This is a genomic window from Bradyrhizobium sp. 1 (assembly GCF_023073315.1).
Lineage (GTDB): Bacteria > Pseudomonadota > Alphaproteobacteria > Rhizobiales > Xanthobacteraceae > Bradyrhizobium.
In genome coordinates this window covers 167,537-224,422 of the sequence record NZ_JADPJH010000034.1, presented here as the reverse complement: position 1 = coordinate 224,422, position 56,886 = coordinate 167,537, and the positions used below count along the sequence as shown (strand labels likewise).

Sequence of the window (56,886 nt, the reverse complement as noted above, 5' to 3'; positions counted from 1 at the left end):
TTCGTCGGCGGCTCCTCCGGGGTCCTGTTCTGGCACGACGCGGCCACCGCGCAAACCGCGGTGCTGCACCTCTTCAATGAAGAGCCGGACTATACCAAGCTCTATCTCGAAAAATATCTCGCCTTGAATCCGTGCTTTCCAGCGGCGACTTTCTGCGAGGTCGGTCTCGTCTATGCATCCACCGACTTCGTCCCCTTCGAAGAGATGGCGGAGACGCGCTTCTATGAAGAGTGGATGAAGCCGCAGGGCATGGTCGATGCGCTCGGGTCGAATCTGGAGAAGGGGGCCACCAATTCATCGAGCGTCAGCGTCCGGATGCACGAGAAGGACGGCCTCGTCGACGCCGATGCCCGCCGCAGGTTTGCGCTGATCGTTCCGCATTTCCAGCGCGCCGTCTCGATCGGACGGCTGTTCGATCAGAGCAAGACGGCGCAGGCGGTGCTGACCCAGGCGCTCGACAACGTCACGGCCGCCGTCTTCCTGGTCGGGCCGGGCGGGCGCCTGGTCTTCACCAATGCGCCCGGACGCGCCATGCTGGACGCGGCCTCGCTGCTGACCGAACGAAACGGCGCGTTGGCCGCGGCCTCGCCCGAAGCGCAGCGGGCCCTGCGCGACGCGCTCGCGGCGGCCGAGAACGGCAACGCCACGAGTAACGGTGGCGGCCCGATTCCGCTCTCGGCAGCACAGCCCGGCCGCTGGTTTGCCAATGTGCTGCCGCTGACCTCCGGCGACCGGCAGCGCACTGGCACGCTGCATTCCGCGATGGCCGCGGTTTTCGTCGGCAAGATCTCGCCGGCGAGCCCGCCGCCGCTGGAGGCTCTCGCAAAGCTCTACAAGCTCACGGCGAGCGAAATCCGCGTGATCGATGCCGTCATGAAGGTGAGCGGCGTGAAGGCCCTGGCCGACCTGCTCGGGCTGACGCAGGCCACCGTCAAGACCCACCTCCACAACGTTTTCCGCAAGACCGGCACCGCGCGCCAGAGCGAACTGGTGAAGCTGATCGCCGGCTTCGAGCTGCCGCCGCGGGAGTGATCTGGCAAAACCGGCCGGCGCGACCTACATCTGCGCCATGACAAATACTCCGTTGGCAAATCGATCGCTTGAGGATTTCGTCGGCCGGCATGAGCGTCTGTTCGTGCTGACCGGTGCCGGTTGCAGCACCAATTCGGGCATTCCCGATTACCGCGACAGCCACGGCAATTGGAAGCGGACCCAGCCGGTCAATTTCCAGGCCTTCATGTCGGAGGAGCACACGCGCCAGCGCTATTGGGCGCGCAGCCTGATCGGCTGGCGGCGGTTCGGCCAGGCGCGGCCGAACGATGCGCATCATGCGCTCGCCAGGCTCGAGGCGGGCGGGCGCTGCGAGATGCTGCTGACCCAGAATGTCGACCGGCTGCATCAATCCGCCGGCCACCGGCAGGTGATCGACTTGCATGGCCGGCTCGACCTCGTCCGCTGCATGGGCTGCGGGGCGAAGACGCCGCGGAGCGAATTCCAGGATCGTCTCGGCCGCGCCAATGCGGAATGGCTGACGCTCGATGCCGCCGATGCGCCTGATGGCGACGCCGATATCGAGCACGCGGATTTTTCGTCGTTCAAGGTGCCTCCTTGCGAAGCCTGCGGCGGCATCCTCAAGCCCGACGTGGTGTTCTTCGGCGAGAACGTGCCGCGTGACATCGTCGCCACCGCGCAGGATCATCTCGCGCAGGCCGATGCGATGCTGATCGTCGGCTCGTCGCTGATGGTCTATTCCGGATTCCGCTTCGTCCAGGCCGCCGCGAACCGGCAGATCCCGATCGCCGCGGTCAATCTCGGACGGACCCGTGCCGACGATCTCCTGACGCTCAAGGTCGAGGAGCGCTGCGAAGCGGCGCTGGCATTCCTGCTCTGATCGGCGGGCTTGTCGAGCACTCTCCTATCGCATAGGTGCCACGCAAAGCGGGCGGACGGCTTCACCATTTGTGCCGTCGCTGGTATGAAAATTGCTGCGGCTTCGACCCCAGTTTGACGATCAGCACGGAGAGTTTTGGAATGCTTGAGGGAGCCGAAGTGCGGCTTGCCGTTGATATCGGCGGCACGTTCACCGACATCGTGCTGGACGTGGGCGAGGTGCGCAAGACGCGCAAGGTGCTGACGACGCCGCAGCGGCCGGAGCAGGCGGTGCTGGACGGGATGCGTCTCATTCTCACGGACGCGCAGGCGCATATCAGCGACATCGACGTCTTCATTCACGGCACGACGCTCGCGACCAACGCCATCATCGAGCGGCGCGGCGCCAAGACGGCGCTGATTGCGACCGAGGGCTTTCGCGACGTGCTCGATATCGGCACCGAGAGCCGTTATGACCAGTACGATCTCACCATCGACAAGCCGAAGCCGCTGGCGCCGCGCAATCTCCGCTTCACCGTGCCCGAGCGCATCGACGCCCATGGCGCCGTCCGCCTCCCGCTGGACGAAGCGTCAGTGCGCGCACTCGCGCCGAAATTGCGTGAACTGGGTGTCGAGAGCGTCGCGATCGCCTTCCTGCATTCCTACGCCAATCCCGACCACGAGCGCCGCGCGGCTGCGATCCTCGCCGAAGAGATGCCGGGCATTTCGCTGACGGTGTCATCGGCCGTGTGTCCTGAGATCCGCGAATACGAGCGTACTTCCACCGCGGTTGCGAACGCTTATGTGCAACCCCTGATCGACGGCTATCTCGCCCGCATGTCTGATGCCTTGCAGGTCGAGCAGTACCGCGGCGCCATTTATCTCGTGACCTCCGGCGGCGGCGTCACCTCGATCGAGACGGCGCGGCGGTTTCCGGTTCGGCTCGTCGAGTCCGGCCCTGCCGGCGGCGCGATCTTTTCGGCTCAGATCGCAGCGAGGCTCGGTGAGAGCAAGGTGCTGTCCTTCGACATGGGTGGCACCACTGCAAAAATCTGCCTGATCGAAAACTATCAGCCCGAGACTTCGCGGGTGTTCGAGGTCGATCGCGCCGCGCGCTTCCTGAAAGGCTCCGGCCTGCCGGTGCGGATCCCCGTGATCGAGATGGTCGAGATCGGCGCCGGTGGCGGCTCGATCGCGCATGTCGACGCGATGAAGCGCGTCACCGTCGGTCCCGAGAGCGCGTCCTCCGAGCCCGGGCCCGCCTGCTACGGCCGCGGCGGCCAGCGTCCGGCGGTGACGGATGCGGACGTCGCGCTCGGCATGATTGATCCCGACGCCTTTGCGGGCGGTACGATCAAGCTCGACGCGGAGCTGTCGAAACAGGCGCTGCTGCGCGCCGTCGGCGAACCGCTGGGTCTGTCGGCGGAAACCGCGGCCTATGCCGTGCACGAAGTCGTCTGCGAGAACATGGCGAGCGCGGCACGCGTGCATGCGGTCGAGCGCGGCGAGATCGTCGGCCAGCACACGCTGATTGCCTTCGGCGGCGCCGCGCCGCTGCATGCGGCACGCGTTGCCGAGAAGATCGGCGTCTCCCGGGTGATCGTGCCCTCGAATGCCGGCGTCGGCTCGGCGGTCGGATTCCTTGCCGCGCCCATCGCCTATGAGCTGGTGCGCAGCCGTCACGTTCGGCTCGACGATTTCGACACCGAAGCGGTCTCCGGCCTCTTGCAGGAGATGGCGACCGAAGCGCGCGCGCTGGTCGAGCCTGGCGCCGCCGGTGCGCCGGTGCGCGAACGCCGCGCGGCCTTCATGCGCTATGTCGGCCAGGGTCACGAGATCACGGTCGAGTTGCCGAACCGGCCGCTGACATCGGCCGATCTCGCCGGCCTGCGCCAAAAATTCGAGGCGGACTATTCCGCCCTGTTCGAGCGCGCGATCCCGGGCGCGGCGATCGAGGTGTTGAGCTGGTCGGTGCTCGCTACGACGGAGGCGCGTAATCCATCTGTTGTTGCCGCGGTGACGCGCAAACCCGCGGCCAAGGCCTCCGGCAGCCGCAAATTCTTCGACGGCCGGGCGGGCGAGGTGATCGAGATCCCGCTCTATCGCCGCGAGCACATGGCGCCGGGCGCGACTATCGCGGGCCCGGCGGTGATCGCCGAGGACGAGACCTCGACCTTCGTCTCCAACAGTTTTGATGCGCATATCGACGGTGCGGGCAGCATCGTCATGGAACGGAAGGCAGCCTGATCATGAGCAAGCCAAATGGCGCGAGCCTGATCGACCTTCAGATCATGTGGCACCGGCTGATCGCCGTGGTCGAGGAACAGGCGCAGGTGCTGCTCCGCACCGCCTTCAGCCCGATCGTGCGCGAATGCGGCGACCTCTCGGCCGGCGTGTTCGACCTCCGGGGACGGATGCTGGCGCAGGCGGTGACCGGCACGCCCGGTCACGTCAACTCGATGGCGGAATCGGTCAAGCACTTCATCAATCGCTTCCCGCTGGAGACGATGAAGGAGGGCGACGCCTATATCACCAACGATCCCTGGATGGGCACCGGCCATCTCAACGATTTCGTCGTCACCACGCCCTGTTTCAAGGACGGCAAGGTCGTCGCGCTGTTCTCCTGCACCAGCCATCTCATGGATATCGGCGGCATCGGCTTCGGCCCTGATGCCACCGACGTGTTCATGGAGGGGCTCTACATCCCCATGCTGAAGCTGATCGACCAGGGCGTCGTCAACGAGACGCTGATGGCGATGATCCGCACCAACACCCGGCTGCCGATCGACACCGAAGGCGACACCTATTCGCTGGCCGGCTGCAACGACGTCGGCTGCGAGCGCCTGGTCGAGATGATGACCGAGTTCGGCATCGACACGCTCGACGGGCTCGGCGACTACATCTGCGACCGCTCGCGCGAGGCGGTGCTCGCCGAGATCGCAAAACTGCCGAAGGGAACATGGCGCAACAGCATGGTGGTCGACGGCTACGATGCGCCGGTGACGCTGGCGGCGACGCTGACGATCTCGGATGCCGGTATCCACGTCGATTTCGACGGCACCTCGGCCGCATCGAAATTCGGCATCAACGTGCCGCTGTCTTACACGACGGCCTATACCGTGTTCGGCCTCGGCTGTGTGGTCGCCTCGCAGATCCCGAACAACGCCGGCTCGCTCTCGCCGCTGACGGTCTCGGCGCCGGCGGGGGCTATCCTCAACGCACCGAAACCGGCGCCGGTCGCGTCGCGCCACATCGTCGGCCAGATGCTGCCCGACGTCGTGTTCGGCTGTTTGCGCCAGATCATTCCGGAGCGCGTGCCCGCGGAGGGCACCTCGTGCCTGTGGAATCTCAACGTGCGCGGACAGACGCGCAGCGGCGTCGGCGGCAATTACGGGTTCTCGATGACAGTCACCAGCAATGGCGGCACCGGCGCGCGGTTCGGCAAGGACGGCTTGTCCGCGACGGCCTATCCGAGCGGCGTGCGTGGCACGCCGGTCGAGATCGCGGAGACGCAAACGCCGCTGATCTTCTGGCGCAAGGAGCTGCGTCCGGATTCCGGCGGGGCAGGGCGCACCCGCGGCGGCCTTGGCCAGATCATCGAGGTCGGCACGGGCATCGATGCGCCGTTCGACATTTTGGCAGCGTTCGATCGCATCGATCATCCGCCGCGCGGGCGCGATGGCGGCAAGAACGGCGAGGCCGGCTATGTCGGCTTGAAGTCCGGCCAGAAGATGCGCGGCAAGGGTTTTCAGACCATTCCGCCCGATGACCGGCTGGTGGTGATGACACCGGGCGGCGCCGGCATCGGTGCGCCGGGCGAGCGTGATCGCGCCGCGGTCAAGGATGATGTCGAGAGTGGACTTGTCTCGTCGGACAACGCGACCGCCGTTTACGGCCGGGCGCGGTGACGAAAAAAATCGTCCCGGCCTTGTCGGCCGGGACGATACCTTGATTGATCGTTCACGCCGCCGCCTTCTTCCGCGCCTGTTCGGCCTTGTACAGCTCGAACTCCTCGGCGATCGCTCTTGCGACCGACGGCCGCTGACGCAAGCGCTCGTAATAGGCCTTCAGGTTCGGCCATTTCGCGAGCTCGATCGGCGGCGTCGCCATGGTCCAGTTGATGACCGTGACCAGATAGGCATCGGCGACAGTGAAGTGGTCGAGCAGGAAGTCGCGGCCCTTCAGGTGGTTTTCGACGTAGTCGAGCCGCGACAGGTTCTTCTCCAGTGCATAGGCCTTGGTTTCCTGCGGCGCCTTGCGATCCAGCACGGGGATGAACAGGCCCTTGTGCAGCTCCGTGCCGATGAAGCAGAGCCATTGATGCAGCCGCGTGCGGTCGATGCCGGGTCCGGTGCCGAGGCCGGATTGCGGAAACCGATCGGCGACATATTGCAGGATCGCGGCATTCTCCGTCAGCACCACACCTTCATCGGTGCGCAGCGCCGGCACCAGGCCGATCGGATTGATGGCGCGGAAGTCGGAGCCGTCCTTCAACACGGTCTTGGTTGGAGAATCGACTTCGAAGAAGTTCGCATCTGCGCCAGCCTCGTACAACGCGACGCGGGTCGCCATCGAACAGGCGAGCGGCTGAAAATAAAGATCCATCTGGTGCCTCCTTGGCGAATTCCTGGGTGTCTTTTTGAGTCTCGCTCAACCTGGCCAGATTGATTTCTGTACTATCTTGCATAATATAGCGCGGGTCAAGGATTGTTTGCGAAATGGTACAAAAATCGAAGCCGGCGGCTGCTGCCAACGAACCCAAGCGCCGCGGCCGTCCGCGCGCCTACGAGCCCGAGGTCGCGCTCGGCAAGGCGCTCGATCTGTTCCGCCGGCAGGGCTTTGCCGCGACCTCGCTCGACGATCTCAGCCAAGCCACCGGCATGAACCGTCCAAGCCTTTACGGTGCGTTCGGCGACAAGCGCGAGCTCTACATCAAGAGCTATCAGCGCTACCGCGAGGAAGCCCGTGCGTCGATGGTCGAGATCTTTCGCGAGGAGATGCCGGTGCGCCAGCGGCTGGAGCGCATCTTTGCCTGCGCCCTGAACATCTATCTCTCCGGCGAAACCGGCCCGCGCGGCTGCTTCACGGTGGTCACGGCGGCGTCCGAAGCGGTGAGCGATCCGGATATTCGCGCCATGGTGCTCGACGGTTTGTCGGAACTCGACAAGGCTTTTGCAAATTGCTTCCGCCGCGCGAAGGAGAAAGGCGAGTTGCCGGAGAGCGCCGATCCCGCCGTGCTGGCGCAGGTCGCGTCAGCAACGGTGCACTCAGTCGCCATCCGCTCGCGCGCCCGCGTGTCGCGCAAAGATCTGGAGGCGATCGTGAAAGGTGCGATCGATGTGATGGTGGGCGCCGGGCCGAAAGCCTGAAACTACGCCGCGCGAATCTGCGCCAGGAAACGATCCACCTCGTCGCGCAGCCGCTGCGACTGTTTTGACAGCTCGATCGCCGAGCCCAGCACTTCTTCTGCCGCCGTTCCCGTCGCGGCGATGCCGGCGGTGACGCCGGAGATGTTGTGCGAGACCTCGCCGGTCCGGGCTGCCGCCTGCTGGACGTTCTGCGCGATCTCCTGCGTCGCGGTGCCCTGCTGGCCCACAGCCGCGGCGATCGCCGCGGAGATCTCGTCGACCTGCTGGATCGTCGCGCAGATCGACTGGATGCCTTCGATGGCGCCGGTGGTCTCGCCCTGCACGGCAGTGACCTGTGCGCCGATTTCTTCCGTCGCTTTCGCGGTCTGGGTCGCTAGTGCCTTCACTTCCGAGGCGACCACGGCAAAGCCGCGGCCGGCTTCGCCCGCGCGCGCAGCCTCGATGGTCGCATTCAGCGCGAGCAGGTTGGTTTGCCCCGCAATGCCGCTGATGAAGGAAACGACGTCGCCGATCTTTTGCGCTGCATCCGCAAGGCTCTGCACGCGCGCATTCGACTGCCGGCCGTCGCTTGCGGCCTTGCCGACCACTTCGGTCGCATGCGCGAGGCGGCGGCTGATCTCGGTCATCGACGAGGACAATTCTTCGGCGGCGGCGGCGACCGTCTGCACGTTCTCCGAGGCCAGCGCCGAGGCCGACGACACCGTGCGGGTCTGCTGGCGCGACTGCTCGACGATGGCCGACATCGATCGCGCGGTGTGCTCCATCTCGACGGCGGCGGCGGACACCGTGGTAACGACGTCGCGGATGCTGGCCTCGAAATTGTCGGCAAGGGCTGCGAAGGCGCGCCGCTTCTCCGCTTCGGACTGCGCCTTGGCCTCGTGCTGATCGGCCTGGAGCTTGCCAAAGTTGACGGCATTGTCGCGGAACACCGCAACCGCCTTCACCATGGCGCCGACCTCGTCATTCGCCTTGCTGACGGGAACGGCGACGTCGAGACGCCCGTCCGCGAGTTCGCGCATGACGTTCGTGATCGACAGGATTGGCCGCGAGATGCTGCGGGCGATGAGATAGCCGACGATCCCCGCCAGCACGAGTCCGAGCGCGGCAATGCCGATCGCCAGCATCCAGGCGCGGTCGGCGGACGCCTCGTAATCGGCATTGTCCATCACCAGCTCGACCGCGCCGAGCGGCTTGCCGGAAAAATCCTTGATCGGCCCGAGCAGCGCCGCGACGGGCGTGGTGTCGAGCTTGGCCTGCCGCACCGTGAAGTCGCCGCCGGTGGCGCGGCCGTAATCGGCCGCATCGAAGAAGCTCTTGCCCTTCAGCGTGCCGCCGAACAGCTTGAAGCCCGAGCCGTCGGCGAGATGGAAGGCGACGTCGACATGGCGATTGGTCTTGAAGTCGTCGAGGAAGGACTGGCCGAAAGTCAGGCCGAATTCCACCGTGCCGAGATGCTTGCCCCCTTGCGCGATCGGCACCACACCGCGGATGCCGAGCCCGGCGATGCCGCCTTCGAGGCCGACCACGACCTTGCGCTCCTGGTTGGCGTCGATGACGGTCTTGCGGAAGCCCGAGAGGTCGTCGCCGAATTTTGCCGCCTGGTGTACGCGCAGGAACGACGTTGCCGGCGGCACGTGGAACTGGAACTGCTCGACCCCGTACTCTGACTTGGTCGCAGCAAAAACCGGCCCGAACAGGCGCATCAGCGTCTCGCGGTCCTGCTTGGCCATCGCCTCCTGCGTTGCCGGAATCGCGGCCACGACGGCGCTCATTGCAGCGGCACGGCGGGACTCTTCCGCGATCCGCGACAACAACGCGTCATAATGGCTGCGCAGCTCGCGCTGGTCGGCGCGGTCGATGATCCCCGCAATGATCCACATCGCCCCGACGACGGCGAACAGCGCGGTCGCCGCCGCCGTCACCGCCAGCGCGACCGTGATCCGCATCCTGAGGCCGAGGCTCGAGCGCATGTCCGACTCGTTGTTTGAGCGTTGGTTAACAACGCCTATCAACTTCTCGCTAAGAGAGGGTGAACGAGGCGGGTGCGTCCCTCCTTCGGCCGGGCGGAGCGCCTCAATACCCCCGCCCGCGGTCCACCACATTCTCCAGCGCGCCGCCGGCCTCGAACTTCGCGATCTGCTCGGCAACGTAAGCCGAGATCTCGTCCGCGTCGGTGTCGGCGGCGTTGTGCGGCGTCAGCAGCACCTTGGGATGGGTCCAGAAGCGGCTGTCTTTCGGCTGCGGCTCCTGCACGAAGACGTCGAGCGAGACGGCGCCCAGCGTGCCGTCGTCGAGGCAGGCGAGAATATCGGCTTCATTCTGCAAGCCGCCCCGGCCGGCATTGATCATGACCGGCGCACCGAGCGGGCTCTTGCGGTTGAGCTTGGTGAAGACGTCGCGATTGAGGATGCCATGTGTGTCGGGCGTCAGCGGCAACAGGCTGACGAGGATGTCGGTCGTGCGCAGGAAGGCGTCCATCCCGGCGGCGCCGTGGAAACATTCGACGCCCTCGATGGTGCGCGGGCTGCGGCTCCAGCCGGTGACGCGGAAGCCGAGCCGCCTCAGCACATCGGCCGCGTCCGCGCCGAGCGTGCCGAGCCCCATGACGCCGACCGTGACCGCGCTTGCCGGCCACTGATATGTCGGCTCCCAGCGCTTGGTGCGCTGCGAGTCCCGCAAGTACAGCTCCTGGCGGTGGTGCATCAGCACATGCAGCACGACATATTCGGTCATGCGGTTGGTCAGGTCAGGCACGGCGACGCGGACCAGCGGCACATCGGGCAGGCTGTTGTCCGCCATCAGCGCGTCGACGCCGGCGCCCAGGTTGAAGATGGCGCGCAGGTTCGGAAACGCCTTGAGATCGCCCGGCACCGGCTTCCACACGGCCGCATAGTGCACCTCGGTCGGATCGAGCGCGGAATTGGGCAGCAGCACCACGCGACGGCCGCCGCAGACCGCCTCGAATCGGGCCTTCCAGCGCTCCGGTAGCCAGTTCTGCTGCGTGCTGTTGATCAGGACGGCCAGTATGCCCACGGTCATTCGAAGTGCCTCATAAGGTTCCGCTTTTGGTGGCCCTCCTTGGCACGATCCGCTGGATTTTTCTTGCAATTTTTTTCCGCAGCCCTGTCGGGGCCGGGCATAGTGGATCGTCTTTAAAACAAGCGTTCAGGGAAGGTGCTGCCCATGCTTTATGCGATCCTCTGCTATCACGACGAGGACTTCGTCGGCTCCTGGAGCAAGGACCAGGACGAAGCCGTGATGAAGAAGCTCGCATTGGTGCAGGAGAAGCTCACGAGCCAGGGCCGGCTCGGCCCGGTGGCGCGGCTGCTGCCGACCACGGCGGCCGCGACCCTGCGGAAGGAAGACCCGCCGCTGGTGCTCGACGGCCCCTATGCCGAGACCAAGGAGCAGCTGCTCGGCTTCTACATCGTCGACTGCAAGAACCTCGACGAGGCGCTCGACGTCGCGCGTGACCTCGGCGCTGCCAATCCCGGTGGGGCCTACGAAGTGCGGCCCGTCGGCGTGTTCCGGCCCGGAGGAATTTCGGCGTGAGCGACACCGACACCTCCTGGATTGAGACCGCGCTGACCTCGGCGCGACCCCAGGCGGTGGGCGCGCTGCTGCGCTATTTCCGCGATCTCGATACCGCCGAGGAGGCTTTTCAGAACGCCTGCCTGCGCGCGTTGAAAACCTGGCCGCAGAACGGACCGCCGCGCGATCCCGCGGCCTGGCTGATCATGGTGGGCCGCAACGTCGCCATCGACGAGGTGCGCCGCACCCGCAAGCAGCAGCCGCTGCCTGAGGACGATCAGGCGATCTCCGATCTCGACGACGCCGAAAGCAAGCTCGCCGAGCGGCTGGACGGCTCGCATTATCGCGACGATATTTTGCGGCTGATGTTCATCTGCTGCCATCCGCAACTGCCGGCGACGCAACAGATTGCACTCGCGCTGCGCATCGTCTCGGGCCTGACGGTGAAGCAGATCGCGCGCGCCTTCCTGGTCTCGGATGCCGCGATGGAGCAGCGCATCACCCGCGCCAAGGCCAAGGTCGCCGAAGCCGGGACGCCGTTCGAGACGCCCGGCGCGATCGAGCGCTCCGACCGGCTCGCGGGTGTCGCGGCGATGATCTATCTGATCTTCAACGAGGGCTATTCGGCCAGCGGCGACACTGCCGAGATCAGGAAGCCGCTGTGCGAAGAGGCGATCCGGCTGGCGCGGCTGTTGCTGCGCCTGTTCCAGAGCGAGCCGGAGATCATGGGGCTCGCCGCGCTGCTGCTGTTGCAGCATGCGCGCAGCGCCGCGCGCTTTGCCGCGGATGGCTCCCTCATTCTGCTGGACGACCAGGATCGCTCGCTGTGGAACAGCACCATGATCGCGGAAGGCCTGGCGCTGATCGACAAGGCGATGCGCCACCGCAGCAGCGGACCCTATCAGATCCAGGCCGCGATCGCGGCGCTGCATGCACGCGCCGCGACGCCGGAGGAGACCGACTGGGCCCAGATCGACCTGCTCTACGGCGCGCTGGAGCTAGTACAGCCCTCGCCCGTGGTGACGCTCAACCGCTCGGTCGCGGTGTCCAAGGTGCGCGGGCCGCAGGCCGCGCTCGATTTGATCGAGCCGCTGGCGCCAAAACTCGCCAACTACTTCCATTTCTATGGCGTGCGCGGCGCCTTCCTGATGCAGCTCGGCCGCAATGACGAAGCCCGCATCGCCTTCGACCGCGCCATCGCCCTCGCCAACACCTCGGCCGAAGCCGCCCACATCCGCATGCACATCGATCGCCTGATCCGCGACAGCCAGCCGAAGGGCGGCGGCGCTCGGCAGGGCGCGAAGGCGAAGTGACGCAAAATAATTGCGTTTGCGATTGTCGGCCCCAGCCCGACCGCTTCGTCTTAACTCCGTATCCAAGGAGTTCCTTATGCTGAAAGCCATTGCCATCATCGCCATCGTGCTCGCGGTCGGAATCGCGGGCATCCTCGTCTTTGCATTGACAAAACCCGACACGTTCCGCGTCGAGCGCTCCCTGGCGCTGAAGGCGCCCGCCAATGCGATCTATCCGCTCGTTTCCGATTTCCACTTCTGGACCAACTGGTCGCCCTATGAGAACCGCGATCCCGCCATGAAGCGGACCTTTGGCGGAACCGCAGCAGGGAAGGGCGCGACCTATGCCTGGGACGGGAATAACAATGTCGGCGCCGGCCACATGGAGATCCTCGAGGCGAATGCGTCGTCAAAACTGCGCATCAAGCTCGATTTCGAGCGACCGTTCGAGGGTCACAACACCGCCGAGTTCACCTTTGTGCCGCAAGGCGATGCCACATTGGTCACGTGGGCGATGTACGGTCCGGCCCCATTCATGTCCAAGGTGATGCAGGTCTTCATCAACATGGACAACATGATCGGCAAGGACTTTGAGGCCGGCCTCGTCAGCCTGAAGAAGCTCACCGAGAAGTAAGGCCCAGGCGAACAAAAGGAGAGAAACGATGCTCAATCCCTATCTGTTCTATCAGGACACCTGCGAGGCGGCGTTCAACCATTACGCCAAGACTCTCGGCGGCAAGATCGACGCCATGATGCGGTCATCGGACGCGCCGCCGGACATGCCGGCTGCGCCCGGCCGCGAGAAGACGATCATGCACGCACGAATGTCGCTACCTGGCGGCACCGTGCTGATGGCCTCGGACGTACCGGCCGAGCATTTTCACAAGCCTCAGGGCTTTGCGGTCTCGTTCACGGTCGCGGACCCCGCGGACGGTGAGCGCAAGTTCAACGCGCTTGCCGACGGCGGCAGCGTCACCATGCCCTTCAGCAAGACCTTCTGGGCCAAGGGCTTTGGCATGTGCGTCGACAAGTTCGGCATTCCCTGGATGGTGAACTGCCCCGCGGAAGGAATGTGACAGGCGAGGTCGCCTGATGCGCCGTGTTCCGCTTTCCGTTGCTACGGGAAGCGGGACAGGCAGCGGATCGTCACATCACGGCCGGATCGGCCGGTCGTTCTCGTCGGATCGCATCGCACAACAACTGGCGCAATATTAGGCTGTGAACCGCGGGTCAAAATCGCTAATCATTCATTCACAAATTCTACACATCGGGATGGACGTAACTTGGAAGGGGAGCGGCCGATGGCGACGGCGCTACAGATCAATTTTGCTCTTTGGGGGATGCTCATCTGCGCAAGCGCGAAGCTGGCGCCGATGATTCAATATCTGTTTTAGAAGACTGACCCGTCTGGCGGTCGCCCCCTCAACGACAGCGCGGATAGATCGCGGCGAGGTCGCGCCCCTTCAACACCAGCAGGCGCGAGGTGAGACCGCCACGGCGGCTGATCCAGTCGCGCACCGGACCGGGATAGGCCTCGAGCACCGCTTCGGAGGCTTCCGGCTCGGCTGAAAAGCGCCCGCGCCAGTCAACCGATCGCGCAGCATGGAAGCCGAGCACGGCGCGCTTCGTGACACAGATGCGCTCGCCCGGCACGATGCTCAGCACCAGCGTGCAGGCCGACAGGCAGGGACCGTCGATCACCACGCGCTCGCCGCTCTCGCGCACCTTCTCGAACAGGTCGAGGAACGGCCCGACCTGTCCGCCCGGCGACTGGATGATGCGGATCTCGGCCGCGGCGGGCGCGGAGGCGAGCAGGGGCGCGACGAGCAACAGGGCTTTGAGGACGGTGACGCGTCGCATGATGCACTCCACGAATGCGGTGCCGTAGGGTGGGCAAAGCGTAGCGTGCCCACCATCTCTCCGCGTTTGAGGCAAGTTGGTGGGCACGCTGCGCTTTGCCCACCCTACAATTCCCGTGCCTAGCCGTTCCGCCTATGCCCGCGCAGCGTCGGCAGGCCGATGCCGGCCGCATCGAAGCCGCCATCGACGGCTAAAATTTGGCCGGTGATGTAGCTCGATCGTTCCGAGCACAGGAAGTAGATCGCTTCGGCGAGTTCCTCCTCCAAACCGTAGCGGTTGAGCGGAATGGCGTCGTGATAGTCGGCGCGGATCTCTTTGGTGTGGACCTGCTTCGCCATCGCGGTGTCGACCGGCCCCGGCGCGACCGCGTTGACGCGGATGTTGAGTGAGGCAAGCTCGACCGCCAGCTGCTTGGTGAGATGGGCAAGGCCCGCCTTGCTGGTTCCGTAGGCCGAGCGCAGCGTCGAGGCGCGCACGGCCGAGATCGAGGTGATGTTGACGATGGCGCCGCCATCGGCCTCGCGCATCAAGGGCACCGCGGCCTTGGTGCAGAGGAACGGGCCGGTGAGGTTGACCTCGAGCACGCGGCGCCAGTCGGTCTCCGACGTGTCCATCAGCGGCGCGAACACGGCGATGCCGGCATTGTTGACCAGCGCATCGAGCCGGCCGAACCGCTGCTCGACCGTTTTCATCGCGGCAGCAACCGCATCCGTGTCCGAGACGTCGCAAGTCAGCGCCAGCGTCGCCTCGCTCTCGCCGATCCCGGCGACCGCGCGGTCGAGCAACTCGCCTTGGATGTCGAGCAGCGCCACGCGCCAGCCCTCGCCAAGGAACTTCTTCGCGGTCGCAAGCCCGATGCCGCGCGCGGCTCCGGTGACGAGGGCGACTTTCTGCGGGGAGGCGGGCATGGGCGATTTATCCTGTGTTCGAGAAGGCTGGTTGCGTTCCTTTTACTGCGCTTTGGTCTCGGCGAGAAAGGCCTCGGCGGGCTTCGCGGTGTGCGGATGTCGGCGCGGTCGTGCGTGAATCGTCTTCGAGAAGACGTCCTTCAGGGAGGCCACCAATGACCGAGAACCGCGAACACCTGATTCGAAGCCTCTTCGCCGCCTATCTTGCCAACGACCGGCAGCAGGTCAGTGCCGCGCTGGCCGACGACTTCCGTTTCACCAGCCCGTTCGACGATGACCTCGACAAGGCGACCTATTTCGAGCGCTGCTGGAAAGACACCGGTTGGATCGTGCGCCACGACATCGAGCGCATCTTCGTCGCCGGCAACGAAGCCTTCGTCACCTATCACTGCCTGGCGACAGATGGCAGGAGCTTTCGCAACACCGAGTTCTTCACCTTCGCCGCTGACAAGATCCGCCGCATCGAGGTGTATTTCGGCGCCGCCTTCCAGCACGGCCGGTTCCTGCCGCAACCCCGTTAGCGCGGCGCAACAACCTTCGAAATAATTTTCACAGCCATGTCGGTCTTGTAGAAGGCCGTTCGTCTTGAATTGGGAGTATGGGCCGGACAGATCCTCCAGCGCCCACGCAGCGAAGAAACAGGACCTCACCATGCGATTCATGATGCTCATGATCCCGCTCGGCTACGAGAGCGCGCCGGCGGACGTCCAACTCGATCCCGAACGCGTCGCCGCGATGATGCGCTACAACGAAGCGCTGAAGGATGCCGGCATCCTGATCACGCTCGACGGCCTGCACCCGCCATCGACGGGCGCGCGCGTCTCGTTTGCGTCCGGCGCACCCGTCGTCACCGACGGCCCCTTCGCTGAATCCAAGGAAGTTCTGGGCGGCTACTGGATGATCGAGGTGGATTCGCGCGCGGAAGCGATCGCCTGGGCCAAGAAGTGCCCGGCCTCCGCCAACGAGATCATCGAGATCCGGCAGGTGCAGGAAATGTCCGACTTTCCGCCTGACGTGCAAGCGGCCGCCGCCGGTTTCGACGGCCTGAAGAGATAGCTGCCGCGATCACGTCGCGGCCGTAGTCGATCCATCAACAAGGAGAGAGCCGATGAGCACCGAACACAAATTCCTCGCCGTTTATCTCGGCAGCATGAGCGGACCGAAAATGGCCGCTTGGAATGCGCTTCCCGAGGCCGAGCGCAAGGCGAAAGAGCGTGAGGGCATGGCCGGCTGGCACGGCTGGGTCGAGAAGCACAAGGATGTTATCGTCGAGCTGGGCGGTCCGCTCGGCAAGACCCGCCGGATCGACGGAAACGGCGTCACCGAGATGAGCAACGCGCTGACCGGTTTCACGGTGGTGCGGGCCGCCTCACAGGAGGAGGCCGCAAAACTGTTCGAGAACCATCCGCATTTTGCGATCTTCCCGGGTGAGGCCGTTGAGGTCATGCCCGTGATGCCGATTCCGCAGATGTAGCTTCTGGCGAGGCCGATTCCGGGCGCGATGCTGGCTCATCGGCCCGGTGGCCCGTGGAAGTACGGAGTTAATCACTTCCCGCTCGCCGCTAGTGACCTTCACGCCCGGCTCATGTAAAGCTCGTTCACATGAGCTGGCGCAAGGAAGAGCGCCGCGCGGAGCGCGGCTATCACCACGGCAATCTGAAGGAAGCGCTGTTGCAAGCCGCCCTCGGGTTGATCGCCGAGAAGGGCGCGGCCGGCTTCACCTTCGCCGATGCCGCGCGCATGGCCGGCGTCAGCGCTGCGGCGCCGTATCGCCATTTCCGCGATCGCGACGAACTGCTGTCCTCGATCGCCCAGCGTGGCTTCGAGCAGTTCGAGTCGCGCCTGACCGGGGCCTGGGATGACGGGCGCCCCGACACCGTCACCGCGTTCGAGCGTGTCGGAAGGGCCTATCTCGCCTTCGCCCGCGAGGAGCCGGCCTTCTACAATGCGATGTTCGAATCCGGCCTGCCGGTCGACGCCAATCCGGCGCTGCAGGCCGCCAGCGAGCGCGCTTTTAATGTCATTCGCGCCGCCGCCGAGCGCCTTGCGGCGCTCGCGCCTCGGGGCGCGCCTCGGCCACCCGCCATGATGATGGCCCTGCACATCTGGTCGATGGCGCATGGCGTCGCCTCGCTGTTCTCCCGCGGCGATGCCGCGCGGCGAAAACTGCCGATGTCACCGGACGAGCTGCTCGAGGCCGAGGTGCTGATCTATCTGCGCGGCCTCGGCTTCCCGACCGACCGCCGTGCTCCGGCGAAAGGCGCTGAGCCGCCACCGGTGCCACCGGAGGCGGCCTCCGGTTCTGGCGTGCCGCCCGGCGGTACTCCGGGTGGTCCTTGGGGCAAGCCGAAATAAAGTTGCGCAAATAATCCCGCGCCCCTGTCGGGTGGTCGGCTTGACAAAATCGCGGGATGATTTAGCTATGTAAATGTTATTTACATTCACAACGGCTCAGACGCCGTCATGGAGATCGGAAATGGCCTACACCGCTGATGTCAATCGCTGGCGCGGCCCTTCGGACCAAGACCAACAATACGAGCGTCCCCGCATGCTCAACACGCCATGGCATCCCGGCTGGATTGCCGTGACCATCCTCGGCTTCATCATCTGGTGGCCGATCGGACTTGCCCTTCTCTTTTTCACACTCGGGAGCAGAAGAATGTCGTGCTGGAGCAATCAGGACCGCTGGCAGAACAAGATGGAGCGGATGCAGTACAAGATGGACCGCATGCGCGGCCGCATGGAGCGCCATGGCTTCGGCTTTGGCTTCGGCCCGCCGTCCTCCGGCAACCGTGCCTTCGATGAATACCGCACCGAGACGCTGCAGCGGCTCGAGGAAGAGCAGGTCGAGTTCAAGAACTTCCTCGACCGTCTGCGTCACGCCAAGGACAAGGCAGAGTTCGACCAGTTCATGGCGCAGCACAAGACGCGCCCGACCCCGCCGCCGACCGACCAGCCGCAAGGCTGAACTTCAAGGCTGAACTTCAAGGTTGAACTTGAAGGGCTGACACCTCTCAAAGCCTTCAGGCGCATGCCCCAAAGTCCTGATGGCCCCGAGCCGCCCGCTTGCGCACCCCGCAGGCGGGCGGTTTGGTTTTTGGGAGATTGCCGGCCAAAGGTTCGTGATGCTCCGGTCGCTTTGCGAGCAGTTGCCTCCCGCCGGCATCACTGGCGCCTTGATCCGGACCGCCTATATTCGCCGTTACGGGGTGCGACGGACCGGAGGCGGTGATGGCCGAAGCTGCGACCAAGGCGAGCGACAGCTTCTGGCAGGCGATCCGCGGCGAAGCGGAGCGTGCGGCGGCTGCCGATCCCGTCTTCGGCCAGGCCGTTGCGAGCGCCGTTCTCGCGCATGATGATTTTGCCGGCGCCCTGGCCGATCTGATCGGGCAGCGGCTTGGCAGCGGCGCCACCGAGCGCGCGCGCTTCACGTCCTTTTCCCGCGACGCCTTTCATGACGCGCCGGACCTGGTCGAATTGGCCAGCCAGGACTTGCAGGCGATCGCACGCCGCGATCCCGCCATCGCTGACCTGCTGCCGCCGCTGCTGCATTACAAGGGCTATGTCGCGCTGCAGGCCTGGCGCGTCTCGAACTGGCTCTGGCGCCGCGACCATCGCGATGCCGCGCTGCTGTTCCAGAACGAGGCGTCGAACGTCTTGCAAGTCAGCATTCATCCCGCCGCACATATCGGTTCGTCCGTCTATCTCGACCACGCCACCGGCATCGTGATCGGCGCCAATGTGGTGATCGGCGACGACGTCACTATCCTCCAGAACGTTAGCATCGGCCGTCGTGGCGAGCTGCCGGCGCGCTCGCCGCGCATCGGCCGCGGCGTTTTCATCGGCGGCGGTGCAACCATCCTCGGCGACATCGGCATCGGCGAATTTGCGAAGATCGGCGCCGATACGGTCGTGACGTCGGACATTCCCGCAGGCTGCACCGCGGTCGGCAATCCCGCGCGGCTGACCAACTGCCCCGAACCGGCTTCCGCGGCCTGACCCTTCAATCTTCGGAGACGTGCAATGAAGACGGCAATCGTGATCGGCGTCGGCCCGGACCGCGGGCTCGGGGCAAGGCTCTGCAAGCGCTTTGCGGTCGACGGACTCAAGGTGATCGTCGCGGGCCGGACGTTGTCCGCGTTGCAGGCCGTTGCGGATGATATCACGAAGGCGGGGGGCAATGCCGTTCCCGTCGTCGCGGACGCGACGAGCGAGCGCGACATCGCTGCACTGTTCGATGCCGCCGGTGAAAATCTCGACCTCGCCATCTACAACGCCGGCAACAACACGCCCGGCAAGATCATCGAGATGGAGGCCGAGTATTTCGAGCAGGCCTGGCGCGTGGTCTGCTTCGGTGGCTTCCTGTTTGGCCGCGAGGCAGTGCGCCGCATGGTGCCGAAGAAGACGGGAACGCTGCTCTTCACCGGCGCCAGCGCCTCGCTGCGCGGACGCTCCGGCTATGGTGCCTTCAACTCGTCAAAGGCCGGCCTGCGCACCCTGGCGCAAGCCATGGCCAAGGAATATGCGAGCGACGGCATCCATGTCGGCCATGTCGTGGTCGACGGCGCGATCGCCGGCGACAAGATCTTCTCGCGCTTTCCGGACGCTGCGGGGCGCGAGGACAGCCTGATCGACATCGAGGGCATCGTCGATGCCTTCGCCTTCCTCTACCGCCAGCCCGAACGCGCCTGGTCGTTCGAGCTCGACGTGCGGACGTCGAAGGAGAAGTGGTGAGGGGCCCGAAGGGGGATACGTGGAGGCCGCGGCGTACTGGATGCCTAGGTCAAGAGCCGGGGCATGACTGCGATGGGGCGGCGCCGCCCCCATCCCCCTGTGCTGCCTACCTTTCCCGCAGCCAAATGCGCCCCTGGTAACCCCGCATTAACCATCGGCGGGCTCTGGTAATTATGGACAATCGCGCCCGGAGCTGTCGTCGAGGCCCATAGTTTTGACATCTTGGCAGGGAATGCAGACGGCCGGCTTTGGACGAGGCCCTGCACCCCAGAAAGACAAGGCTTTGAGCGGGCTTGCCGGCCGCGCTGGTTTGCGCGGCTGTTGGGGAACCGGCAGCCATTTGCTGCCGCGGAACATCGGATAACGATCGCCTTGAGAGGATACTGCTTATGAATCCGGCCGACGTGGCTCAGTCAGCCCTCCCGGTTGCCGCTTCCGCGGACGTGTCGCTGATCGCGCTGTTCTGGCAGGCTCACTGGATCGTGAAAGCGGTGATGCTAGGGCTTCTCGCCTGCTCGGTCTGGGTCTGGGCGATCGCCATCGACAAGATCTTCCTGTTTGCCCGCACCCGCCGCTCGATGGACCGTTTCGAGCAGGCGTTCTGGTCCGGCGAGTCGATCGAGGAACTCTATCGCACGCTCTCGGCCAAGCCGACGCACTCGATGGCGGCGTGTTTCGTGGCCGCGATGCGCGAGTGGAAGCGCTCGTTCGAGAACCAGGCCCGCTCGGTCGCGGGTCTTCAGATGCGCATCGACAAGGTGATGAACGTCTCGATTTCGCGCGAGATCGAGCGGCTGGAACGCCGGCTGCTGGTGCTCGCCACCGTCGGCTCCGCCGGCCCCTTCGTCGGCCTGTTCGGCACGGTCTGGGGCATCATGTCGAGCTTTCAGTCGATCGCGGCGTCGAAAAATACCTCCCTGGCCGTGGTCGCCCCGGGTATCGCGGAGGCGCTGTTTGCCACCGCCGTCGGCCTTATCGCCGCCATTCCTGCCACTATTTTCTACAATAAGTTCACCTCCGAGGTGAACCGGCAGGCCCAGCGGCTCGAAGGCTTCGCCGATGAATTTTCAGCCATTCTGTCCCGCCAGATCGACGAGCGGGGCTGACGGACGGCATGTATAGTGTGAAGGGCAATTTGGGCACCAGACCATGGGCATGAACGCAGCCAGTTCGTCCGGAGGCGGCGGGCGCCGCAGCCGGCGCAAGCCGGTCATGGCCGAGATCAACGTCACGCCGATGGTCGACGTGATGCTGGTGCTGCTCATCATCTTCATGGTGTCGGCGCCGCTGCTCACGGTCGGCGTGCCGCTCGACCTGCCGCAGACCCAGGCCAAGAGCCTCGAGCAGAACGACCAGAAGCCGATCCAGATGTCGGTCGACATCAAGGGCAAGGTGTTCATCGCCGACTCCGAGATCGCGATCAACGAGCTGATCCCGAAGCTGAAGGCGATCACGGACGCGCGCGGCGGGCTCGAGGAGCGCATCTATCTGCGCGCCGACAAGAAGGCGGACTACGGAACGGTAGCCAAGGTCATGGGCCTGTTGTCCGGCGCGGGCTTCAAGAAGCTGGCGCTCGTCACCGAGGCGGATCAGGGATCGTAAGCCAGTGAAGGTGAACGTCGACAAGACACTGGTTGCGTCGATTGCTCTCCACGTCCTTGTGCTTGGATGGGGGTTGTTCGCCTATAGCAGCAGGGCTTTCGTGCCGGCGGAAGAGTCGCTTCCGATCGACATCATCTCCTCCGATCAGCTCGCGAAGATGATGTCGGGGCAGAAGACCGGCGACAAGAAAGAGCCGAAGCCCAAGGTCGAGAAGATCGCCGAAGCCAAACCCGAGGAAGACGCTGTCGGCAAGGTCACCGAGAAGAAAGAGCTGATCAAGACCAACGCGACGCCCGAGCCGCCGCCAAAACCCGTCGAGAAGCCGGTCGAAAAGAAGCCCGAGCCGCCGAAGCCCGTCGCCGAAGCCAAGCCGAAGGAAGAGCCGAAGCCGGCGGAAAAGAAGCCTGACCCGGCCAAGGAAGATCCGCTCGCCGAGCTCCTGAAGAAGCCGGAGACCAAGAAGCCGCCGCCCAAGCCGCCGGAGCGAAAGGTCGCGGCGGTGCAGCCGCAGCAGCAGCCGAAGCCGATGGAGCGCCCGTTCGACCCCGCGCAGATTCAGCGCAACCTCGACAAGAGAGATCCGACCCGGCATGAACTCGGCGGCTCGGCGCTGAACGCGTCGGCTGCGCTTGGAACGACCTCCGGGACGGCCTCCAACAACGTTGCGACCTGGCGGGGCGCGTTCACGAGTGCGGTCCGGCGTTGCTTCACGCCCACCTATAACGGGCAGGACGCCGATCAATACGAGGCCGACATCGACATCCCGATGAAGATCGACGGCTCGCTTGCGGCCGAGCCTATTATCGTCGAGGTGCGCGGCCCGTCCAAGTCGATTGCCCAGGCCGTGGCCGAGAGCGCCAAGCGCGCCATCGTGCAATGTCAGGTCTATTCGTTCATGCCCAGGCAGCAATATGAGGGCTGGAAGAAGATCGAAATGACTTTCGGCCTGAAAGATATGTTGTGACATCCGGACAAAAGAATTTTGCGATGAATGACGCTCGATCGATGAACCGCCGCCGCTTCATGACCCTCACGGGATCGACGCTCGCGCTGCTCGGGGGTGGACAGGTCTTCGCCCAGCAGCCGCAGCAGGGGCGGCTCCGCATCGACCCTACCGAATTTCGGCCGATCCCGATCGCGATCTCCAATTTCGTGCCGGGCTCGCCCGCCGACGGCGATGTCAGCAACGGCGTCACCCAGGTCATTACCAACAATCTGAAGCGCTCGGGCCTGTTTGCCCCGATCGACCAGGCCGCCTTCATCGAGCGCATCAGCAACATCGACGTCGCGCCGCAATTCGAGAACTGGAAGACCCTCAACGCGCAGGCGCTGGTCACCGGCCGCATGACGCGGCAGCCGGACGGAAGGCTCAAGGCCGAATTCCGCTTGTGGGACGTGGTCACCGGCCAGCAGCTTGCGGGACAGCAATATTTCACCTCGCCGGAATATTGGCGCCGGATCGCCCACATCATCTCCGACCAGATCTACGAGAAGTTGACCGGCGAGAAGGGCTATTTCGACAGCCGCGTCGTGTTCGTGGACGAGACCGGGCCGAAGGAGCGCCGCGTCAAGCGGCTCGCCATGATGGACCAGGACGGCGCCAATGTGCGCTACCTGACCCGCGGCGCCGACCTCGTGCTGACGCCGCGCTTCTCGCCGAACTCGCAAGAGATCACCTACATGGAGTTCGGGCAGGGCGATCCGAAGGTCTATCTCTTCAATATCGAGACCGGCCAGCGCGAGACCGTCGGCAACTTCCCCGGCATGACCTTTGCGCCCCGTTTCTCGCCGGACGGCCAGCGCGTCATCATGAGCCTGCAGCAGGGCGGTAATTCCAATCTGTTCGTGATGGATTTGCGCTCGCGCTCGACCACGCGCCTCACCGACACGCCGGCGATCGACACGTCTCCGTCTTACTCGCCGGATGGCACCCGCATCTGCTTTGAATCCGATCGCGGCGGCAGGTCGCAGATCTATGTGATGGCGGCGGGCGGCGGACAGGCTCAGCGCATCTCCTTCTCCAAGGACGACACCAACGCCACCTATTCGACGCCGGTGTGGTCGCCGCGCGGCGATTACATCGCCTTCACCAGGCAAGGCGGCGGGCAGTTCTCGATCGGCGTGATGAAGCCGGATGGCAGCGGCGAGCGGCTGCTCACCTCCGGCTATCACAATGAAGGCCCGACCTTCTCGCCGAACGGCCGCGTACTGATGTTCTTCCGCGATCCCGGCGGCGCCGGCGGACCGTCGTTGTTCTCCGTCGACATCTCCGGCCGCAACGAGCTGAAGGTGCCGACGCCGGGATTCGCCTCCGACCCGGCATGGTCGCCGCTACTGTCTTCCACGGCGGGTCAATAGAGCGTTTTCGAGCGAAGCGGGTACCGGTTCGCGCGAAGAAAACGCGTCAAAACAAGAATCGAGAACCACGTTCCGATTCCATCGGAACGTGGTTCTCGTAGCGCGCGTTTGGACGCGCGATGTTTTCGAAAAAACGCGCCGATTTTTTCGGGTTCGGTGAGGAAAGCAAGCTTTCCTTCACCTTGTGCTCGGCAACGATTGCCTAGTTGCTTGATATTTCAGCGGAAACAGGTTCGCTATTGCCGAAAAACAACTCGACTTTAACGATGTTCCCTCAGAAAGACTTCATCTCGGCTGGGTAAAAGTACGCGCCAAACAGGACGCGTAACAGGCAATGCAGCTGGCTGACCAGAAGCAGAGCGATCGAGACGAGCTGGAGCCGATACTCTACGCCGCTCTGATCAACTCTATGGTTCAGAATTTCTGGGCGATCTTCCTGGGCTCGGCCTCCGCGGCCGTGGCCGCGGTCATGACTGCGCTCAAGACCGGCGACGTCTGGCTCTGGCCGCTCGCATTTCTTCTGATCGCCATCGGCACCGCGCGTGCGTTCCAGATGCGTAGCTACGAAAACCGCACGCACCCGCTATCATTCGACGAGGCCAAGAACCTGGAGCCGCGCTACTGGCTCGGTGCGATCAGCTATGCCGCGGTGCTCGGCCTATGGGCCTTCGTGGTCATCTATCTCAACGAGGATGCTGTTGCCGACATGCTTTGTGTCGCCATCGGCATTGGCTACACCGCTGGCGGCGCCGCTCGCAACTACGGCCAGCCCCGGATGATCCAGTGGCACATCGCGCTCGCTTGCTTCCCGATGTCGCTCGCTCTCGTGCTGCACGGCGGCTTCTATCATATCGGGCTCGCCATCCTGCTCGTGTTCTTCTTCATCGGGCTGAAGAATATCAACCTCACCCTGCACGCGATCTTCGTGAAGGCGCTGACCTCGAGCTTCCGCGAGTCCGCGCTGGCGAGCCAGTTCGATACGGCGCTCAACAACATGCCGCACGGCCTGTGCATGTTTCGCGCCGATGGCCGCCTTGCGGTGATGAACCATCGCTTCGGCGAACTGATGGAATTGCCTGAAGACCTGGTCAAGCGCGGCGCCACGGCCGTCGACATCGTCGCGGCCTGCGTCGCCGCAGGCTCCCTCTCGGCGGAGAGCGGCAAGCAGGTTCTGGCCGAGATCGAGCATGCGCGGATCTGCGAGGTCGTCACCGCCGATCCGGATCCCTCGCGCGGCCGCACCCTGTCCTGGACGTTCCAGCCGATGACCGGCGGCGGCACCGTGCTGCTGCTGGAAGACATCACCGAGCGCACCAACGCCGAAGCCCGTATCAGCCATCTCGCCCGCTATGACGAGCTCACGGCGCTGCCCAACCGGGTCTCGTTCCGCGACGAGATCGAGCGGCTGCTGGCACAATCGCACGACGCCGAACGGCTCTCCGCGCTGCTGTTCGTCGATCTCGACCAGTTCAAGCAGGTCAACGACACGCTCGGTCATCCCTGCGGCGACCAGCTGTTGTGCGCGGTCGCCAACCGCCTGCGCGAGATGCTGCGTCCCGACGATTTCGTCGCCCGCTTCGGCGGCGACGAGTTCGTCGTGTTCCAGCAGAACATCGGCGCGCCCGAGGATGCCGCGAGCCTCGCCCGCCGTATCGTCGAACGCCTGAGCGAGCGTTACCGTATCGACAATCACCTCGTCGAGATCGGCGCCAGCGTCGGCATCGCGCTGACCTCGCCGGACGGCGCCAGCGCCGATACGCTGCTCAAGAACGCCGACATGGCGCTGTACCGCGCCAAGGCCGACGGCCGCGGCACCTTCTGCTTCTTTCGCGACGAGATGGCGGCGACCGTCGAGGCCCGCCGCATCCTCGAGCTCGACCTGCGCAAGGCGCTGGCCAACGAGGAGTTCGAGCTGTTCTACCAGCCGCTGGTCAACCTCAAGTCCGGCAGGATCACCACCTGCGAGGCGCTGCTGCGCTGGAACCATCCGGTGCGCGGCACGGTCTCGCCGGTCGACATCATCCCGGTCGCCGAGGATATGGGCCTGATCGTCGATCTCGGCCGCTGGATCCTGCGCCGCGCCTGCATGGAATGCATGAAGTGGCCGGACGGGGTCAGCGTCGCCGTCAACTTCTCGCCGCAGCAATTCCACCAGCGCGACGTGCTCAGCGAGATCCGCTACGCGCTCGAAGTGTCGGGCCTGCCGGCGCATCGCCTCGAGATCGAGATCACCGAATCCTCGCTGCTGCGCAATACCCAGCTGACCCACGATATCCTGTCGCAGCTGCATGCGCTCGGCGTGCGCATCTCGCTGGACGATTTCGGCACCGGCTATTCGAGCCTCAGCTATCTGCACAATTTCCCGATGCAGAAGGTCAAGATCGACCGCTCCTTCCTGGAAGGCATCGACACCGACCGGCCGCTGACGCTGCTGCGCGGCGTCGCGCGGCTATCGGCCGACCTCGGCATGGCCGTCGTGGTCGAGGGCATCGAGACCAACGAGCAGCTTGAGCTGATCAGCGCCGACGGCACCGTCTCGGAGGCGCAGGGCTATTTGTTCAGCCGTCCGGTGCCCGCCGTGCGGATGCGCCAGCTCCTCAACGCCTCGCATGGACGGCGCGGCGAGAGCCTGCTCCAGGTCGTCGGATCGCGCTCCTTCGCCTAAGCCCGTCATCGGGAATTCCCTGTCGTTTCAGTCTGTTGCTGGACACCGTAGTCCTACGGGGGGTTAACCCTAACCCTTCGATTGCTTTGCTTCATTGTTAAGAAGCTGTTAACAATTCATTACGCGCGTGGAAGTTGTCTTCGCGCGCGTGGTGAGCGGTGGTGCGTAAGGAGTTGGAATGCAGTCCTCAGCCAGAGCGATCATTTCGGCTGTTGGACGGGGTGCGGAGCTCCTGACCGACGTCGATTATCATCTTGCGGAAACGGCCGCGGAGAAGGAAGAGATCTATAATCTCCGCTACCGCGCCTATCTGCGCGAAGGCGCCGTCAAGGAAACGGCGGAAGCGCGGGTCACCGACCGCTACGACGAACAGCCGAACGCCTGGACCTTCGGCGTCTATCTCCGTGGCCAGCTTTGCAGCTCGGTGCGCATCAGCGTGCTGACCTCGGAATGGCGCGAATCCACCTCGGCCGACGTCTTCCCGGACATCCTGCTGCCGCGGCTCGATCGCGGCGAGGTCATGATCGATCCGACCCGCTTTGTCGCCGATCCCGACCAGGTCAAGCGCGTTCCGGAATTACCGTATCTGACGACCCGGCTCGCCTACATGGCGTGCGAGCATTTCAATGCCGATCTCGGCCTTGCCATCGTGCGTCCCGAGCATCAGGCGTTTTATCGGCGGGTGTTCCTGCACGAGACCATCGCCGAGCCGCGGCTGGTGCCCGGCCTCACCAAGCCGTTCGGACTGATGGCGGCTGATTTCCCGACCTTCCGCAAGAAGGTGTTCGAACGCTATCCGATCATGCGGTCCACCGCCTTCGAGCGGCGGATGCTGTTCGGGCGCGGCGGTCAGCGTCAGGTCCCGCAGCGGCCGGTGCTGGTGGCGGAAGCCGCCCTCGCCTGATCGAGGCGCGCACGCCTTGCCTGAAGGCGCTTCCGGGATTCTCCGCTCTCAGGCCCAAAATTCAAGCAAGGCCAGCGTTTTTGCCGGTTAACGCGGCTTGCCTTCACCCTCGCGCCACATTTACAACCCATTAACCATGACGATTGCTTTTCGCGGGTTGGGGGCATTTGACCGGCTGAGGCAAGGTTCCGTCAAGGTTGACGGAACGTTCGCTTAACCAACCCCCTGTAGACCGGACAGCAGTGGACGAACGTGAGCGTGGAGGCTCCGGAATGAAATATCCTATGCGTATCCTCCAGGGATTGAAGCTGGCCGCGGTGGTCGCCATCGCACTGTCGATGGGCGCCTGCGCCAAGCAGAACTCGGCCCTGGACGCCAACGGGAGCGTGGCGTCGCCGGGCAGCCCGCAGGACTTCGTCGTGAACGTGGGCGACCGCGTGTTCTTCGAGAGCGACCAGACCGATCTGACCCCGCAGGCCATGGTGACCCTGGAGAAGCAGGTGCAGTGGCTCCAGAACTATCCGCGCTACTCCTTCACCATCGAAGGTCATGCCGACGAGCGCGGCACCCGCGAATACAACATTGCGCTCGGCGCGCGCCGCGCCCAGTCGGTGCGTTCGTTCCTCGCCTCGCGCGGGATCGACGCCAACCGCATGCGCACGATTTCCTACGGCAAAGAGCGGCCGGTGGCCGTCTGTAACGACATCTCCTGCTGGTCGCAGAACCGTCGTGCCGTGACCGTGCTGAACGCGAGCTCCTGACGCTTCTGGTCAGCCGCCGTTCATCTTCAGAAACCGATTATGCCGGCGCCCTCTCGGGCGCCGGTTTCGTTTCAGCGATCTGTGACAGCAACCCCGTGGTGCCAGCCACATTTTTGGCGTAGTGCCTTTCAATGTGTGGCGCGTCGAATGTTCCGTCGCAGACCATTTCGCTTTCGTCGTCAGGGCAAGATGTCATCCAGATCCAAGGTCTTTACCGGCACCGTGGCCATCGCCGCGCTGCTCTCCTTCTGCTCGCCGGTCTTGTTGAGTTCGCCTGTTTTGGCGCAGTCGGACGATGATCCCGAGATGCGTATCGAGCGGCTGGAGAACCAGCTGCGCCAGCTCACCGGCCAGAACGAGGAGCTGCAATACCGCAACCGCCAGCTCGAGGACCGCCTGCGGGCGCTCGAAGGCGGTGCGCAAGCCGCGCCCGGACAGGGCCAGCCCAACGCCGCCGCCATGCCGCCCGCTCAAGTCGCGCCGCCTTATCGCCAGCAGCAGCAGGCCGTGCAGCCGAACTACGAGCAGCCGCAGATCGCCGCTCCCGCGCCGATCATTCAGGAGCAGCCGGCGCCCGGCGCCCCCGGCACGCGCCGCCGCGGCGATTCCTTCGACCCGAGCCAGAACCCGAACGCGCCCGGCGCACCGCGCGCCCTTGGCGGCGGACAGCAGCCGATGCCGGCGGGAGCCGGCGCGCCCGGCGGGCGCAACGCCGGCGAGCCGCTCGATCTCGCCAACACCAGCCCGCGCTATCAGCAAGGCGTGCCGCCGGCAGCACAGCCCGGCTATCCGCCGGCCCAGCAGGGGCAGGCGGCGGGCGCTGGCCTCACCACCTTGCCGCCCTCGGCGACGCCGCGCGACGAGTTCGACCTCGGCATCGGCTACATGCAGCGCAAGGACTATGCGCTGGCCGAGCAGACCATGAAGAATTTTGCGCAGAAATATCCGAGCGACCCGCTGCTCGGCGACGCGCAATACTGGCTCGGCGAGAGCTACTATCAGCGCCAGCAATATCGCGACGCCGCCGAAGCCTTCCTTGCCGTTACCACGAAGTACGACAAATCGGCCAAGGCGCCGGATGCCCTGCTGCGGCTCGGCCAGTCGCTGGCGGCGCTGAAGGAGAAGGAAGCCGCCTGCGCCGCCTTCGGCGAAGTCGGCCGCAAATATCCGCGTGCGTCGGGCGGCGTCAAAGCCGCGGTGGATCGCGAGCAGAAGCGGGTGAAGTGCTGATCCCAGGCGTTGTTCACTGACAAAGCGGACGGCGTTGCGCTAAACAGTCGGTCCACCCGCGGACGATTGCAGCGTCATGCCAGACGACGACAATTCACCGATTTCGGCACGCGCGGCGAAGCAGCTCTTCGCCGGGCTGAAAGCTGCGCCGGCGCTGATGCTCGCAGTTTCCGGCGGCCCTGACTCGGTCGCGCTGATGTGGCTCGCCGCACGCTGGCAGCGCAGTTTTTCGCGCGGTCCTCGTCTTCTCGTCGTCACCGTCGATCACGGCCTGCGTCCGGAAGCCGCGCGCGAGGCGCGCGAGGTCAAGCGGCTCGCAACCGCGCTCGGCCTGACGCACCGGACCTTGCGCTGGCGCGGCACCAAGCCGAAGACGGGATTGCCCGCCGCTGCACGCGAAGCCCGCTACCGTCTGCTTGCGCAGGCGGCGCGCGCCGCCGGCGCAAGCCATGTGCTGACCGCCCACACCCGCGACGACCAGGCCGAGACCTTGTTGATGCGCCTGCTCCGCGGCAGTGGGCTTGCCGGGCTGTCGGCGATGGCGCGCCTCACGGAGCGCGACGGCATCGTGCTGGCGCGTCCGCTGCTCGATGTCCCGAAGGCGCAGCTGATCGCGACCTTGAAGCGGGCGAAGATCTCGTTTGCCGACGACCCCACCAATCGCGACACCGCCTTCACCCGGCCACGGCTGCGCGCGCTGCTGCCGCAGCTCGCGGCCGAAGGTGGCGACAGCAGGAGTCTTGCGCGGCTCGCGACGCGGCTGTCGCGTGCCAATGCCGCGGTCGAGGTGCTGGTCGATGGCGCCGAGCGCTTCCTCCGTTTGCGGGATCGCGGCGATGCGCCGCAGGCGGGTGGTCGCAGCGTCGAGGCCCAAACCTTTTTCGAAGCCGAAGCCTTTGCCCTCCTGCCGGAGGAGGTCCGGCTGCGGCTGCTGCTGCGGGCCGTTAACGCGTTGGGCCACGAAGGGCCGGCGGAACTGGGCAAGGTCGAGACCCTCCTGGCTGCGCTCGATCAGGCCATCAATCAGCCGGCCGCCGCGGGTCCCCGTGCCCCGGCAAATGGCCGTGCGATCCTGAAGCAGACCCTCGCGGGAGCCTTGATCAGCCTTGCCGGCGGGCGTATCCACATCAGGCCTGCACCGGCCCGGCGGTCCCCAAAGGACTTGTAACGGGACGTGAAGGGCGGACCATGACACCGGCCGTTTCTGCTGTACCGCGTCAGGACACCTTAACCAGGCAGGAAAAACCCCGGCCAGGTCGCCATTATTTCAGCGGGAATCGCTCTAAGATGGGATAAATAGTCCCATCTCGTTCCCTTGGCAGCGACCGGGACGGCACCTAAATTGTATGCGTCTAATGATGAGGATTCCTTGGGGATTTCCTCGTATGCCCAAGGATTAGGGCCGCGATCCGCGCGACCACGAAGGAAGATCGATGAACGCCAATCTGCGCAATTTCGCCCTCTGGGTTATCATTGTCTTGCTGCTGTTGGCGTTGTTCACGCTCTTCCAGAATCCGGGTCAGCGCGCCTCCTCGCAGGACATCGCCTTCTCCCAGCTCCTGAGCGAAGTTGATCGCGGCAATGTGCGCGACGTCGTGATCCAGGGGCCGGATATCCACGGCACCTTCACCAACGGCTCGAGCTTCCAGACCTATGCCCCCAGCGATCCGACGCTGGTGAAACGCCTCTATGACAGCAAGGTCCAGATCACCGCGAAGCCGCCCGGCGACAACGTGCCGTGGTTCGTCTCGCTGCTGGTCTCCTGGCTGCCCTTCATCGCGCTGATCGGCGTCTGGATATTCCTGTCGCGCCAGATGCAGGGCGGCGCCGGCAAGGCGATGGGCTTTGGCAAGTCGCGCGCAAAAATGCTGACGGAAGCGCATGGCCGCGTCACCTTCGAGGACGTCGCCGGCGTCGACGAAGCCAAGCAGGACCTGCAGGAGATCGTCGAATTCCTCCGCGACCCCGGCAAATTCCAGCGCCTCGGCGGCCGTATCCCGCGCGGCGTGCTGCTGGTCGGCCCTCCCGGCACCGGCAAGACCCTGATCGCGCGTGCGGTCGCGGGCGAAGCCAACGTGCCGTTCTTCACCATTTCAGGTTCTGACTTCGTCGAAATGTTCGTCGGCGTCGGTGCCAGCCGCGTCCGCGACATGTTCGAGCAGGCCAAGAAGAACGCGCCCTGCATCATCTTCATCGACGAAATCGACGCCGTCGGTCGTCACCGTGGCGCCGGTCTCGGCGGCGGCAATGACGAGCGCGAGCAGACGCTGAACCAGCTGCTGGTCGAGATGGACGGCTTCGAGGCCAACGAGGGCGTGATCCTGATCGCGGCGACCAACCGTCCCGACGTGCTCGATCCCGCGCTGCTGCGTCCCGGCCGCTTCGACCGCCAGGTCGTGGTGCCCAACCCCGACGTCGTCGGCCGCGAGCAGATCCTCAAGGTTCACGTCCGCAAGGTGCCGCTGGCTCCCGATATCAACCTCAAGACCATCGCGCGCGGCACCCCCGGTTTTTCCGGCGCCGACCTGATGAACCTCGTCAACGAAGCCGCTTTGACCGCCGCCCGCCGCAACAAGCGCATGGTGACCCAGGCCGAGTTCGAGGAAGCGAAAGACAAGGTGATGATGGGCGCCGAGCGCAAGTCGCTCGTCATGACCGAGGAAGAGAAGCTGTTGACGGCCTATCACGAGGGCGGCCACGCCATCGTCGGCCTCAACGTCGTCGCGACCGACCCGATCCACAAGGCGACCATCATTCCGCGCGGCCGTGCGCTCGGCATGGTCATGCAGCTGCCGGAGCGCGACAAGCTGTCGATGTCGCTGGAGCAGATGACCTCGCGCCTCGCCATTATGATGGGTGGCCGCGTCGCCGAAGAGCTGATCTTCGGCCGCGAGAAGGTGACCTCGGGTGCGTCTTCCGATATCGAGCAGGCCACGCGCCTGGCCCGCATGATGGTGACGCGCTGGGGCCTCTCCGAGGCGCTCGGCACCGTCTCCTATGGCGAAAACCAGGACGAGGTGTTCCTCGGCATGTCGGTGTCGCGCACCCAGAACGCATCGGAAGCCACGGTGCAGAAGATCGACACCGAGATCCGGCGTTTCGTCGAAGAGGGCTACAACGAAGCGACGCGCATTCTCACCGAGAAGCGCGCCGACCTCGAGGCTCTCGCCAAGGGCCTGCTCGAGTTCGAGACGCTCTCCGGCGACGAGATCATCGACCTGCTCAAGGGCAAGAAGCCCAACCGCGAGTCCGTGCTCGAGCCGACCACGCCGCGCGCCTCCGCCGTGCCCCCGGCCGGCAAGTCGCCGCGCCCGCGGCCCGATGCCGATCCCGGCCTGGAGCCGCAGCCGCAGGCGTAACGCCGAACGGCAGATCGAATTGAAAAACGCGGCGGAGACGCCGCGTTTTTTGTTATCCGCAGGTCTCGTGCCCCGGACGCGGCACAGCGTCTCTTCGACGGTGCGCTGCTGAGCCGGGGCCCATGTCTCCGCATCCTACTGTGTTGCCTTCCGGGTCCCGGCTCTGCGCAGCAACGCCAAGAGCGTTGCAGCGCGCCCGGGACACGAGAGAGGAACGCGTTGTTGCACCGAAAGCGCCTTCACTTCGCCGCAGGCTCCGGCGCATCCCGCCGCCCAAGGAAATGCAGCACGTCATCGTTGAACTGCTCCGGATCCTGCAGGAACGAGAAGTGACTGACCTGCGGCTGGATCAGCAGGCCGGCGCCCGGAATGTTCGCGGCCATGAACTCGGTGTTCTCGCGCTTGATCGCCTCGTCGTGGTCGCCGTCGACGATCCATGTCGGCACCTCGACGCCTGCGAGATCCGAGGCCGTCCATTTCGGCTGGCTCTCCCACATCTTGGTCATGTCGGCGACAAAACCCTTGTACTCGGTCGGGGTCGGCGAGAGGCGCTTGTACTCCTCGCCGGCCCTGGCGATGTAGGCGTTGAACACGTCGTTCGACGCAATATCAGCGACGCCTGAAGGATTCGAATTCGCTGCGAAGGCGAACAGCTTGCTCACCCGCTCCGGATGCTTCATCGCGATGTCGAGGCCGATGATCGCGCCGTCGCTCCAGCCCACGATCGCGGCCTTCCTGATCTCCAAATGGTCGAGCAGCCCGACCACATCCGAGGCCATCAGATCGTAGCCATACGGCTCCCCATTGCGACTGCTGCGGCCGTGACCGCGGCTCTCCATGACGATGACCTGATAGTGCCGTTGCAGCGCGCGGACCTGATGACCCCAGTAATTGGCGTTGGCGAGGCCGCCATGCAGCAACAGCACGGGCTCGCCGCGGCCATAGACCGCGTACCAGATCTTCACCCCGTTGACGGGCGCGAGGCCGCTTTGCGCCGCCTCGGGCAATGTCGGCGTCGGCGGCAGGTTCAGCCATCGCGGCGCCGCTTGCGCTGCGCTGAGCGTAACCGTGACGAGAAGTGCGGTGAAAAAATTGCGAAACATCATGAGGCGTATTCCTGTTCGACGGCAGGACATTACCGCATGGCAACAACGGCGCGTCACCTCCGAAGACGTTACGGATGTAGCAAGCGTAGCAACCATGAGAGCGACGCCCGATAATGATTGGAGTCCGCCGCGATGTCATGGCATGCTCTTGTCAATTAAAAGGTGCGGCGCGACCGCAAACAGGGGAGGGGAGGCCGATGCGCTTGACGGCAGCATTGGGCGCGCTTGGCGCTATTTCATTCCTGACATTCACGCTTCCCTGTGACGCCGCCGAGATGCGCGGCGTCACCGCAACCGAAATCAGGATCGGTCAGACCATGCCCTATAGCGGGCCGGTGTCGGCGTTTGGCGCGCTCGGCAAGGGCGAAGTCGGTTACTTCAAGATGCTGAACGAGAAGGGCGGCATCAACGGCCGCAAGGTCAACCTGATCTCGCTCGACGACAGCTACGCGCCGCCGAAATCGGTCGAGCAGACCCGCAGGCTGGTGGAGAGCGACGAGGTCGCGCTGATCTTCTCCTCGATCGGCACCGCTCACAACACCGCCGTCGCAAAATATCTTCAGTCCAAGAACGTGCCGCAGCTCTTCATCGGCTCCGGCGCCTCGAAATTCGCCGACATCGCGCAATATCCGCAGGCGACGATGGGCGTGCAGGCGCCGTTCCGTTACGAGGCGCGGCTCTATGCGCGCTATGCGCTGGCAAAGAACCCGAACGCGAAATTCGCCGTCATCTCGCAGAACGACGATTACGGCCGCGACTATCTCGCCGGCCTCAAGGACGTGCTCGGCGAGAAATACGATAGCGTCGTGACGGGCGCCACCTACGAGATCCAGGATCCTACGATCGATTCCCAGATCGTGAAGCTGAAAGCGTCAGGTGCCGACGTCTTCGTGATCGCCGCGACCCCGAAATTCGCGGCCCAGGCGATCCGCAAATCCTTCGAGATCGGCTGGCGCCCGATGACGTTCCTCTCCAACACTGCGGTGTGGATCTCGACCGTGATGGAGCCCGCAGGCCTGGAAGCGGGCACCGGCATCATTTCGACCGCCTATGTGAAGGACCCCGACGATCCCGCCTGGTGGGACGATGCGGGCGTCAAGGGCTGGCGCGAGTTCATGACGAAATACGTACCCGAGTCCGACCAGCACGACACCAACTACGTCAACGCCTACAACAGCGCGATGGCGCTCGAGGCGGTGCTGAAAGCCTGCGGCGACGACCTGTCGACCGAGAACATCCTGAAGCAGGCCTATGCGATCCGCGACCTCGAATTGCCGATGCTGCTGCCCGGCATCAAGGTCAACACCGGCCCGACCGATCACGTCCCGGTCGACCAGATGCAGTTCATGCGCTTCAACGGCAAGAGCTGGGAACGCTTTGGCGAATTGCAGACCGGGAATTGATTGCCGGACGGGGAGTTGCGCTCGCAATGACGGAGTTTGCGGCTATGGCTCGCGTCCTCTCGTGTCCCGGACGCGCTGCAACGCGTGAGCGTTGCTGCGCAGAGCCGGGACCCAGAAGGCCACGCAGGCCGCTGCAGCGTGGGCCCCGGCTCTGCAGCGCACCGTCGAAGGGACGCTGCGCTGCGTCCGGGGCAGGAGGCCTCACCGCCGATCTCTTCGTACGCGGCGGCGGTGCACCCTCCGTCGCATTCCCAAACAAACGACTCTTTCCGGATTTGAACGACCAGATTGCGCTGCCGACCAGTCCAGGCGCGCAGCGAGCTTGTCCCGCGCACCATGTCGATCCACTTCCCGTCGCACCGGCCGCGCGATGCACCGGGCTCATGATGGAGATCGACCATGACTGGACTTAAAACTCTCGCTGCCGCGGCCTTGTTGTCGGCCCTGACGGCCACAACTGCCTACGCGCAATCCGGCTTTGCGAGCAGCCATCCCGGTGCGTACGAGGCGGAGAACCCCGATCGCAACCTGAATGGCACGCTGACGCCGGCGGGCCGGATGGGCCTCGAATTGCCGGACGGCGCAGCGCCTGTGCAAGGCGTGGGCAACGCTATGGCGCGCGCGGACGGCGCCATGTCGCGGTCCTGCTCGGAGCGCTATCGATCCTTCGATCCGGCGACGGGCACCTATCTCGGTCTCGACGGCCGCCGCCATCCTTGCAGGTAATTAGACGCGCTTGGTGCTGCGACGAAGAAGCAGGGTGGGCAAAGGCGCGCACGCGCCGTGCCCACCAACTTTCACCGGATGTTGCGGCATGGTGGGCACGCCATGCTTTGCCTACCCTGCAACTACTTCGATTTTGCCGTCGCCGCCGACCCGTCCGCGCTCTCCCTTACATGCACCACCGCGATGTCATCCGCATAGATCCGCTTCCAGCCCTTGAGGTGGTCGAGGATCTGCGGGCCCGGAGAATCGGCCACCAGCAGCGTCGCGTCGATCTTGTGCTCGTCGAGCAGGCCGGGAAGCAGCGCGGGTTTGCGTCCCTCCGTCGCGTTGAAGAAGTCCATCACGAATTTCTCGCCATAGAGCTCGGCGCGGCCGTCGACGAAGACCGGGATGTCGCGCGCGATCAGATAGCCGCCGAATTTGTAGGCGTTGAAGATGCGCTGCGCCCCACGTTTCTCGAGCAGGTCGAGCGCCGCCACCGGCGTCTGGTCCATCGTGAAGTTGAAACGATGATGCGACATGAAGAGCGATGTCGAGGTCCAGCTTGCTGCCACGATCATCAGCGCGCCCGTTGCGGTTATGTAGCGGGCAGACCAGCTCGCACCGCCTTGCGCATCTTGTTGCTGCAGCGGGAATTTTTCGCCAAGCGGCTTGGCCAGCACCAGAGGCACCAGGAAGGCAAAGGCCTCGATGCTCCTGACATGGCTGAGCGCCATCCAGGTCAGCAGCAGGATCAGCAGAATGCGCGGCGGCGACAGCGTCAGGCCGCGATAGAGCCCGAGCGCGATCAGGCCGAACAGCGCGCCTTCGAACGCGTTGAAGGATGCGAAATTCACCGGCGACCATTCGGAGATCACCGTCAGCAACTCGCCGAGATTGAGGATGTTGGTCGCACCCAGCAATGTGCGCCAGCCATAGGGCGTGACGCAGCACGCGGCCAGCGCGGCAACGCCGAACAGGAACCAGCGCAGCAGCAGCCGGACCTGCTTGCCGGACTCGAGACCCCACAGCGCCACGAACGCCATCGGGCCGATCAGCGCGAGGCCGAGCACGAAGCCGCCATGCAGATTCGCCCACAGCGACATCAGCGGCAGCCAGGCCCATGACGGCGTGCCCCTGCGATCGGCGGCAGCCATCAGCATGCCGACCCACGCGATCATCACGGGCAGCGCCAGGATGTGCGGCCGCGCCAGGATGTGATGCAGCGACAGCACGACCGCCAGCATCGCGAACAGCACCGAGCGCGGCATCTCCAGATGCGCGTCGAGCAGATCGACCAGGATCGCCGCCGACAATGCGACCGCGAGCGCGGTGAGGATCACCGGGCCCGCCCAGTCCCATTGCGCATAGGAGAAGGCGAACGCCACTTGCGACAACCATGAGGTCGACACCCAGGGCGCACCCGGCCGCGTGAAGGAATAGAAGTCGGTATACGGAAGGGCGTGATGATCGAGGATCCATTGCCCGATCTTGATCTGCCAGAACGAGTCGGAGTCCTGAAGCAAGGTGTCGCCGACATAGAGGAAGAACAGATAGGCGCCCGCTCCGACGCAGAGCGGCACCAGCGCGCGCGCGCGGCTCTGCACCGCGATGCTGTTGGCAAAGGAAAGGGACATGCCGCCTCGTCGTCCTGCTTGTTCTTGTTGGTAGGTGTCGAGCGGGCGCCATTGGACCACGGCGGTCATAACTTCGGGTAAATCGCGGCGAGAGCTGTGTGATGTCCCGACAATTTAACAGATTGTTTTCAATTTCAGTTTACCATCGCCCAATACACGCAAACCGCTTGGTGTTTACGCAGTCGAATTAACTGCGGCGCAATTCTTTGCCTCTACGTTCGATTCCATGGTCGGGCGGCGCTGGGAAGCCGTAGAGACCGGACCAGTTGTAGCCTTGTGTACTTTTTTGGGAGCACTCTATGAAGAACCTCGTTGCGCGTTTCTTGAATGATGAATCCGGCGCCACCGCCATTGAATACGGCCTGATCGCCGCCGGCATCGCGCTGGCGATCATCACCGTCGTCAACAACCTCGGCAGCACGCTGAACACCAAGTTCGGCTCGATCTCGACCAGCCTCAAGTAAGACTGGACGAAGCCAGAGTTTAGAGAGCCCTGTCCTCGGACGGGGCTCTTTTCGTTTGGGCTGTGATTTTGCGAGAGCGCGTTGTAGCAATCAGGTCTTGTAGGGTGGGTTAGCGCAGCGTAACCCACCACGTCTTGTCTGTGCGGAAAATAAAGAGGTGGGTTACGCCTTCGGCTAACCCACCCTACGGCAGCTCGCCGCTATCCGTCATTCTGCGAGGCTCGGCTGCCAGACCGGTGCGGGCACAGGCGTAGCAGACACGGACGTCCGCCCGAGCCGCTCGACATAGAATTTCGTCACCCATATCGACGCTGCGGCGACCGCGATGCCGCCGGCGAGGTCGACGAGATAATGCGCGCCGATCACCGGCGTGGCCGCGATCATCAACAGGTTGAGCGCGGCCGCGATGCCGCCGATGCCGCGCACCGGCCACAGCGCCCACATGTAGAGCACGGCGGACGCGGCGTGAAAGCTCGGAAACGAGACGATGCCGGAGAGGAAGAACAGCCGCAGCTCGTGCAGGCTGCCGTCGCGCAGCGCCAAAATATCACGCAACTGCCCAGCATAGACCATGGTGTTGATCTCGGGAAAATGCGCGGCCGACAATTGCAGCCCGTAATAGGTGCCGATCGCCGGCACCATTGCGGAGATCGCGATGGTGACTGCGAGCGCAAGGCTCATCGCGAGCATGAACACCTGCAGCCGCACATGGCGCGCCGTCAGCGTCAACACGACGGGAATGGCGAGCAGCGGCCATTTGATCAGTCCGTAGCCACGGGCCAGCAGGTCGGCGAGCCAGGGATGATCGTTGACGTAGCTTACGATCGGTTCGGGATCGAGGCCGAACGCGCGGTCGATCGCAAGCAGTGCGTCGTCCTGGAGCGGCCAGTTCATTTTGCCTGCGACGTAGCTCAGCGGTCCGACGATGGCACAGGTGAGCATGACTTGTCCGATCGTGCCGAGCGAGAACACCAGTTTCGGATCGGCAAGCTCGCCCTTGGCGAGCTGATGACGATAGGCGATTGCGATCAGCAGTGCGGCGATCGCCAGCGTGATGCCGTAGGCGACGGGCTCGAGGCTCAGACCGGTGGCGGGCAGGCCGAACGCCAGCAGGCTGCCCATGGCAACGATGGGAAGCCAGTTCAGCTGGAACAGCTGCCAGGCGGTCCTTGAGTCCGTATCGAGCATGCTGCACCAGTGTGGAATCGCAGTATCTCGGCACAGTGGTGGGGTCGCCTTAAAATGGCGGTAACGGCGAGGATCAACCTTTTGCCAATCGGATCGACGCAATTTGAATGATTGGCGCGTCACGCCTCTTTACCCTTACATTTCACGCATTTGCTTCTTGTCATCACCTTTGAATAGTTGTTCAGTCCTTGCGGGGCGATTTGCAGCGAAATCAGTGACTAAGCGTTCGGCCGCAGGGCGTGTGGCTAGCGTGTGGGACAGGAAGCGCGCCATGGTTTATCGGCGAACGCATCAAGTGGTTAAGCGCCTTGCGGCCAGGCGCAGTGCGATACTGGCGGCGGCGCGGGAGGCCGCGGCGGAAGGCGGGATGGCGGCGGTGCAGATCGCGCCGGTCGCGGTCCGCGCCAGTGTCGCGGCGGGGACGGTCTACCGCTACTTCCCGTCCAAGGCCGAATTGATCTCCGAATTGATCGCCGAGGTTTCCCGCGACGAGCTCGCGGCGATCCGCCGGGCGGCCGACGCCGCACCCGGTCCGTCCTCGGCGCTGGCGGCCGCCGTTACCACCGTGGCGGTCCATACGCTGTCGCAGCGCAGGCTGGCCTGGGGCATTTTGGCCGAGCCTGTCGATGTCGATGTCAGTGCCTCCAGGCTCGCCAGCCGGCGCGAGATTGCCGGCGAGATGGCAGCCCGGATCGATGCCGCCGTGCGCGCCGGTCATTTGCCGGCGCAGGACACTGCGCTGGCCGCCACCGCGCTGCTCGGCGCGTTGCATGAATCGCTGGTCGGGCCGCTCGCGCCGGACAATCTCGAAGATCCCGCCAGAATGCGCGACGCCGTCCAGACCGTGACGTTGCTGGCGCTGCGCGCCGTCGGCGTCATGGACGCCCGGGCCCGGGGTCTGGTGGTGCAGCAGACGCTGCTGCCGACCGCGAAAGCGCTGGTCGGGGTGTAAAAAGCAGGGCGCGACCGAGGCCGAGACCTGATTGCGCTCAGGTCATTGCCTGAGCGCAACTTTTCGACAAACCGCAGCAAACCAGCCGGACCCGCCGGCTACTGTGCATGGGGTTGTTTTCGCCATTTTTGTTCTGGCTGCGCCAGGTCGCCTCAAATATTCGCGTCGCCCTCGGGACCGACCGAAGCAATGCGCAGCATGTTGGTGGTGCCGGGGATGCCGAGCGGCACGCCGGCGACGATGATCACGCGCTGACCGGCGCGGACAAAACCGTCACGGAAGGCAATCTGGCCGGCGCGGCTCACCATGTCATCCTGGTCGCGCGCATCGTCCGCCACGACGCAATGCACGCCCCAGACCACCGCGAGCCGGCGTCCGGCCTGAATGTTCGGCGTGATCGCCACGATCGGCGGTTTCGGCCGCTCGCGTGCGACGCGCGCGGCGGTCGAGCCCGAGCTGGTCCAGCAGATCAGGGCGGGCAGGTCGAGCGTTTCGGCGACCTGTCGCGCGGCGTCGGCGATAGCGTCGCCGGCGGTCGCTTCGGGCGCCGGGCGCTGGGCGGTGAGCACAGAACGATAGATCGGGTCGCGTTCGACCTCTTCGCCGATGCGGTTCATGGTCGAGACTGCCTCGACCGGGAATTTGCCGGCCGCCGATTCCGCCGACAGCATGATGGCGTCGGCGCCTTCATAGACGGCGGTGGCAACGTCGGAGACTTCGGCGCGGGTCGGCACCGGCGACTGGATCATCGATTCCAGCATCTGGGTCGCGACCACCACCGGCTTGCCGGCGCGGCGCGCCATCCGGGTCATCTGCTTCTGCAGGCTCGGCACGCGCTCGAGCGGCAGCTCGACGCCGAGGTCGCCACGCGCCACCATCAGGGCGTCGGAGACCTCGATGATGTCGGCAAGGCGGTCGATCGCCTGCGGCTTCTCGATCTTGGCCATCACGGCGGCGCGGCCGCGGATCATCTTCTTGGCTTCGATCACGTCGTCGGCGCGCTGCACGAAAGACAATGCGATCCAGTCGACGCCGGTGACCAGAGCGGCTTCGAGGTCGGCGCGGTCCTTCGGCGTCATCGCCGAGACCGGCAGATCGGTGTCGGGCAGGCTGACGCCCTTGCGGTCGGACATCCGGCCGCCGACCACGACACGCGTCACCGCGTGCTCCTTCGTGGTCTCCTCGGCGATCAGGCGGACCTTGCCGTCGTCGAGCAGCAGGGAATGGCCCGGTCGCAGCGCAGCCAGGATCTCCGGGTGCGGGAGATTGACGCGATTGACATCGCCCGGGGTCTTGTCGGAATCCAGCGTAAAGGTCTGGCCGTTCTGAAGCTGCACCGCGCCCTCGGCGAACGCACCGAGCCGGAGCTTGGGGCCCTGCAAGTCGACCAGGATGCCGATCGGCCGGCCGTAGCTACTCTCGACGTTGCGGATCGTCGCGACCAGCTCCCGCATCTTGTCATGCGGGGTGTGGCTCATGTTGATGCGGAATACGTCGGCGCCGGCCTCGAACAGGCGGCGGATCATCGCGAGGTCCGACGAGGCGGGTCCGAGGGTCGCGAGAATCTTGATACGGCGAAGACGCCTCATGGCTTATTTCCAGACGGTGGTGAGGGAACTGGCGGGAGGCCAGGCGCGGCGGGGGGCGTACCACCGGGCGGACTATTGGGCAAACCCGGAACGCCGCCACCCGGGCCGATCGGACCCGGCAGGCCGGGTACGCGCTGCTGCTGCGCCGGCTGTTCGTTGGCATCGGTCAGCTGCACCGTCCAGGCGCGCTGCTCGCCGGTGTCGACCTCGAAATAGCCGGTCCGGTCGTAGCCGCGCGCGAGGCAATCCTCGGTGCCGCGGATGGTGAACTCCTTGTCGCGCGAGCACATGAAGGCCTGGCCCGACCATTCGCCACCGCGGTCATAGTCGATCGCGTAGATGTAATAGTAGCGGGCAACCAGCGTTCCCCGCAGCAGGGTCTCGCAGGAGCGGGACGAGATGTTCCACCAGCCCTCGGTGGTCCAGCCCTCGGCATCCTTGTAGCCGAGCGCGATGCCGACCCGGCTCGAGGTGTTGTTGCAGAGCCGGAAATCGGCGGCGGCGGGGCTCGCCCACAGGCACAGCAGGCCAACCACCAGCACCGGGACCAACCGGGCGAGCAGGCGAAGGGGGGAGCGGGGAGATTCGGCGATCATTGTCGCGGAACGTATACCAGATGATTGACGATTTGGCGTAGGGCCGGGGGGAACCGCCCAAAGCCGGGCTTTGGCCCGTTTGCGCCGCGATATGGCAAAATCTGTGACAGGACCCCACCTGATCCCGTAAGGGTGACGATTTCAGGGGTAGCCAAAGGGCAGTTAAGGGATCCAGCTATGGCCATCGATGACAAAACCAGAACGGAGCTCGAGGCGGCCGCTTTCCGGCGCCTGCTCGACCATTTGCGGGAGCGAACGGACGTCCAGAACATCGACCTGATGAATCTCGCCGGCTTTTGCCGCAATTGCCTGTCCAACTGGCTCAAGGACGCCGCCGACGCGCAAGGCGTCGTCTTGAGCAAGGACGAGAGCCGCGAGGCCGTCTACGGCATGCCCTACGAGACCTGGAAATCGAAGCACCAGGGCACGGCCACGCCGGAGCAGATCGAGGCGATGAAGAAGGTCCATCCCCACGGGCAGTAACCGCGGCCCTTGAGTCGCACCACACAACAGCTTTCTTCCGCTCCCCGCAGGAAGGTGTGGGCGCGCTGTGGACGAGCGCGATGCTTGCTTGAACGCAGGTGGCGCCAACCCTAAGGGTTCTACCCAGCACGCGCGGTGAGGATGCCGGCGTCACCTCGTTTTGCCAGTTCTATTTGGAGTACCAAGATGGCCACCACCGCCGCCGTCCGCGACGACGAGCCCGCGACGAAATTTGCCAAGGACCAGCTCAAATCCATCATCGAGCGCATCGAGCGGCTGGAGGAAGAGAAGAAGGCGATCTCCGACGACATCCGCGACGTCTTCGCCGAAGCCAAGGGCAACGGCTACGACGTCAAGGCGCTGCGCACCATCGTGCGTATGCGCAAGCAGGACCCGAACGAGCGCGCCGAGGCCGAGACCATTCTCGAGACCTACATGCAGGCGCTGGGGATGCTCTGAGGCCATCACTCTCGTCCTGGCGAAAGCCAGGGCGAGCCGGAGCGACGAGCCAGAGTTTTTAGTCGGGAGAGACGTCGTGACTGCGCCGAAGCTGCCGCGCGAGGTGAGCCGTGCGTTCGACGCTCTCCCTGCGCCGATCGGCGGGCGGCTGCTCCAGGTGCGTGATCTGATCTTCGCGACTGCGGCGGCGCATGACGAAATCGGCCGCCTCACCGAGACCCTGAAATGGGGCGAGCCCGCTTATTTGACGGATGAGACCGGCAGTGGCTCCACGATCCGGCTCGGCCGCCTCAAGGACTCCGGCCACGCCGCCATTCTCTTCAACTGCAAGACGACGCTGGTCGATACCTTTCGCGAGCGCTTTCCCGATCAGTTCGAGTATCGGCAGACCAGGGCGTTGCTGCTGCCGATGGCTGGCAGGCTGCCGAAGCAGGAGCTCACCGCCTGCCTGTCGCTGGCGTTGACGTATCATCTGGATCGCCGGCGCCGGAAAGCGGGATAAAAGCAGCGGAGTTGTAGTCTTGATGGAGTGCAGCGAAATCCGGGATCGCGTCAGCGTTTGGAGTCTCGTCGGGCCTGCGCCCGCTTGTTGGCCTGCGAAACTCTTCCGATTGTTTCCGGTGGAAGTTTCTTGATCCGGCGACGGCTTGGGATGGACCGCATCCCGTCATGCGAAGTTGGGGTCGTCTGCGGTCGAGAAAACTGACGCGCCCGACGGAGTGCCAATGCCCGTCGCGCCGCTGCCCCGAGCTCACGTTGCGCTTCAAACTTTCGGATGCGCCTCAGCTCGTTCTTAACGCGTTTGATGGCAGCAGCGAAAACCGATTGGCGCCGGTTTGCGTGCTCTGCCGTTCCGGAGAAACTCTTGCCGCGCGGGTCGGCTGTTCCCTTTGTTTCGCGGCGTCGATGCCGCGACAATGTACGCTCCCTGTCGCGGAGATCCCGAAGGCGGGTGCGAAGGCTCTCAAGCCCGTCACGCTCCATCTCTCCAATCAGGGGATGGTGTGTATTCAGTATGACTTCGCGCTCGTCGTCCTTCAGAAGGCTGAGCTCAGACTTGCATGGAACTGACATCGCACGCTCCTACTGTCCTTTTTGGGCTTTTCGCGCGTTGCCACAATGCGCGGTTGGGATGCGCCGCGATACCGGGTGATTACCCGTTGGAAGTGAGGGAATCCTCCTTAGTGCAGATGCGCACCAAGCTTGGGCAAAATCCGTTCGTCTGTGGTCCCGGACGAGCGAACACAGTGCGCGCTAGTCCAGGCGTATAGCCGCAGGCCAGTGGGATATTTCGAAGTTATGGCTGAGCGAACAGTGCCAGGGAAAAATTTCAGCGCAGCGCGGCGGTGCGGACCACGAACGACGACGTCTGGAGCTTCGCCGTCGCGCTGCCCGAAAAATTGTCGCAGGACAGGCCCTGCATCGGATCGTCGGTGAAGCCCATCGCGACAACGGCCTGCGGCTTGACGAAATAGCCACGCAGTGTCGCCATATCGAGTTCGCCCATCAGCGTGACCGACATCGCGCGGCTGGCGCTTGGCGACAGCATCACGATCTTCAGCCAGATGCTTCCGCCCTTGGCCGCGGACAGCCGGGTCGCGGTCGCGATCATGCCGTCGGTGCTCTTGCCGACCACACTGTTGATCTCGGTCGCGGGCGCGAGGTTGCGCGCGGCCGCGGCTGGACGGGTGGAGCGCGGGATCGGCGCGGAAGCGGCGACGACATTGGCGCGGTCGACCGGGGAGGCGGCCGGCGCGTAGGCCAGCGCCTGAAGAGTTGCGTTGGAGACGCTTGCGGTCGGTTGCGGATCGGTGGCGGCTGCAAGCGCTTGGCGAGCCCTCAGCGCGGCGATCTGCGCGGGCGTCGCCTGTTGCGGCGTGGCCGGGGCATCCCAGAAGCCGCGGGCATTGATGATGTCGGCCGGGGTCTCGGGCTTTGCATCAGCAGATTTGCCGGCCGCGGGCTTGTCAGCCACGGGCGCGGGCTTCGGCTTGGGCGGCGCAACGAGCTGCGCGTCGGCGGAGGCAAGCTGGATCGTGGCGGCAACGGACGGCTTGGCGCGCGGCGTCGGCACCGGATCGGCAGGCTTTGTTTCGGCAGGCTTGGCTGCTGCGGCGACCACGGTCGGCGCGAGAGGCTTCGCGGCCGGCGCGGGCGCGCCCTCGTCATCCTCGTCGCTGCTCGCGGCGGCCGGAGCCGGCTTGCCCTTGAACAGGGCGGCGAAGAAGCCCGGCTTGCTGGCGCCGTCATCGCCACTGCCGCGCCGCTCGATATCGGCCTTGGCGAGCTCATAGCCCTTCAGCGGGTTGCCGTCGGTCGGGACATGGACCGTGCGACCGTCCGGGAACACGCGGGCGAGCTGGTCATGTGTCATGCGCGGCCAGTGCCGGATGCTGCCGGTGTCCAGATGCACGAACGGCGAGCCGGAGGTCGGATAGAAGCCGACGCCGCCGCGCTGCAGGCGCAGGCCGGCGAAGCGGATCTGCTCCAGCGGCACGCCTGGAATGTGGAAGTCCATCGCATGTCCCAGCATGTGCTGGCTGAAGCGCGCCACACCGGAGGAGCGGCGGCGGAGCATGGCGTTGGTGGCGGGGGAGCGGTAGGAGGAGATGATCTGGATCGGCTGCTTGCCGTCGACGTCGCGATAGACTTCCCAGAGGATGTCGAAGAGGTGACGGTCCATGACCGTCTCGTCCTGGGTGCGCCAGTCGCGCAGGAAGTGGTTGAGCTGCTTCAGCGCCGCTTCGTCGTAGCGCCCATCGCGCTTGAAGGTGACGGTGAGGTCTTCGCCGGAATGGGTGTGGTGGAAAGAGAGCGTCTTGGTCTCGTTCAGCGCGGCGGCGTTGTGGACAGAGCCCGCGGCAGCAAGCAGCAATACGGAAGCTAGGCCGATCCGGGATCCGGCCTTCACTCCCGCATGGGACAACGACAGCACAGCGAATTGGCGTGCAAGACCAGTCAGCACGTTAGAGCCCACCCAGTCGACCAGCGTTCAAAATGGACTCTCCCGCCAACCCCGTTAGCGCGCGAAAGAGGGTGAACGCTTTGTTAAAGCGAGAAGGTTAATTCGAGGTTGACCTTCCCGCCCCCAAAACCAAGTCAGAATACAAACCTAAACGCTTGAGTGTGGCAAAAAAACGCCCGCTGCCCGAGCGCGGGTGGAGAATGGTTAACGTTAAGCGACCCCATCCAGGGAATGAGGTCGCTGATTTTGTTGTAGAATTTCAAGAAATGAGCTGCCGAGGCCGAACCGGGCTCAGCGGGTGAACACCCGCTGCTGCGGCTTGCGGCCGACCGGAGCCGGCGGCGCGGACGGAGCCCCGAACAGCCGCTCGAAGAAGTTCGGGCCGGACGAGCCGCCATTGTTGGCCGCCAACACGCCGTTCGGCAGCGTCGTTGCCGGGCGCGAATAGCTCGGCTGGGAGTGGGCGACGACGTTCTCGAGATCCTTGCCGCGGCCGTTCTTCAGGATGTTGGTCATGGTCGCGTCGCGGCCATAGACGTCCTTGCGGAATTGCAGCTTACCGCCCTCGTCCACGAACGCGGTCTGGTAGGTGATGTTGACCGGGATCGGCGTCGGGAATTTCAGGTCGACTTCGCCCTTGCCGTACATGCTGCGCACGCGTTCCGGCGTGTACTTCTCGTTCGGCAGCGCGATGTTGAGCAGCACCGACGCGTATTGATCCGGGTTCTGCACGCGCATGCAGCCATGGCTGAAGGCGCGCTCGTCTCGGGCGAACAGGTTCTTGTCCGGCGTGTCGTGCTGATAGACCAGGAACTTGTTCGGGAAATTGAAGCGGATGCGGCCGAGCGCGTTGGCTTCACCGGGCGGCTGCGAGATGTGCACCGAGCCGTCGCGGTTCTGCTCGAGCTTGAGGCCCATGCGCTGAAGCACGGTCGGGTCCTGCTGCAATGCCGGCAGATATTCGCCATAGACGATCGACGGCGGCACGTTCCAGGTCGGGTTGACCGTGATGTACTTCATCGTCTCGGTCAGCAGCGGGGTGGCGTGCTGGCCCGGCTTGCCGGTGACGACGCGGGTGGTCCAGACCTGCTGGCCGCGCTGCATCACCTTCAGCGTGTAGTCGGGAATGTTGAGGATGACATAGGCATCGCCCAGCGAGGGCACGCCGAGGTCGCGTGGCAGCCAGCGCCAGCGCTCCATGTTCACCAGCACCACGTCGATCTGCTTGTCGCGCTTCGGCGTGTTGATCGCCTTGACGGTCTTGTCGTCGAGAATGCCGGTCGCCTTCATCTCAACGCTGTTCTGGAATTTGCGCACGGCTTCGGCCACCGTCGCGTCATAGCGGGTGTCGCTGGCGTTCTCGGCGAGGCCGAGCTTGGCGCGCAGTTGCGGCACGCGCGGATCGTCCATAACGATCTCAGCCTGCTTCTTGCCGGCCGGGGTGTATTTCAGCAACTGACCGTCGGCGATCTCGACCACCGGACCGCTGCCCTGGCCGCGGAGCTCCGCAAGCTTGGCCTTCAGCTCCTTGTAGAGCTTTTGCGGCGGGTTGTAGCTGTCCAGCGCTGCGGAGGCGTCGGTCGCGGTCGTGACCTTGGCGAGCACGTCGCTCGGATCGATCGGATGCTCGGGATAGAGGATGTCGGCGCTGACCTGCGACCAGTGCATGCGGCCGCTCTGCGCCTGGCGCGCATAGTCGAACATGCTGGCGGTGAGCTTCAGCTCGGCATCGGCGAGCGCATCGGGCGTGGTGGCGGCAGCGAAATCCGGCACCGGATAGTCGGCCGGGTTGAGGCCGTCGGAGGCGGCATCCTTCAGCCGCGCGATCACGCCCTTGGCCGCAGCAGTCAGGCTGCCGGCCTGCGTCCAGACCGGCGCGAAGTCGCGCGCACCGTAAAACTTCTCGATCGCGGCGCGCTCGTTCTTGCGGTCGAAATGGCGCGAGGTCTTGGCGCCGATGATGTCCTTGAGCTTGTCGGCGACCGGCTGGTCGGCAGCGGGAACGTTGCTCGCGGCCTTGACTGGCTCGGCGGCTGGAGCTGCCGCGGCGGCGGGGGCCGCAGGCGCGGCCGGCGTTGCCGTCGCAGTGTCGGCCTTGGCGGGCTCAGACTTTGCGGGCTCAGACTTGGCAGTCTCGCTCTTCGGCGCCTCAGGCGCGGGCGTCGTTGCAACGTCGGAAGGCTTGGTCTCGACCTTGTCCGGTGCGGGAGCGGCTTCGGCCTTCACCGGGTCCTTCGCAGTTTCCTTCGGGGCGTCCTGCACTGTGGCGGTGGTGTCGAGCTTGATGTCGGAGGCGGTCGGGGGCGGGACGTTTGCGGGCTCGGGCCGCGGGATCGCGGCTTCGATCGCGAGGTCGGCCGCGCTGCTGCGCGCCTGATCCTGCGCCAGCGCCGAGCCGGCCGATACCGTGAGGAAGGTCGCCGCGACCGTCATCAAGACGCGGTCAAAGCCTCGACGGTGGTTCAAACAGTCACGCATTGTGTCGCACCCCTCGGGTGAACTGTCCCTCGTGGAACAGCTTTCGTTATCGCCTATTGAGCTTCGGCTAAATCGCGCCGGCCTCTTGAAAGTTGCACGCCTGCACGCAACGATTCTTACGCAGACGATATACAGGCCCCGATTTCGCAGCCAGCGCTACCCGGGGCAACTCACGACAAACTGACTTCAAGAGAGCCTCTTGGCAACGGATTGTGCGGTTGCACCACGCGCTTTTCCCTCTGTCTGTCACTTCCATGTCACGGTTCAAGTCGCGGTCGAATTCTGCCGTCATGCGAACGGCTTACGACCGTCCCGCAGGCGTCGCGCGAACCTCCGTTCGCATGAGGCTCAGTGCGTCTCCTCGCCGCTTTTCCCGCCATGGCCGGGAACCCCGGCTTCGTCGAGTTTTCGGTAAAGGGTGGACCGGCCGATTTTGAGGCGGCGGGCGACCTCGGACATCTGTCCGCGGTAATGCGAGATCGCGAAGCGGATGATCTCGTTCTCCATGTCCTCAAGCGGGCGGACGTCGCCGGTTGGGGTCAGCATGGCGAGGGATCCCGCCGGGGACAACGGTACAATCGGTATTTCACTACCCGATATCATCGAGGGTGCCGCGATCGGCTCCAGCATCAATGGTGCGGTCGGAATCTCCATGTCGACATGCGGCTGCGAGGCGAGCAGGGGGAAATCGTCGAGGCCCAGCTGGTCGCCCTCGCTCATCACCACCGCGCGGTAGACCGCGTTTTCGAGCTGGCGGATGTTGCCGGGCCAGTCGAGCTGGGCGAGGTGCGCCACGGCCTCGCCGCTGATGCCGGTGATGGTTCGGTTCTCCTCGGCGGCAAAGCGCGCGAGGAAATGCCGCAGCAGATGCGGGATGTCCTCGCGACGGGTGCGCAGCGAGGGAATCGTCAGCGGCAGCACATGGAGGCGATAGAACAAATCCTCGCGGAAATGGCCCTGCTTCACCCGCTCCAGCAGCCTGCGGTTGGTTGCGGAGACGATGCGGACGTCGACCTTCACAGGCTTGCGGCCGCCGACGGCCTCGACCGCGCCTTCCTGGAGCGCGCGGAGCAGCTTGACCTGCGCGGTCAGCGGCAGCTCGCTGACCTCGTCCAGGAACAGCGTGCCGCCATGAGCCTCGACGAACTTGCCGGTGTGGCGTTCGGTGGCGCCGGTGAAGGCGCCCTTCTCGTGGCCGAACAGGATGGACTCGACGAGATTGTCGGGGATCGCGCCGCAATTGACAGCGACGAACGGCTTGGCCTTGCGCTCGCCGCTGCCGTGGATGGCGCGCGCGAACATTTCCTTGCCGACGCCGGACTCGCCCTCGATCAGAACGGGAATCGACGAGCCCGCCGCCTTCTGTGCGGCGCGCATCACGCCCGCCATCGCCTCGGCGCGGGTGATGATGTCGGAGAAGGTCAGCCGGCCCTCGCGGCTGTGACGGATGCGCTGCAATTCGCCCTTGAGCGCGGAGGCGTTGAGCGCGTTGCGCAAGGAAACCTGAAGCCGCTCCAGGCCGACCGGCTTGACCACGAAATCGGCCGCGCCCGCGCGCATCGCCGAGATCACATTGTCGATGCCGCCGTGGGCGGTCTGCACGATGACAGGCACGGTCAGGCCGGCGTCGCGGATCTTCGCCAGCACGCCCATGCCATCGAGGCCGGGCATCACGAGATCGAGGATGACGGCGTCGATAACAGGTGCGTCGGGGGCGGTGAGGGTGGCGATCGCGGCGTCGCCGGAGTCCACGACAATCGTCTCATAGCCGCATTTCTGCACCATATTCTCGACCAGCCGGCGGGCCACTGCGTCGTCGTCGGCGATCAAAATACTGGCAGCCATGGTGTTCCCCGCACGCTACTACTATCTGTCTCGAATCGGGGCACTCTGGCCGAAGCCGATTAACGCACTCTTAAACCTTGATGCCCCTGCCCGCCGTCGCGATTGTTGAACACAGGTTTCCCACACAATGAATTCGCGCTCCAAATCTGCTCTCACGAAGTCTGTTCTCAAGAAGTCTGCCTTGAAGAAGCCCGCTCTCCGCAAGCCAGCCACCAAGCAATCCGCCGTCAAGAAATCCGCCACCAAGGCAAAACCCTCCACCAAGCCCGCGAGCAAGACCGGCAAGCTTCCGGAGTGGAACCTGGCCGATCTCTATTCCGGGATCGATGCGCCGGAAGTGGCGCGCGATCTCGCAAAGATGGATGCCGATTGCGTCGCGTTCGAGACGGACTTCAAGGGCAAGCTCGCGACAGGAACAGCAAACGAAAATGGCGGAAAATGGCTCGCGCAGGCCGTGCGACGCTATGAGGCGATCGACGATCTGGCCGGCCGTCTCGGCTCCTATGCCGGTCTCGTTCACGCCGGCGACAGCGTGGACCCTGCGATTTCAAAGTTTTACGGCGATGTGTCCGAGCAATTGACGGATGCGTCCACGCATTTGTTGTTCTTCGCGCTCGAGCTCAATCGCGTCGATGACGATATTTTGAACCGCGCGATGCAGGCGCCGGAGTTGGCGCACTACCGTCCCTGGATCGAGGATCTGCGCAAGGAGAAGCCGTATCAGCTCGACGACAAGCTCGAGCAGCTGTTCCTGGAGAAGTCGCAGACCGGCTATTCCGCCTTCAACCGGCTGTTCGACCAGACCATCTCCGGCCTGCGCTTCAAGGTCGGGGCCAAGGAACTCGCGATCGAGCCGACGCTCAATTTCCTGCAGGACCGTGACGGTGCCAAGCGCAAGGCCGCCGCCGAAGCTCTGGCAAAAACTTTCAAGGCCAATGAGCGCACCTTCGCGCTGATCACCAACACGCTCGCCAAGGACAAGGACATCTCCGACAATTGGCGTGGTTTTCAGGACGTTGCGGATTCCCGGCATCTGAGCAATCGCGTCGAGCGCGAGGTGGTGGATGCATTGGTCGCTTCGGTCCGCGCGGCCTATCCAAAGCTGTCGCATCGCTATTACGCCCTGAAGGCGAAGTGGTTCGGCAAGAAGCGGCTCGCTTACTGGGACCGCAACGCGCCGCTGCCCTTTGCCGCGACCGATGTGATCGGCTGGCCCGATGCACGCAACATGGTGCTGACGGCCTATCGCGGCTTCTCACCTGACATGGCCGACATTGCCGAGCGCTTCTTCACCGATCGCTGGATCGATGCGCCGGTGCGTCCGGGCAAGGCGCCGGGCGCGTTCTCGCATCCGACCACGCCGTCGGCGCACCCCTACGTGCTGATGAACTACCAGGGCAAGCCGCGCGACGTGATGACGCTGGCGCATGAGCTCGGCCATGGCGTGCACCAGGTGCTGGCGGCCAAGAACGGCGCGCTGATGGCGCCGACACCGTTGACGCTGGCGGAGACCGCGAGCGTGTTCGGCGAGATGCTGACCTTCCGCCGATTGCTCGCGCAGACCAAGAGCCCGAAGCAGCGTCAGGCGTTGCTCGCCGGCAAGGTCGAGGACATGATCAACACGGTGGTGCGGCAGATCGCGTTCTATTCGTTCGAGCGCGCGGTCCACACCGAGCGCAAGAACGGCGAGCTGACCGCGACGCGGCTTGGCGAGATCTGGCTGTCGGTGCAGGGCGAGAGCTTAGGTCCCGCGATCGAGATCAAGGCGGGCTATGAGAATTACTGGATGTACATCCCGCACTTCATCCATTCGCCGTTCTATGTCTACGCTTACGCGTTCGGTGATTGCCTCGTGAACTCGCTCTACGCCGTCTACGAGAACGCGGCCGAGGGCTTTGCCGAGCGCTATCTCGACATGCTCGCCGCCGGCGGCACCAAGCACTATTCCGAGCTGCTGCGGCCGTTCGGGCTCGATGCCAAGGATCCGAAGTTCTGGGACGGCGGTCTCTCGGTCATCGCGGGCATGATCGACGAGCTGGAAGCGATGGGCTGAGGCAGCGGCGGGTCCTGCCTGCTCTGTGTCGCCATTCCGCCGAGTTTTTGGTGACGCCCAGGATGGGTTTTGGAAATCCTGCTACGTTGGATTGAACGTTTGTGCCGTCTGCAAGACTAATCTGGACGGCACCGGCCCTTTATATTGCAGCTACTGATTGATTTAGGCCTGTGCCTCAAGGGAGGCGAGGATGGCCGAACAGGCGCGCGCCCCTGGCGACGATCATGCGCCGCGCGCGGGTATTGTTGATTTTCGGCCCTGGGGCGAGAAACACCACGATCTCATCAAGTGTGAGATCGAAGCCATCAACACGCGTCGGGAGCCCGAGCGCCGGATCGACACGGAGCAGCTCAAGCCCGGGCAGATCATCGACGTCGTTGGTCTCTCGCTCTCGGGTGGCGGCATTCGATCTTCCGCCGTTTGTCTCGGCGTGCTCCAAGCGCTGAACCATCACGACGTCATCAAGCGGATCGACTACCTCTCCACCGTGTCCGGCGGCGGCTATATCGGCAGTTCGCTGACGGCGACGATGACGGTTGGAAAGCGCTTCGTATTCGGTCAGCCGCCCAATCCCGGCGCGAAGAGCGCAAAGGCCAACGAGGTCAGCGATACGCCCGAGGTCGGTCACATCCGCAACTATTCGAACTACCTCGTCCCGGCCGGTGCGCGCGATCTTTTGACCGGTCTTGGCATCGTGGTTCGTGGGCTGGTGGCCAACATCGGTCTCACCCTGCCGATCGTTCTGATGCTGGCCATCATCACCATCATCTCCAATCCGGCCCGGTCGGCGCTCTATGCGGCGAATGTCTTCGGCGTGTCGCTCAACAACGATTGCGACCGGCTGCATTGGATTTCCGGCTGGTTCGGCGCCTTCACTTTGATAGGCGCGCTGCTTGCTGGGGCGATCCTCGGCCTCAGTCGCTACCGCTACGGGCCACCGTGCCGGCAATATGGCGATGTCTTTGACGACATCAGACGGGATCGTCGGGAGTTGCTCGCCTATGTCGCGGGCGTCGCGTTCACGCTGGGGCTGATCTGCGATCTGGCGCGGTTCATGCCGGTCGATCATTTCGGCCTCACGCTCACCGCGGGCATCGCGGGACTCGTGATGTTCTTCTGGTGGGCGATCTGGCGATCGTACCTTCCGGCGAACAGGCTGCAGGAGTTCCGCGGTCTCAGAACGCAGCAGGACAACGGCGCAGGCGCGGTCCTGTTCAGTCGCCTGCCGACCATAGCCGCGACCTATCTCGTGCTGCTCTTCCTGATCGCCTTCTTCGAGTTTCAGCCGTTCATGATCGCCGAGATGTTCGACAATGCGGACGCAGCCTCGGACGGCGGGCTCGGCGTCGTCGCGGGCGTCGCCGTGACATGGCTGAAATCTCTGGCTGCCATTACCGCGCCGATTGCCGCCGCCGTCACCCTGTTCAGGCAGCAGTTTGCGGACCTGCTGAAAGGAAAGGGAACGTCCAACCTGCTGGCGATCGTGCTTGCCCACTCGGCCAATCTGGCGATCTGGATCGCCGGCGCCGCGTTGCCGCTGCTGATCTGGATCACCTATCTCTATCTGACGTTCTGGGGCATCACGAACGACAGGCCCTTGCAAAAGCGCGTTTGCGAGAACGCGGTCGAATGGCCCTTGCCGGACCAGGTCGACACGGTCAAGAGATCGACGCCCCACCTTGCGGGCAAGCTGCAGTTCGATTCTGAGACGGGCACGCTGAACGCCGAGATCAAGCGCACGAGGACGAGGCGCACCCATACGAAAGCAAGCCGGGAAGGTGAGCAGATCAAGCATGCGCCGGGATGGGTGAACTCGGCCGCTGGCACCATATCCTCCGGGCTTCGCCGGCTCGGCCTCGGCCCCACGATCGACGCGGTCAAACCGAAGATCGATGTGAACGTGCGCTGGTCGGTGATAGCACTGTATCTGGTGGTCGCAATCGTGCTGTTTCGCGGATCATGGTGTCTCGCGCCGAATGCCAACTCGCTGCACCGTCTCTATCGGGACCGCCTGAGCAAGGCGTTCCTGTTCAAGCCGCTGCGGCAAAACGAGCATTCGGGCGCTGCGGACGTCCGCCTCAAGCCGAAACCGAACGTCGCCAGCATCGATCAGGGACGAGACCTCGAGCCTCTGGACGATCTCAAGCTCAGCTCCCTCTGCGCCCATGGCAAGCTTCATGCTCCCTATCACCTCATTAACACAGCGCTGAACATCCAGGGCTCCGATTTCGCCAATCGCAGGGGACGCAACGCCGATTTCTTCGTGTTCGCACCGCTGTGCGTGGGCAGCGAGGCGACCGGTTACGCTTCGACGCTGAAATTCGAGAGCGGCGATCGCGGCCTCGATCTGGCGACGGCGCTGGCGATCTCGGGTGCGGCGGCCTCGTCCAACATGGGATCGGATTCCATCCGTGCGCTGACCCCGACCCTGGCGCTCCTCAACGTGCGTCTCGGCTTCTGGCTCAGGAATCCGCGTTACGCCGAAAGGAACGGAGAGGGCGGGGAGGGGCGGCGAAGACCGTCGCCGTTCTATCTCTGGTCGGAAATTTCGGGCCGGCTCTACGAGAACAGCGATGCCGTCTATTTGACCGACGGTGGCCATATCGAGAATCTCGGCATCTACGAGCTGTTGCGGCGCCGCTGCAAGGTCATCATTGCGGTGGATGCGGAGGCAGATGCCCCGATGAACTTCTCCTCGCTGGTGACGCTGCAAAGGTATGCGCGCATCGACCTCGGCGTCCTGATCGATTTGCCGTGGTCGCCGATCCGCAACTGCACGCTGGGCTGGATGGCATGCAACGCCGGCAAGGCTCCGACGCCGGCGCCCGAAGCGTCCCACGGTCCGCACGTCGCGATCGGCACGATCGACTATGGCGGGGGCCAGACCGGCCACCTCGTCTACATCAAATCATCGCTCACAGGAGATGAGAACGACTACATTCGCGACTATGCGCGGCGCTACGAGCGTTTCCCGCACGAGTCCACAGGTGACCAGTTCTTCTCCGAGGAACAGTTCGAGGTCTATCGGGCTCTCGGTTTTCACATGACCCATCGGTTCCTCGCCGGCCTCGACGAGCTGTCCGTCCGAGACAATGACGGTGGGTGCGTGCGAAAGAAGTTCAGCGACGATGGCGGTGAGCCGATCGCAAGGGTTCGAGCCGCGCTGGGTCTCCTCGATCTGCAGCAAAATTCCGTCGGGCAGCCTTAGGGTGCGCGGTCCAGCTATTTGACGGGCGACGAGTTGGTCGCAGTCGGGTTGCCGACAGGCCCCAGCCCGGACCATCACGACCATCGGGAAGGTGTCCAGGCTTCCCGCCAATCGGAATTCCAAATGACCCGATTTGCGGCAAAACCGCGTCTGCCTGCCGTTGCCCTGCCCGAAGGATTAAGGTATCCCAGCCCAAGAATTCGACTTGCGACTGGGGACAATCCATGGCTGACCATAGCGAAGTGGCGTACACCACGGCTGACGGCAACGACTATGTTGCCCACGAGCAGACCTATGAGGGCTTCATCAAGCTGGTGAAGTACGGAACAGCCTCGGTCGCGCTCATCGTCATCCTGATGGCGATCTTCCTGACCTGATCCATCGCCTGCCGCATCCGCCAGCGCCGGCGGCTGCTTATAAAATTTGCATACAAGCCGGTTCCAAAAACCGGTATCCAACGTTGCGGGAGTGACGCTAAGTTCGCGTGCGCGTTTTTGCCCGCGTCGCCGGAGGGCCTATGAAGATCGCCGTTGCCAAGGAAATCGATCCGTCGGAGCCGCGCGTTGCCGCTTCGCCTGATACGGTGAAGAAATTCAAGGCGCTGGGCGCCGAGATCGCCATTGAGCCGGGCGCCGGCCTCAAGTCGGGCCTGCCGGATTCCGAATTCACCGCCGTGGGCGCCACCGTCAGCGCCGACGCGCTGAAGGACGCCGACATCATCATCAAGGTGAAGCGCCCGGAGGCCTCCGAGCTTTCGCAGTACAAGCGCGGCGCGCTCGTCATCGCCATCATGGACCCCTATGGCAACGAGGCGGCGCTGAAGACGATCGCCGATGCCGGCGTCTCCGCCTTCGCGATGGAATTGATGCCGCGCATCACGCGCGCGCAGGTGATGGACGTGCTGTCCTCGCAGGCCAACCTTGCCGGCTACCGCGCCGTGATCGAGGGCGCCGAGGCCTTCGGCCGCGCTTTCCCGATGATGATGACCGCCGCCGGCACCGTGCCCGCCGCAAGAGTGTTCGTGATGGGCGTCGGCGTTGCCGGTCTGCAGGCGATCGCAACGGCGCGCCGTCTCGGCGCCGTCGTCACCGCGACCGACGTGCGGCCTGCGACCAAGGAGCAGGTGGAATCGCTCGGTGCGAAATTCCTCGCCGTCGAGGACGAGGAGTTCAAGAACGCACAGACCGCCGGCGGTTATGCCAAGGAAATGTCGAAAGAATACCAGGCCAAGCAGGCCGCGCTTACCGCCGAGCACATCAAGAAGCAGGACATTGTCATCACCACCGCGCTGATTCCGGGTCGGCCCGCGCCGA

51 protein-coding genes (2 of these 51 only partly in view) are annotated in these 56,886 nt (G+C 64.6%); 38 read left to right on the top strand and 13 right to left on the bottom strand.

Features of this window, described 5'->3' with window-relative positions; all coding sequences use genetic code 11:
• From IVB29_RS31015 to IVB29_RS31000, 4 genes are all read left to right on the top strand, one after another.
• Positions 1-1,032, top strand: partial view of a helix-turn-helix transcriptional regulator gene (locus IVB29_RS31015; RefSeq protein ID WP_247507212.1) — the 3' portion only. 102 nt of this gene lie to the left of the window's left edge; the window shows 1,032 of its 1,134 coding nt (coding positions 103-1,134); the start codon falls outside the window, past its left edge; its stop codon occupies positions 1,030-1,032.
• Positions 1,033-1,069: 37 nt separating this feature from the next.
• Positions 1,070-1,891, top strand: a complete 822-nt coding sequence (locus IVB29_RS31010; protein WP_247507211.1) for an NAD-dependent protein deacetylase — start codon at positions 1,070-1,072, stop codon at positions 1,889-1,891.
• Between the two features lie 140 nt (positions 1,892-2,031).
• Positions 2,032-4,116 (top strand): hydantoinase/oxoprolinase family protein, encoded by a 2,085-nt coding sequence (locus IVB29_RS31005; RefSeq protein ID WP_247507210.1) that lies wholly within the window; start codon positions 2,032-2,034, stop codon positions 4,114-4,116.
• A 2-nt stretch (positions 4,117-4,118) separates the two neighbouring features.
• On the top strand, positions 4,119-5,777 hold the full coding sequence (locus tag IVB29_RS31000; RefSeq protein WP_247507209.1) for a hydantoinase B/oxoprolinase family protein: 1,659 nt from the start codon (positions 4,119-4,121) through the stop codon (positions 5,775-5,777).
• Positions 5,778-5,829: 52 nt separating this feature from the next.
• Here the strand turns inward: IVB29_RS31000 and IVB29_RS30995 are convergent, their stop codons facing one another.
• Positions 5,830-6,474: a glutathione binding-like protein gene (locus IVB29_RS30995; protein ID WP_247507208.1), complete on the bottom strand. Its 645-nt coding sequence runs from the start codon at positions 6,472-6,474 to the stop codon at positions 5,830-5,832.
• 113 nt (positions 6,475-6,587) lie between these two features.
• On the opposite strand from IVB29_RS30995, the gene IVB29_RS30990 reads away from it, so the two are divergent.
• On the top strand, positions 6,588-7,238 hold the full coding sequence (locus IVB29_RS30990; RefSeq protein WP_247507207.1) for a TetR/AcrR family transcriptional regulator: 651 nt from the start codon (positions 6,588-6,590) through the stop codon (positions 7,236-7,238).
• Between the two features lie 2 nt (positions 7,239-7,240).
• Here the strand turns inward: IVB29_RS30990 and IVB29_RS30985 are convergent, their stop codons facing one another.
• Complete coding sequence (locus IVB29_RS30985; RefSeq protein WP_247507206.1) at positions 7,241-9,208, bottom strand: methyl-accepting chemotaxis protein; 1,968 nt, start codon at positions 9,206-9,208, stop codon at positions 7,241-7,243.
• A 103-nt stretch (positions 9,209-9,311) separates the two neighbouring features.
• On the bottom strand, positions 9,312-10,277 hold the full coding sequence (locus IVB29_RS30980) for a glyoxylate/hydroxypyruvate reductase A (protein WP_247507205.1): 966 nt from the start codon (positions 10,275-10,277) through the stop codon (positions 9,312-9,314).
• 144 nt (positions 10,278-10,421) lie between these two features.
• Here IVB29_RS30980 and IVB29_RS30975 point away from each other — a divergent pair, with 144 nt between their 5' ends.
• From IVB29_RS30975 to IVB29_RS30960, 4 genes are all read left to right on the top strand, one after another.
• Positions 10,422-10,790 (top strand): YciI family protein, encoded by a 369-nt coding sequence (locus IVB29_RS30975; RefSeq protein WP_247507204.1) that lies wholly within the window; start codon positions 10,422-10,424, stop codon positions 10,788-10,790.
• On the top strand, positions 10,787-12,082 hold the full coding sequence (locus IVB29_RS30970; protein WP_247507203.1) for an RNA polymerase sigma factor: 1,296 nt from the start codon (positions 10,787-10,789) through the stop codon (positions 12,080-12,082). Before IVB29_RS30975 ends, IVB29_RS30970 begins: the two co-directional genes overlap by 4 nt.
• A 76-nt stretch (positions 12,083-12,158) precedes the next feature.
• The gene (locus IVB29_RS30965) at positions 12,159-12,695 is read left to right on the top strand and encodes an SRPBCC family protein (RefSeq protein ID WP_247507202.1); all 537 of its coding nucleotides are present in this window, start codon (positions 12,159-12,161) and stop codon (positions 12,693-12,695) included.
• A 28-nt stretch (positions 12,696-12,723) separates the two neighbouring features.
• Entirely contained in the window at positions 12,724-13,137 is a 414-nt protein-coding gene (locus IVB29_RS30960; protein WP_247507201.1) for a VOC family protein, read from the top strand.
• Positions 13,138-13,483: 346 nt separating this feature from the next.
• Here IVB29_RS30960 and IVB29_RS30955 read toward each other — a convergent pair whose 3' ends face one another.
• Positions 13,484-13,921: a hypothetical protein gene (locus IVB29_RS30955; RefSeq protein ID WP_247507200.1), complete on the bottom strand. Its 438-nt coding sequence runs from the start codon at positions 13,919-13,921 to the stop codon at positions 13,484-13,486.
• Between the two features lie 119 nt (positions 13,922-14,040).
• Entirely contained in the window at positions 14,041-14,829 is a 789-nt protein-coding gene (locus IVB29_RS30950; RefSeq protein WP_247507199.1) for an SDR family oxidoreductase, read from the bottom strand.
• 155 nt (positions 14,830-14,984) lie between these two features.
• Between IVB29_RS30950 and IVB29_RS30945 the strand changes: the two genes are divergently transcribed.
• The 17 genes from IVB29_RS30945 to ftsH all read left to right on the top strand — a co-directional run bounded on the left by IVB29_RS30945 (position 14,985) and on the right by ftsH (position 32,442).
• Positions 14,985-15,350 carry a nuclear transport factor 2 family protein gene (locus tag IVB29_RS30945; RefSeq protein WP_247507198.1) on the top strand — a complete coding sequence of 122 codons (366 nt, stop codon included), beginning with the start codon at positions 14,985-14,987 and terminating at the stop codon, positions 15,348-15,350.
• A gap of 130 nt (positions 15,351-15,480) precedes the next feature.
• Positions 15,481-15,885 (top strand): YciI family protein, encoded by a 405-nt coding sequence (locus IVB29_RS30940; RefSeq protein WP_247507197.1) that lies wholly within the window; start codon positions 15,481-15,483, stop codon positions 15,883-15,885.
• A 52-nt stretch (positions 15,886-15,937) separates the two neighbouring features.
• Complete coding sequence (locus tag IVB29_RS30935) at positions 15,938-16,303, top strand: YciI family protein (RefSeq protein WP_247507196.1); 366 nt, start codon at positions 15,938-15,940, stop codon at positions 16,301-16,303.
• Positions 16,304-16,431: 128 nt separating this feature from the next.
• On the top strand, positions 16,432-17,184 hold the full coding sequence (locus IVB29_RS30930; RefSeq protein ID WP_247507195.1) for a TetR/AcrR family transcriptional regulator: 753 nt from the start codon (positions 16,432-16,434) through the stop codon (positions 17,182-17,184).
• Positions 17,185-17,305: 121 nt separating this feature from the next.
• Complete coding sequence (locus IVB29_RS30925) at positions 17,306-17,797, top strand: DUF2852 domain-containing protein (protein ID WP_247507194.1); 492 nt, start codon at positions 17,306-17,308, stop codon at positions 17,795-17,797.
• A 263-nt stretch (positions 17,798-18,060) separates the two neighbouring features.
• Entirely contained in the window at positions 18,061-18,828 is a 768-nt protein-coding gene (locus IVB29_RS30920; protein WP_247507193.1) for a serine acetyltransferase, read from the top strand.
• A 24-nt stretch (positions 18,829-18,852) separates the two neighbouring features.
• Positions 18,853-19,563 carry an SDR family NAD(P)-dependent oxidoreductase gene (locus IVB29_RS30915; RefSeq protein WP_247507192.1) on the top strand — a complete coding sequence of 237 codons (711 nt, stop codon included), beginning with the start codon at positions 18,853-18,855 and terminating at the stop codon, positions 19,561-19,563.
• Positions 19,564-19,952: 389 nt separating this feature from the next.
• The gene (gene tolQ / locus IVB29_RS30910; RefSeq protein ID WP_247507678.1) at positions 19,953-20,669 is read left to right on the top strand and encodes a protein TolQ; all 717 of its coding nucleotides are present in this window, start codon (positions 19,953-19,955) and stop codon (positions 20,667-20,669) included.
• Between the two features lie 43 nt (positions 20,670-20,712).
• Positions 20,713-21,165, top strand: coding sequence for a protein TolR (tolR, locus tag IVB29_RS30905; RefSeq protein WP_247507191.1), 453 nt, complete (start codon positions 20,713-20,715; stop codon positions 21,163-21,165).
• Positions 21,166-21,169: 4 nt separating this feature from the next.
• Positions 21,170-22,129: a protein TolA gene (locus IVB29_RS30900; protein WP_247507190.1), complete on the top strand. Its 960-nt coding sequence runs from the start codon at positions 21,170-21,172 to the stop codon at positions 22,127-22,129.
• A gap of 41 nt (positions 22,130-22,170) precedes the next feature.
• A complete protein-coding gene (tolB, locus tag IVB29_RS30895) occupies positions 22,171-23,523 on the top strand; it encodes a Tol-Pal system beta propeller repeat protein TolB (RefSeq protein WP_247507677.1) in 1,353 nt (450 codons plus the stop codon).
• 334 nt (positions 23,524-23,857) lie between these two features.
• Positions 23,858-26,188 (top strand): EAL domain-containing protein, encoded by a 2,331-nt coding sequence (locus IVB29_RS30890; RefSeq protein ID WP_247507189.1) that lies wholly within the window; start codon positions 23,858-23,860, stop codon positions 26,186-26,188.
• Between the two features lie 178 nt (positions 26,189-26,366).
• The gene (locus IVB29_RS30885) at positions 26,367-27,092 is read left to right on the top strand and encodes a hypothetical protein (RefSeq protein WP_247507188.1); all 726 of its coding nucleotides are present in this window, start codon (positions 26,367-26,369) and stop codon (positions 27,090-27,092) included.
• Between the two features lie 272 nt (positions 27,093-27,364).
• A complete protein-coding gene (gene pal / locus IVB29_RS30880; protein ID WP_247507187.1) occupies positions 27,365-27,853 on the top strand; it encodes a peptidoglycan-associated lipoprotein Pal in 489 nt (162 codons plus the stop codon).
• 189 nt (positions 27,854-28,042) lie between these two features.
• Positions 28,043-29,083 (top strand): tol-pal system protein YbgF, encoded by a 1,041-nt coding sequence (ybgF, locus tag IVB29_RS30875; protein WP_247507186.1) that lies wholly within the window; start codon positions 28,043-28,045, stop codon positions 29,081-29,083.
• Between the two features lie 76 nt (positions 29,084-29,159).
• A complete protein-coding gene (tilS, locus tag IVB29_RS30870; RefSeq protein ID WP_247507185.1) occupies positions 29,160-30,251 on the top strand; it encodes a tRNA lysidine(34) synthetase TilS in 1,092 nt (363 codons plus the stop codon).
• A gap of 265 nt (positions 30,252-30,516) precedes the next feature.
• Entirely contained in the window at positions 30,517-32,442 is a 1,926-nt protein-coding gene (ftsH, locus tag IVB29_RS30865; RefSeq protein ID WP_247507184.1) for an ATP-dependent zinc metalloprotease FtsH, read from the top strand.
• A gap of 239 nt (positions 32,443-32,681) precedes the next feature.
• Here ftsH and IVB29_RS30860 read toward each other — a convergent pair whose 3' ends face one another.
• Entirely contained in the window at positions 32,682-33,548 is an 867-nt protein-coding gene (locus tag IVB29_RS30860; RefSeq protein WP_247507183.1) for an alpha/beta fold hydrolase, read from the bottom strand.
• 197 nt (positions 33,549-33,745) lie between these two features.
• Here IVB29_RS30860 and IVB29_RS30855 point away from each other — a divergent pair, with 197 nt between their 5' ends.
• Together IVB29_RS30855 and IVB29_RS30850 are read left to right on the top strand one after the other, a co-directional pair.
• Positions 33,746-34,951 carry an ABC transporter substrate-binding protein gene (locus IVB29_RS30855; protein ID WP_247507182.1) on the top strand — a complete coding sequence of 402 codons (1,206 nt, stop codon included), beginning with the start codon at positions 33,746-33,748 and terminating at the stop codon, positions 34,949-34,951.
• Between the two features lie 399 nt (positions 34,952-35,350).
• The gene (locus IVB29_RS30850; RefSeq protein ID WP_247507181.1) at positions 35,351-35,677 is read left to right on the top strand and encodes a BA14K family protein; all 327 of its coding nucleotides are present in this window, start codon (positions 35,351-35,353) and stop codon (positions 35,675-35,677) included.
• Positions 35,678-35,799: 122 nt separating this feature from the next.
• On the opposite strand, the gene IVB29_RS30845 is transcribed toward IVB29_RS30850, so the two are convergent.
• On the bottom strand, positions 35,800-37,293 hold the full coding sequence (locus IVB29_RS30845) for a hypothetical protein (RefSeq protein WP_247507180.1): 1,494 nt from the start codon (positions 37,291-37,293) through the stop codon (positions 35,800-35,802).
• A 299-nt stretch (positions 37,294-37,592) separates the two neighbouring features.
• On the opposite strand from IVB29_RS30845, the gene IVB29_RS30840 reads away from it, so the two are divergent.
• Positions 37,593-37,757 (top strand): Flp family type IVb pilin, encoded by a 165-nt coding sequence (locus IVB29_RS30840; RefSeq protein ID WP_129275205.1) that lies wholly within the window; start codon positions 37,593-37,595, stop codon positions 37,755-37,757.
• Between the two features lie 207 nt (positions 37,758-37,964).
• Here IVB29_RS30840 and IVB29_RS30835 read toward each other — a convergent pair whose 3' ends face one another.
• Complete coding sequence (locus IVB29_RS30835; protein WP_247507179.1) at positions 37,965-38,945, bottom strand: phosphatase PAP2 family protein; 981 nt, start codon at positions 38,943-38,945, stop codon at positions 37,965-37,967.
• A 271-nt stretch (positions 38,946-39,216) separates the two neighbouring features.
• Here IVB29_RS30835 and IVB29_RS30830 point away from each other — a divergent pair, with 271 nt between their 5' ends.
• Complete coding sequence (locus IVB29_RS30830) at positions 39,217-39,897, top strand: TetR family transcriptional regulator (RefSeq protein WP_247507178.1); 681 nt, start codon at positions 39,217-39,219, stop codon at positions 39,895-39,897.
• A gap of 152 nt (positions 39,898-40,049) precedes the next feature.
• On the opposite strand, the gene pyk is transcribed toward IVB29_RS30830, so the two are convergent.
• Entirely contained in the window at positions 40,050-41,486 is a 1,437-nt protein-coding gene (pyk, locus tag IVB29_RS30825; RefSeq protein ID WP_247507177.1) for a pyruvate kinase, read from the bottom strand.
• The gene (locus IVB29_RS30820) at positions 41,483-42,082 is read right to left on the bottom strand and encodes a DUF1036 domain-containing protein (protein WP_247507176.1); all 600 of its coding nucleotides are present in this window, start codon (positions 42,080-42,082) and stop codon (positions 41,483-41,485) included. The genes pyk and IVB29_RS30820 overlap by 4 nt, the downstream gene beginning before the upstream one ends.
• A 177-nt stretch (positions 42,083-42,259) precedes the next feature.
• Between IVB29_RS30820 and IVB29_RS30815 the strand changes: the two genes are divergently transcribed.
• The 4 genes from IVB29_RS30815 (at position 42,260) to IVB29_RS30800 (ending at position 44,095) form a co-directional block, all read left to right on the top strand.
• On the top strand, positions 42,260-42,565 hold the full coding sequence (locus tag IVB29_RS30815; protein ID WP_247507175.1) for a DUF1244 domain-containing protein: 306 nt from the start codon (positions 42,260-42,262) through the stop codon (positions 42,563-42,565).
• Positions 42,566-42,751: 186 nt separating this feature from the next.
• Positions 42,752-43,024, top strand: coding sequence for a DUF2312 domain-containing protein (locus IVB29_RS30810; RefSeq protein ID WP_092034603.1), 273 nt, complete (start codon positions 42,752-42,754; stop codon positions 43,022-43,024).
• 76 nt (positions 43,025-43,100) lie between these two features.
• Positions 43,101-43,526 carry a DUF1801 domain-containing protein gene (locus IVB29_RS30805; RefSeq protein WP_247507174.1) on the top strand — a complete coding sequence of 142 codons (426 nt, stop codon included), beginning with the start codon at positions 43,101-43,103 and terminating at the stop codon, positions 43,524-43,526.
• 254 nt (positions 43,527-43,780) lie between these two features.
• Positions 43,781-44,095 carry a hypothetical protein gene (locus IVB29_RS30800; protein WP_247507173.1) on the top strand — a complete coding sequence of 105 codons (315 nt, stop codon included), beginning with the start codon at positions 43,781-43,783 and terminating at the stop codon, positions 44,093-44,095.
• A 259-nt stretch (positions 44,096-44,354) separates the two neighbouring features.
• On the opposite strand, the gene IVB29_RS30795 is transcribed toward IVB29_RS30800, so the two are convergent.
• The 3 genes from IVB29_RS30795 to IVB29_RS30785 form a co-directional block, all read right to left on the bottom strand.
• A complete protein-coding gene (locus IVB29_RS30795) occupies positions 44,355-46,001 on the bottom strand; it encodes a DUF882 domain-containing protein (RefSeq protein ID WP_247507172.1) in 1,647 nt (548 codons plus the stop codon).
• Positions 46,002-46,280: 279 nt separating this feature from the next.
• Positions 46,281-48,467: a L,D-transpeptidase family protein gene (locus IVB29_RS30790; RefSeq protein ID WP_247507171.1), complete on the bottom strand. Its 2,187-nt coding sequence runs from the start codon at positions 48,465-48,467 to the stop codon at positions 46,281-46,283.
• Between the two features lie 348 nt (positions 48,468-48,815).
• A complete protein-coding gene (locus IVB29_RS30785; RefSeq protein WP_247507170.1) occupies positions 48,816-50,312 on the bottom strand; it encodes a sigma-54 dependent transcriptional regulator in 1,497 nt (498 codons plus the stop codon).
• 127 nt (positions 50,313-50,439) lie between these two features.
• On the opposite strand from IVB29_RS30785, the gene IVB29_RS30780 reads away from it, so the two are divergent.
• From IVB29_RS30780 to IVB29_RS30765, 4 genes are all read left to right on the top strand, one after another.
• Positions 50,440-52,365, top strand: a complete 1,926-nt coding sequence (locus IVB29_RS30780) for a M3 family oligoendopeptidase (protein WP_247507169.1) — start codon at positions 50,440-50,442, stop codon at positions 52,363-52,365.
• Between the two features lie 190 nt (positions 52,366-52,555).
• Positions 52,556-55,573, top strand: coding sequence for a patatin-like phospholipase family protein (locus IVB29_RS30775; RefSeq protein ID WP_247507168.1), 3,018 nt, complete (start codon positions 52,556-52,558; stop codon positions 55,571-55,573).
• Between the two features lie 224 nt (positions 55,574-55,797).
• Entirely contained in the window at positions 55,798-55,950 is a 153-nt protein-coding gene (locus IVB29_RS30770) for an aa3-type cytochrome c oxidase subunit IV (protein ID WP_008136857.1), read from the top strand.
• 140 nt (positions 55,951-56,090) lie between these two features.
• Positions 56,091-56,886 carry the 5' portion of a Re/Si-specific NAD(P)(+) transhydrogenase subunit alpha gene (locus IVB29_RS30765; RefSeq protein WP_247507167.1) on the top strand. The gene runs 332 nt beyond the window's last position, so the window shows 796 of its 1,128 coding nt (coding positions 1-796); its start codon is at positions 56,091-56,093; its stop codon lies beyond the right edge, outside the window.

Excerpts from the sequence above, each read along its gene's own strand:
- IVB29_RS31010 (WP_247507211.1), top strand. The coding sequence starts at position 1,070 with ATGACAAATACTCCGTTGGCAAATCGATCGCTTGAGGATTTCGTCGGC.
- IVB29_RS31005 (WP_247507210.1), top strand. The coding sequence starts at position 2,032 with ATGCTTGAGGGAGCCGAAGTGCGGCTTGCCGTTGATATCGGCGGCACG.
- IVB29_RS31000 (WP_247507209.1), top strand. The coding sequence starts at position 4,119 with ATGAGCAAGCCAAATGGCGCGAGCCTGATCGACCTTCAGATCATGTGG.
- IVB29_RS30995 (WP_247507208.1), bottom strand. The coding sequence starts at position 6,474 with ATGGATCTTTATTTTCAGCCGCTCGCCTGTTCGATGGCGACCCGCGTC.
- IVB29_RS30990 (WP_247507207.1), top strand. The coding sequence starts at position 6,588 with ATGGTACAAAAATCGAAGCCGGCGGCTGCTGCCAACGAACCCAAGCGC.
- IVB29_RS30985 (WP_247507206.1), bottom strand. The coding sequence starts at position 9,208 with ATGCGCTCGAGCCTCGGCCTCAGGATGCGGATCACGGTCGCGCTGGCG.
- IVB29_RS30980 (WP_247507205.1), bottom strand. The coding sequence starts at position 10,277 with ATGACCGTGGGCATACTGGCCGTCCTGATCAACAGCACGCAGCAGAAC.
- IVB29_RS30975 (WP_247507204.1), top strand. The coding sequence starts at position 10,422 with ATGCTTTATGCGATCCTCTGCTATCACGACGAGGACTTCGTCGGCTCC.
- IVB29_RS30965 (WP_247507202.1), top strand. The coding sequence starts at position 12,159 with ATGCTGAAAGCCATTGCCATCATCGCCATCGTGCTCGCGGTCGGAATC.
- IVB29_RS30960 (WP_247507201.1), top strand. The coding sequence starts at position 12,724 with ATGCTCAATCCCTATCTGTTCTATCAGGACACCTGCGAGGCGGCGTTC.
- IVB29_RS30955 (WP_247507200.1), bottom strand. The coding sequence starts at position 13,921 with ATGCGACGCGTCACCGTCCTCAAAGCCCTGTTGCTCGTCGCGCCCCTG.
- IVB29_RS30950 (WP_247507199.1), bottom strand. The coding sequence starts at position 14,829 with ATGCCCGCCTCCCCGCAGAAAGTCGCCCTCGTCACCGGAGCCGCGCGC.
- IVB29_RS30945 (WP_247507198.1), top strand. The coding sequence starts at position 14,985 with ATGACCGAGAACCGCGAACACCTGATTCGAAGCCTCTTCGCCGCCTAT.
- IVB29_RS30940 (WP_247507197.1), top strand. The coding sequence starts at position 15,481 with ATGCGATTCATGATGCTCATGATCCCGCTCGGCTACGAGAGCGCGCCG.
- IVB29_RS30935 (WP_247507196.1), top strand. The coding sequence starts at position 15,938 with ATGAGCACCGAACACAAATTCCTCGCCGTTTATCTCGGCAGCATGAGC.
- IVB29_RS30930 (WP_247507195.1), top strand. The coding sequence starts at position 16,432 with ATGAGCTGGCGCAAGGAAGAGCGCCGCGCGGAGCGCGGCTATCACCAC.
- IVB29_RS30925 (WP_247507194.1), top strand. The coding sequence starts at position 17,306 with ATGGCCTACACCGCTGATGTCAATCGCTGGCGCGGCCCTTCGGACCAA.
- IVB29_RS30920 (WP_247507193.1), top strand. The coding sequence starts at position 18,061 with ATGGCCGAAGCTGCGACCAAGGCGAGCGACAGCTTCTGGCAGGCGATC.
- IVB29_RS30915 (WP_247507192.1), top strand. The coding sequence starts at position 18,853 with ATGAAGACGGCAATCGTGATCGGCGTCGGCCCGGACCGCGGGCTCGGG.
- tolQ (WP_247507678.1), top strand. The coding sequence starts at position 19,953 with ATGAATCCGGCCGACGTGGCTCAGTCAGCCCTCCCGGTTGCCGCTTCC.
- tolR (WP_247507191.1), top strand. The coding sequence starts at position 20,713 with ATGGGCATGAACGCAGCCAGTTCGTCCGGAGGCGGCGGGCGCCGCAGC.
- tolB (WP_247507677.1), top strand. The coding sequence starts at position 22,171 with ATGAACCGCCGCCGCTTCATGACCCTCACGGGATCGACGCTCGCGCTG.
- IVB29_RS30890 (WP_247507189.1), top strand. The coding sequence starts at position 23,858 with ATGCAGCTGGCTGACCAGAAGCAGAGCGATCGAGACGAGCTGGAGCCG.
- IVB29_RS30885 (WP_247507188.1), top strand. The coding sequence starts at position 26,367 with ATGCAGTCCTCAGCCAGAGCGATCATTTCGGCTGTTGGACGGGGTGCG.
- pal (WP_247507187.1), top strand. The coding sequence starts at position 27,365 with ATGAAATATCCTATGCGTATCCTCCAGGGATTGAAGCTGGCCGCGGTG.
- ybgF (WP_247507186.1), top strand. The coding sequence starts at position 28,043 with ATGTCATCCAGATCCAAGGTCTTTACCGGCACCGTGGCCATCGCCGCG.
- tilS (WP_247507185.1), top strand. The coding sequence starts at position 29,160 with ATGCCAGACGACGACAATTCACCGATTTCGGCACGCGCGGCGAAGCAG.
- ftsH (WP_247507184.1), top strand. The coding sequence starts at position 30,517 with ATGAACGCCAATCTGCGCAATTTCGCCCTCTGGGTTATCATTGTCTTG.
- IVB29_RS30860 (WP_247507183.1), bottom strand. The coding sequence starts at position 33,548 with ATGATGTTTCGCAATTTTTTCACCGCACTTCTCGTCACGGTTACGCTC.
- IVB29_RS30855 (WP_247507182.1), top strand. The coding sequence starts at position 33,746 with ATGCGCTTGACGGCAGCATTGGGCGCGCTTGGCGCTATTTCATTCCTG.
- IVB29_RS30850 (WP_247507181.1), top strand. The coding sequence starts at position 35,351 with ATGACTGGACTTAAAACTCTCGCTGCCGCGGCCTTGTTGTCGGCCCTG.
- IVB29_RS30845 (WP_247507180.1), bottom strand. The coding sequence starts at position 37,293 with ATGTCCCTTTCCTTTGCCAACAGCATCGCGGTGCAGAGCCGCGCGCGC.
- IVB29_RS30840 (WP_129275205.1), top strand. The coding sequence starts at position 37,593 with ATGAAGAACCTCGTTGCGCGTTTCTTGAATGATGAATCCGGCGCCACC.
- IVB29_RS30835 (WP_247507179.1), bottom strand. The coding sequence starts at position 38,945 with ATGCTCGATACGGACTCAAGGACCGCCTGGCAGCTGTTCCAGCTGAAC.
- IVB29_RS30830 (WP_247507178.1), top strand. The coding sequence starts at position 39,217 with ATGGTTTATCGGCGAACGCATCAAGTGGTTAAGCGCCTTGCGGCCAGG.
- pyk (WP_247507177.1), bottom strand. The coding sequence starts at position 41,486 with ATGAGGCGTCTTCGCCGTATCAAGATTCTCGCGACCCTCGGACCCGCC.
- IVB29_RS30820 (WP_247507176.1), bottom strand. The coding sequence starts at position 42,082 with ATGATCGCCGAATCTCCCCGCTCCCCCCTTCGCCTGCTCGCCCGGTTG.
- IVB29_RS30815 (WP_247507175.1), top strand. The coding sequence starts at position 42,260 with ATGGCCATCGATGACAAAACCAGAACGGAGCTCGAGGCGGCCGCTTTC.
- IVB29_RS30810 (WP_092034603.1), top strand. The coding sequence starts at position 42,752 with ATGGCCACCACCGCCGCCGTCCGCGACGACGAGCCCGCGACGAAATTT.
- IVB29_RS30790 (WP_247507171.1), bottom strand. The coding sequence starts at position 48,467 with ATGCGTGACTGTTTGAACCACCGTCGAGGCTTTGACCGCGTCTTGATG.
- IVB29_RS30785 (WP_247507170.1), bottom strand. The coding sequence starts at position 50,312 with ATGGCTGCCAGTATTTTGATCGCCGACGACGACGCAGTGGCCCGCCGG.
- IVB29_RS30780 (WP_247507169.1), top strand. The coding sequence starts at position 50,440 with ATGAATTCGCGCTCCAAATCTGCTCTCACGAAGTCTGTTCTCAAGAAG.
- IVB29_RS30775 (WP_247507168.1), top strand. The coding sequence starts at position 52,556 with ATGGCCGAACAGGCGCGCGCCCCTGGCGACGATCATGCGCCGCGCGCG.
- IVB29_RS30770 (WP_008136857.1), top strand. The coding sequence starts at position 55,798 with ATGGCTGACCATAGCGAAGTGGCGTACACCACGGCTGACGGCAACGAC.